Genomic DNA, 51,705 nt, shown 5'->3' with positions numbered 1-51,705 from the left:
CCGGAAATACCTTGTGCATCACCGGCAATGGGTGAGGGCGGCAGAGTTTTATGGAGGACACCGATCTGCTCTGGGGACATCATGGGTATGGACTTCAGGATGTCTTGGAATTGCTGAGGTTTCATGGCTGGAACTCCACTTTACACGACAATTCTCATGCTCAGGGAGTATAGACCATGTTAGCAACATTTAATTTGAACAGCGCCATACAAACTCATCTTTTACAGCCAGGAGACAGGGCATGGATATTATTCAATTACCATGATCAACTTATCATAATTACATTTTCCCGCCATATGCCACTTTTCTCAAAAGAATCTAACTTGATTCAAATGTCTTTGTTTGGTCAACAGAACTTACTAGTTATAAATGAAAAACTTGAAGAAGTGATTAAACTGCTTATGGATAAGCTTGGTAACCCCGCTGCCACAGTTTGTTTTATATTGGTGAGTCATGGCTCAGGAATGGGCTCTAAAAAGGAATAACACCGAATCAAGCTCTGAAGCAACCAGCAATCCGTTTGAGACTGGTATAGCAAGCTGGCCGAAAACTCAGCCAGCTTCAAAAAACACCAATCAGAACATAATATGCCCAAACACAAAACCAGCGGCGACCGAGAAGCCAATGGCCATCAGGCCCGGTAGCATAAAGCTGTGGTTAAACACATACTTCCCGATGCGGGTGGTACCGGTGCTGTCAAAATCAATGGAGGCAATAATGGGCCCGTAGTTGGGCACGAAGAAGTAACCATTGACCGCCGGGAACATGGCAATCAGGTAAGCGGGAGGAAGCCCCAGGGCAACTCCCAGAGGCATCAGGGTACGGGTAGTCGCGCCCTGGCTGTTGACCATCACGGACAGGATAAACAGGGCAACAGCAAAAGCCCAAGGCGCCGCATGCACCATATCGGAAATATTGCTTTTCAACAGGACACCATGGGCACTGAAGAAGGTATCCCCCAGCCAGGCAATCCCGAAAATAGCAATAATGGCCCGCATACCGGCAGTGAACACATCGCCACGGCTGGCAGCCGCCACGTCAGCCTTACCCAGCCAAACAATAAAGGCCGCCACCGACAGCATAATGATCTCTATGGTGTGCGCCATCGCCATGGCTTTACCATTAAACTCCGGACGCAGGGACGGAATGGCCCCCATCAGCACCACCATCAACGCACCCATCAGGAACAGCATCACCGAGATTTTAGCGCCGGGCTTCAGGACGTCTTTGGAAACCGTATTGGTGGCTTCCATCTTTTTTCGGAACTCTGGGTCCTGCATCCGTCGCTGAAACTCCGGATCATCCTTCAGCTCTTTACCCATTTTGTTGGTAAGAACGGCGGCAAGAAACAGGCCCACCACCGTTGCCGGAATGGTCGTCCCCAGAATCTGTCCAAGGGTCACTTCATACCGGGTGGTCAGAATCGCCAGCATGGCCACGGTTGCAGCTGCAATGGGACTGGCAACAATGCCAACCTGGGAGGCGATGACCGCCATGGACAAGGGGCGCTCCGGGCGCACTCCGGTGCGGCGTGCCACTTCAGCAATCACCGGCAGAACCGAATAAGCCACATGGCCCGTACCGGCAAACATCGTAAAGGTGTAAGTCACCGCCGGGGCAATAAAAGTAATTCTTTTAGGGTTACGGCGCAGAATTTTTTCAGCAATCTGGACCAGATAATCCAGGCCACCCGCGGCCTGCATACAGGCCGCCGCAGAGACTACTGCCAGAATCATCAACATCACATCAATGGGGGGGTGGGTCGGCTGGAGCTCAAACACAAAACTCAGAATAGCCAGACCAACGCCCCCCATCAGGCCAAGGCCAATACCCCCTATTCGGGCACCCACCAATATACACAGAATAACAACGGCCAGTTGCAACCAGATCATGCAAGCTCCAGAAAAATAAACGTCAATAGGCAGCCCAGTCCCTGACCTGTTTTCTGGAAAACAACTCTTTAAAAGCACCAGGAAAGCAGACCATCAGGGAAAGGGCTATCAGAAAGGAAAACGGTGGAATTTTAATCAGACCGAAACAGCAGAAAATTGACTTACAGCAAGTTTTTCCGGATTGGAGAAGAAACCCGGTGGTTTTTCATTGACCGGGCATTCTCAGCTTTTGATTGATCAAACCGGTGAATCAATATCCACAAATTCATGCTCAATACCGGTTTCCCGGGCAAGCCACTGGGCCAGGGCCTGAACACCGTAACGTTCCGTGGCATGGTGCCCGGCACTGAGATAATGGATGCCGTTTTCCCGGGCAAAATGCACGGTGGATTCAGAGATCTCACCACTGACAAACGCATCAACACCCAGCGCCAGAGCCTGATCAATCATGCTTTGCGCTGCTCCCGTACACCAGGCCAGGGTTTTAATTTCATGGTCCCCACCGGCAATGGTCAGGGGGGGGCGACCAAGCTCACTTCCCAGAGCCTCCCCCAACTCCGCCAGGCTCAGGGCACTGTCCGTTTTCCCCCAGTTACCCACTGGTAACCGGGCTGCCGGATCAAGACCACCGCATACCTGCCACCCCATCCTTCGGGCGAGTTCAGCATTGTTGCCCAGGGTCGGATGGGCATCCAGGGGCAAATGGTAAGCAATCAGGCTGATTTCATTTTCCAGTAAAGCCTGAATCCTTCGCCGCTTCATACCGGTTATAACGGCTTCCTCACCACGCCAGAAATAACCGTGATGAACCAGAATCGCATCGGCATTTAATTCAATGGCTCGGTCAATCAGGGCCTGACAGGCCGTCACTCCGGTTACGATTTTTTCCACTTTGGTATCAGGGCCGGAACTTGCCTCCACCTGCAGACCATTGGGGCAATAATCCTTAAATAATTCAGGCTTCAGTTCCTGATCCAGTAACGCCACCAGTTCTTTGATTCCCAGAGCCACAGGTTCTCACCTCCCGGTGATCAAGGTATAGTAAAAGAGATCCCGTTATTATAAGCATCCACACCACTCCAGTCTCTTTATGCTTTTTATAACAAGAGCCAGGCTCAACCCATGAACAGACCACCAGGCAAAGGCACTCAATGAAAAAACTCCTGAAGTCGATCGGACTGTCCATCCTGTTTGGCTTGCTGGCCGGGCTGCTCATTATCCTGATCAAGCCTGAATACGCCGGAGTGTCTGAGAAAAGCCGGAATAAAGCCGTTGAAAAAGCAGGCAGGCTGTTCAACCTCAGTGGCCAGGTTTCCTACAGCGATGCTGTTAAAAGAGCGGCCCCCGCAGTGGTCAGTATTTCCGCCAAACCCCTGACCCAGCGAAGCGACAGCCACCTCTCCCTGCCCCAGAGAACCAGCAGTAAAACCCCTCAGGGCTCCGGGGTGATTGTGGGGCCGGAAGGTTACATCCTGACCAACAATCATGTGATTCAGGGAGCTGACCGGCTGATGATCGCCCTGCGTGATGGCCGCGAGGTCAAAGCCACCATCATCGGCACCGATCCGGAAACCGACCTGGCCGTGTTGAAGATCAATCTCAAAAACCTGCCTTATCTGGATCTGGTAGATTCCAGCAAAGCCGAGATCGGGGATGTTGTCCTGGCCATTGGCAATCCATTCGGTCTTGGACAAACGGTCACCATGGGCATTATCAGCGCCACCGGGCGTAATGACCTGCAGCTGAATACCTACGAAGATTTTATCCAGACCGATGCCGCCATTAACATAGGCAACTCCGGCGGTGCCCTGGTCAACGCTTATGGAGACCTGATTGGTATCAGTACATTGTTGTATTCACGGGGCGGAGGCAATGAGGGAGTAGGATTTGTGATTCCTTCAAATATGGCCCGCTTTGTCATGGACTCCATTATCAAGTACGGCCGGGTCATCCGCGGCTGGCTAGGTATAGAGTCCCAGCCCCTCAGTTCAGCACTGGCTGAAGCCTATGGCGTCAGTACCCGGGTCGGCATTCTGATCTCCGGCGTTTATGAAGGGGGCCCGGCAGATAAAGCGGGATTAAAAAGGGGGGATATACTCACAGGCATCAATGGCCAGAGTACCAGTGACGGCCGCAAAGTAATGAATATGGTGGCCAGAATAACTCCCGGTCAGACCATGACCATGCAGGTGCTCAGAAACGGCAGCCCCATTGAACTGACCGCCCAAACCACTACCCGACCAAAGATTGTGAATTAAAAAAACCGGGATTAAATCCCGGCTTGCAACACTACACTGGTTTTTCAGAAGTAAAAAACAGGCTGCTTGACAGCCTGCCTATTGCCTTTACAAAGAGTAAGGAATCACCATCATCAGCTTGATGTCGTTTTCATCCTGGAAGCCATTTTTAAACTCCTTACTCCAGCTGTCCAGGCCTGAGCGGTTGTTGTATTTCGTCATATGGGCAGTAATGCGGGTACCTTTCCAGTCTCCACTCTGGAAGGTATATCCCACATCCAGGTTGAATGCCTCTTCTTTCAACTCAGCATTGGGATTCGTCACTCCAGCATCAGACGAAGGTTTGCCACCCCAGCCATATACGTAAGATGCCCCCACATTCCAGCCGGGCTTGCCCAGATCAGCCAGGTCACGCCAAACACCGGCAAACACGGCTTTTTCCCCATCGTGGTTCCAGTCTGAACGAGCATCCCACCAAATATCATAGGCTCCGTTAGAAGAACCATAAGGGCCAGTCACCCGATACACAAAATAGCCCACTTCACCCGGCGCTTTGGTCACTGTTGATTCCGCACGGAATGTATAAGCGCCTTTTTTGAACGAAGCAGTCAATGCCTGCTGCCAGGCATTGCCGTCGTAAATATCGTAATCACCACCGTCTTTAGCGCCGTAATACTGGTAGCTCAAATCGAGCTGTCCATTCATCACGTCAAAGCCATGCTTCACCTTAAAGTGATAGGTATCAATGTAATCCTTTGACTGAGAGAAGGCAGCATCAAGCTTCAGACCATTGTCGAAGGTATACACAGCTCCAATGGAGTGCACATAATCAATTTCCTTGTCACGAGCTTCATCCCCTGCACCACCAATATTGGCGTCCGGGCTCTTGGTACGAAAACTGTATGTATCCTGGAACCAGGGGGCCTTGTATTCATCAGCCCACATGTAAGCGACACTCAAGTTTCCAAAGTCTGCACCGGCCTGTGCGCCACGATATGTGCCCGGCAGAAAGCTCCAGTTCACTCCAAGGCCTCCAGGGCCGGAAGGCTGGATATAACCAGCACGAGCCCAGGCATTGGCAATCTTGAACTTCAAAGCCGCTTTGTAAATGCTGCCACCGTTATCGGCCTGGTCATTGGCCCAGTTTGGATCATAGGGATTATCCCATGGGAAGAAGTTCATTTCATGATCAACCCCGGCATTCTGCCGCAAGTCTGCAGATGCAAAAGCACCAAAATCAACACCAAAGAAACCATTAAGATAACCTGAGCTGACATCAACATTGGTCTGTACTGAAGTATGGTCAAGGTTTTTAACCATCTTGCCATCGGTAACACTATACCGGTCACGCTTACGGGAAATACCGTAGATACCTCCGGTAATCGTGGCATCATCAAAAAAAGCATTCCCGGTACTTTCTGCTGCGGTGTACATGGAATCATCTGTTGTATCAACAGCAAAAGCAGTTGAACTGACTGTAGCCGCAAGGACAGCTGTCGCCAGTATGGATCTCTTGAACATACCTACTCCCCATTACTCTCAAGTGGTCACTTTCTTCTTTTCAGGTGAAGAATGATTCAGCAAAGAAAAGCCGGTTGGCTGGCCTTTCATCCGTTTTAATCAGTGTGATCAACCGGTCAGAAAACCGTGTTTTTTGTCAACGCTTTGTATTCTATGTTTGCGTTTTTAAAAATGTAACCGGTTTCCGTAACCGGTTACAAGATTTTTCTACGTAAATTGTCATGGATCAAAATCCTGATAATTTTTCTGGAATCAACTTCAGATTCAATCTCGAATATTGACAGGAATCATGGAAATTATGCTCTCAACCATCTCAGAAAAGGGCGATTTTCTTAGAAGTCACTCAAACCTGCCGACCACTTTTGGCTTTACTGCTCCAACCTCCAGTATCCACAGGGGTTAGCAGTAACCTGCACATCCAGAACAGGTTCCGAATTCTACAAATGTAACCGGTTACAGAAACCGGTTGCCATTCACCTTCGGATTATGATTTCATTGACGGTGTTTTGAGAGCATTGAGAATTCCACGGCCAGGCTCCAGCTCAACCCAGATCCTGAAAGTATCTGCAGGGTGGAACTGGAGCAGTGCGATTGAACCGGTTAAGGCGGAATAACGGAGCCAGACACATGAAAAAGATATTTCTCTGCTGCAGCGCAGGCATGTCCACCAGCATGCTGGTAAAAAAAATGGAACAGGCTGCCACTGAACGTGACCTTGAAGTGGAAATCGCGGCCGTCCCCATGGCGGAGTTTGATGACGCTATTGAACAGTACGACGTCTGCCTTCTTGGACCCCAGGTGAAATTCAAGCTGGCGGACTTTCAGAAGCAAGCCGCAGAACTGAACAAACAGGTGGCCGCCATTGACCCAATGGCCTACGGCATGATGAAAGGCGGCCAGGTCCTTGACCAGGCCCTGGCCCTGCTGGACAGCGAATAAAAACAGCAGCAGATAAAAACAACTGCATCGAATGGGGGTTAACCATGAAACTGTATGACCAGTTAATACAATTCGTAGAACAGACGCTGGGGCCCATCGCAGGCAAGCTCGGCTCTCAGCGACACATAACAGCCCTGCGTGACGGCTTCCTGGTGGCAATGCCATTTATCATTGTCGGCAGCTTTATCCTTATTTTTGCCAACCCTCCGTTCGCAGCAGACACCACTAACGCCTTCGGACGTCTATGGCTGGACTTTGTTGCCGAACACCGGCCTACCATTGTCATGCCATGGACCATGAGCATGGGCATCATGTCCCTGTTCATCACCATGGGGGTTGCCTACAGCCTGGCCCGCTCCTACAAAATGGACCCCATTGGGGCTGCCGCACTGTCCGCCATGTCATTCCTGCTGGTCGCCGCTCCTGAAAAGGGCTGGGCACTGCCCCTGAACCACTTCGGCGGCACCGGGATTTTCACTGCGCTTCTGGTCGCCTATTACTCTGTAGAACTGACCCGGCTGTTGCGGAAATACAACATCACCATTCGCATGCCAGAGCAGGTTCCCCCTGCCATTGCCGCCTCGTTTGCCCTGCTGATTCCAGTCCTGGCCATCTTCCTGACCCTGTATCCCGTCAGCCTGTATATCCAGACCAGCTTTGAAATGCAGATTCCTGAAGCGGTAATGACCCTGTTCAAACCTCTGGTCTCTGCCTCCAATAGCCTGCCTGCGATTCTCGGCGCCATCCTGCTGAGCCAACTGCTGTGGTTTGCCGGAATCCACGGTGCCAACATCGTTGTTGGTATCATGTCGCCTATTTTCCTGGCCAATATCGGCGCCAATGCCGCCGCCTATGCCGCTGGAGAGCCTGTACCCAACTTGTTCACCCAGCCTTTCTGGGACTTCTACATCTTTATTGGCGGAGCCGGTGCAACCCTGGCCCTGGTCGCCCTGATGAGCTTCAGTCGTGCCACTCACCTGCGTAGCGTCGGCCGTATGAGCTTCCTGCCCGGAGTCTTCCAGATCAACGAGCCGGTCATGTTCGGAGCCCCGGTGGTAATGAACGCCACACTGTTCATTCCCTTTGTGTTCGTGCCCATGATCAACGCCATCATTGCCTACTTTGCCGTCAGCACTGGCATTGTCGCCAAAGCCATTGCCGTGACACCATGGACCACTCCCGCCCTGATCGGCTCTGCCTGGGGTTCTGGCTGGGCACTGAGCGCCACCATTCTGACCGCACTGCTGATCGTGCTCGATATCCTGCTGTACTACCCCTTCTTCAAGGTGTTTGAAAAGCAAATTCTGGCCGAAGAAAAAGCCAACCTGTCCAGTACCAGCAATGCTGCAGCCGGCAAACCAGCCACTGCCTGAACAAAAAAGAAAAACATCACCACCTGCCTGAGAGCCTTCTCACAGGCGGGTGCCTGAAAACCCCGTTTTGGAGATAATGATGGATATTGAAAGCGTCACCATGGAGCTGATCGTTAAATCCGGTGAAGCCAAAAGCCTCGCCTTTGAGGCACTGGCCCATGCGCGCAACGGTGAGTTCGATAAATCAGAAGAGTCCCTGGCCGCCTCCAGGGAGGCAGGAAGGCTGGCCCACAAAATACAGACAGCTCTGATTGCTGCCGATGGCCAGGGCAGGGTACCACTGTCACTGGTGATGGTTCACGCCCAGGATCACCTGATGAATTCCATGCTGGCCCAGGATCTGGTTGAAGAGATGGTTCGTCTCTATCAACGCCTTGACTGAACAATTATTCTGCGGACACTGAACGTACAGCTGCGCGACATCACCAGTACGCAAAGACCGGGATTAGGAGAGACAACAATGGCAAGCATAAAGGACGTAGCGGAACTGGCCGGTGTATCCAGAGCTACGGTATCCCGGGTTCTGAACAACACAGGCCAGATCCGGGAAGCAACCCGCACCCGGGTTCATGATGCCATGAAAAAGCTGAATTACCGGCCAAACCCTCTGGCCCGGTCACTGGCGACCTCCTCATCAAATACGGTTGGACTGGTAGTAACGTCTTATCGAGGCACCTTTTTTGCCGAGCTCATGGCCGAAGTCCAGGAAGAGATGGACCAACAGGGCAAGTTCCTGCTGGTAGGTCGTGGCAAACGATCAAGGGAGAGTGAACAGCAGGCTATCCAGCGATTCACCGACATGCGCTGCGACGGTCTTATTCTCCACGCCCGGAATTTGTATGACGAAGAACTGATCGAACTGTCTCACGGAGAAACACCCTTTATTCTTCTCGATCGAAAAGTCGATGGCCTTGAAGGGCGGTGCGTTGCTTTTGAACACGCAGAAGCCGGCAAAACCGCCGTTAACCACCTGATCAGTAATGGCCATCGAAAAATCGCCTGTCTGGCGGGCCCCAGGGAAAGGCTGACTGCCCGGCTCCGTTTCCAGGGTTATGAACAGGCCCTTCGGGATCATCATATTGAGGTGGACGAGTCTCTGGTAGCAGAAGCGGACTATGACCGGGAAGGAGGCTACCAGGCCATGAAGTCGGTGCTGGACCGTCACCCGGATATCACTGCCGTCTATTCCTGTAGTGAAGAGATGTGCGTGGGTGCCTTTGACCTGTTCAGGGAGCGAGGCATGCGGGTTCCCAGCGACATATCCATTGTCAGTTTTGACAGTGTCAGCGTCTGCACCATGCTGACCCCCAAAGTAACCACCGTTCACTTCCCCATCAAAGAAATGGCAGCAGAAGCCTCACAGGCACTGTCTGCACTGATGAATGACACGCCTTTACCGGTACTGAAACGGTTTCAACCAGAATTACGACAACGGGAGTCTGTTCGCAAACTGTGATCCACACCATCCAGTTCAGCGACGACAGGTCTGCCTCCCAGGAAGCAAACATGAAAAATCTCAAACTGACGATTATTGGCGGTGGCAGTAGCTACACACCGGAGCTGGTTGACGGCATGATCCGCCGTGTCAGTGAGCTGCCAGTCACCGAACTGTGTCTGGTAGATATAGAAGACGGCCGGAAAAAACTCGATATTATCGCCGAACTCAGCCAGCGAATGATTGACAAGGCAGGCCTGGACATCAAAGTTACCGCCACCCTGGACCGCCGCGAAGGCATCCGGGGAGCCCGGTTCGTGATGTCACAGTTCCGTGTTGGCGGACTCGCCGCACGGGCCAGAGACGAGCGAATCCCCCTCCGGTACAACGTTATCGGCCAGGAAACCACTGGCCCCGGAGGCTTTGCCAAAGCCCTGAGAACCATTCCGGTTATATTAGACATTTGTCGTGATATTGAAGAACTGGCGCCGGACGCCTGGCTGATCAACTTCACCAACCCTGCAGGAATGGTGACTGAAGCCGTCATCAAGCACACCAACGTCAAGGTTATGGGGCTGTGTAATGTGCCTATCAATATGCATTACTCCATTGCCCGGATGCTGGGCGTTAAACCCGAAGAAGCGTCCCTGGAATTTGCAGGCCTCAACCATATGGTCTGGGTGCACAAAGTGTCGGTTAAAGGAATCAATAAAACCGAAGAAGTTTTGAGGCTACTGGGCGATGGCGCCAGCCTCAATATGAACAACATCACAGAAGAGCCCTGGGATAAAGCCTTCCTGAAAGCGCTGGGAGTCATTCCCTGCCCTTACCATCGCTATTTCTATCTGAAAGAGGCCATGCTGGCAGACGAGCTGAAAGCGGCTGAGTCCGGAGGTACCCGGGCTGAACAGGTCATGAAGACAGAAGAAGAGCTGTTCACCCTGTATGCGGACCCGACACTGGATCACAAACCCAGCCAGCTGGAAAAGCGAGGTGGGGCTTATTACTCGGAAGTGTCACTGGACCTGGTGGATGCGATCTGGAACAACCGGAAAGCGATCAATGTCGTTAATACGCGCAACAACGGAGCTATCAGCAACCTTCCTGATGATGCTGTGGTCGAAATCAATGCGGTAGTGGATGCGGACGGAGCTCATGCGGTCTCCTTTGGCGCCATGCCCACCCACCTGAATGGGCTGCTGCAACCGGTCAAGGCCTATGAAACCCTGGCCATTGATGCGGCCGTGTATGGCGACTATGACAAGGCTCTGTCCGCCATGGCGCTGAATCCACTGGTACCGGATATGGCCACCGGTAAAAAGATTCTGGATGATATTCTGGCTGAAAACCGCGAATATCTGCCCCAGTTTGCTCAATAACCCTACCCAGGAGCCGGGGGAGCAATCCCCCTGCCAAACCCATGAAACTGATTGTCAATGCCGATGACTTTGGCCTGACCCGGGGGGTTAACCTGGGCATTATTGAAGCTTTCCAGCAGGGCATCGTGCGTTCCACCACACTGATGATGGGTATGCCCGCCGTTGAACATGCGGCCCATTTAGCCCTCCAGAACCCCAGCCTCAAAGTAGGGGTTCACCTGCGTCTGACCACTGGACGACCAATGGCGGATAATGTCGGCTCTCTTATGGCTGACAGCTCTCTCATGGATAAAACAGGGATCGGCAAAAAGGGCCAGCTGCAACCCCAGGGCCAGTTCTGGGATAACCAGACCATGAACCCTGATCATATTGAAAAGGAGCTTCGAACCCAGATCGAACACTTCCTGAAACTGGGCATTCCCCTGAGTCACCTGGATGGTCATCACCACTGCCATCGCCATCCCCAGGTTGCGACCATAGCAGCCCGGCTGGCTGCAGAATACCAGGTGCCTCTGCGCCCGGCTCAGGAGTCGACCCTTTACCGGAATACAACACTGGGCTTTTCCGACGAGTTTTACGGGAACAATCTGACAACGGAAACTTTTTTAAGCATTGTTAAACAGCAGCTGAGCCACGTTCAGGTACTGGAAATGATGGCCCACCCGGCACTTGTGGATGAGCCACTGCTGAAAGCCAGCGGCTATGCCATTCCCAGAACCCGGGAGCTGGCCATTTTAACAGATCCTTCTCTTTCACAAGCCCTGTCCGACATGGGCGTTTCCATCACTGACTACAGCTGCCTCCAGGAGATATGATTGATGCCTCAACAGGAAATAGTCTCCAACAATGAACCTTCCCCGCTGCTTCTGGGAGCAGACGGAGGTGGTACATCCTGTCGCGCCAGAATCACTGACCTTCAGGGGAATTGCCTGGGAGAAGGTTTTTCCGGCAGCGCCAATCCCCGTGTCGGGCTGGATGCAGCCTGCAGCGCCATCATGGAAGCCACTCGAGAAGCCATGGACAAGGCTGGCTTGAGTAAAAACGACTTTGGCAGGATGTATGCCGGACTGGGTCTGGCTGGGGTCAATCAGCAGAAAGAGAGAGAACTGGTATTAAGCTGGAACTTTCCTTTTGCTGGCATCTATCTGGAAACCGACGCCTATGCCGCCTGCATGGGGGCTTTTAATGGTGAGGACGGAGCCATCCTTATTCTGGGAACCGGATCCTGTGGCGCCAGTCTGATTCAAGGAGAAATGAAAACCCTGGGGGGCTGGGGATTTCCGATTTCAGATCATGGCAGCGGTGCCAGCCTGGGCCTGGCTCTGATTCGTTATGCCCTGCTGGCCCATGAAAGCATGAAACCCGAAACAGCCCTGAGCAAAGCCGCCATGGCTCGCTTTGAGAACAACCCGGAAAAGGCCGTCGCCTGGCTGGACAGTGCTCTGCCAAGAGACTTTGGTGCTCTGGCCCCCCTGGTGATTGAACACCTGGAAAGTCAGGATACACTGGCTCTGGAGTTGATTACGGAAATCGCAGAAGACGCCGCCATGATGATCAGAACGCTGCACCGTCGCGGAGCTGAACAATGCGCACTGGTGGGTGGCCTGAGCCAATATGTGATGCCATGGCTGCCCGAAGACGTTACCTCCATTGCCTGTCAGCCCAAAGGCGATGCCATGCACGGTGCCCTGCTGATGGCGTCCAGGTTATGTAACCGTTGATATAATTGGCTGAAAGCCTTGCTTCAGTTCTCTGAAGAAAAGTATCGGACACAATCACAACTTCAGAAAACCCGTAGAGAGCCCCACAACATGGGGCTCTGTGCGATCAACGCACCATATGCAGGAAGTGCATATGCTTTTCATACTGGTCAATAATATCCCCGATCACCTGCTCACGGGTGTACCCCATAATGTCGTAGTCCTGTCCCCCTTCCCGGAGAAACACCTCGGCCCGAAAGTACTTCCTTTCCTCCTCATCTTCTTCATCCATCATAAAGCTGGGTTGAAGATAGGCACGGGGCGTCACCCGGTAAACAAAGTCATGCTCGTCACCATGACGCACTTCCAGGGACGGGATATGATTGGACGGATTCACGGAAATATCGCTCTCAACCCCCTGTTTCTCAAGCTCCTCCTGCACCGACTCCATGGCAGGAAGCACCGAGTCATCAATAAACCGGTTGACGTGTTTCCGGCGGGGAAAGTGAACCAGGTTGGCGAGACGGGTCTGCCAAGGAATGGTCTTTCGACCCACCTTGGGCGTCAATGTGGTCTGGGCCAAGCTCTCCTTTTTGGTGGCATCCACCGCCAGGGCTCTTAACAGCCCGTAGGCCGCAACCAGCAATACCAGGGTAAATGGCAGCGCTGTGGCAATGGTGACCGCCTGAAGCGCCTTGAGACCTCCCATCAACATCAGGACCAGCGCTACCACACCAATCAGGCAGGACCAGAACACTCTCTGCCAGGCTGGCGCCTTGGTGTCTCCACCGGAGGCCAGCATATCAATCACCATGGCACTGGAATCAGCCGTAGTGACAAAGAAAACCACCACCATCACAATGGCAATAAACGACAGAAACCCGGACATGGGAAAGTATTCAAGAAACTTGAACAGCGCCAGCGACACATCCTGCTGCACCACCCCGGCCAGCTCCGTAGCCCCATGATTCATGATCAGGTCAATGGAGGTATTGCCAAAAACGGTCATCCAGAGAAAGGTCAGGATAACCGGCACCAGCAGTACGCCGCATACGAACTCCCGAATCGTCCGTCCTCTGGAAATACGGGCAATGAACATCCCCACAAAGGGCGATACCGATAACCACCAGGCCCAGTAAAACAGGGTCCAGCCCCCGAGCCAGTCATTGGGCTCATAGGCGTAGAGATTAAAGGTCTTGTTGACGATGTCCGACAGATAACCGCCGGTATTCTGAATGAACATCTGCAACAACAATACCGTAGGACCAAGCAGTACGACCAACCCCAGTAGAAGCCCAGCCATCAGAAGGTTCACTTCTGAAAGCACACGGATCCCCTTGTCCAGACCAGAAGCCACCGATACTGTTGCCAACCCCGAAATACCAATGATCAGATAGACCTGAACAGTTGTACTCACTTCAACATCAAACAGGTAGTTCAGACCGGAATTCACCTGGAGAACCCCAAATCCCATGGTCGTAGCTACACCAAGCACGGTACCAAGTATCGCAAAAATATCGATACAATGACCGACCGCTCCGTAAATCCGCTCCCCCATCAGGGGGTACAAAGCCGAACGAAGCGTCAGTGGCAAGCCGTGCCGGTAACAGAAGAACGCCAGAATCAGGGCCACAATGGCATAGATAGCCCAGGCATGAAGCCCCCAGTGAAAAAAGGTGATGCCCAGAGCGTTCCTGGCCGCGTCAATAGTGCCCGCCTGTCCTACCGGAGGCTCCAGGAAGTGCATGACGGGTTCGCCCACCCCAAAAAAAATCAGACCAATCCCCATACCCGCAGAAAAGAGCATGGCAAACCAGGAGCCAAAATTGTAGTCCGGTTCGGAGTGGTCAAGCCCCAGCTTGATGTCCCCGTAGCGGGAAAAACCGAGAAATACCACAAGAAGAAAAATAATCGCCACCGCCGTCACGTAAAACCAGCTGGCATTGGCCATTATGCTGGCCTGCAGGTGACCAAAGCGGACATCCGCATCCCTGGGAAAAACCGTGGTGTATCCCACCATAAGGAACAGAATCAGAGCTGATCCCCAGAAGACGGGAGGGTTGAGAGAGTACTTGGGTAAAAAAGAAGAGGACAATCTTGAAGACGTCATTTCAGACATGTGCAGGAAGCCCCTGTAGAAGTGGATACAACATAAACCATTCTCAGGCAACTGAAGACATTAAATATTACACCTATAAAGATTAGACATCAAATCATCCATTGTATTCTCCGGCACTTTGTGGCAAAAAGCGTCATGTACGGCACCCCTTTATGATGTACGCGAACATAAGCCTTCCGGCACCTCAATAATTGCAGCAGTGAAGTGTAATGACAGAGACTCCTTACTGGAACGATGTTCTGGTTTCCCTCCGACAGATTATCCGCGCCACGGATTTACACTCAAAACGAATGACCAAGGTTTGTGGCCTCACCATTCCTCAGGTCATGGTTCTGAGAGCCATTGAGCAGCTGGGTGATGTCACGGTACGCCGGGTGGCCCAGAATGTCTCCCTGAGTCAGGCAACAGTCACCACCATCCTCAACCGACTGGAAAGCCGCCAGCTCATTGAGCGGGTTCGAAGCTCCCTGGATAAGCGCATCGTCAATGCCCGACTGACAGAAGCAGGCAGAACGGTTCTTGCCGACGCCCCCCCCCTGCTTCATGAAAAATTCATTGATCGTTTTGACGCTTTGGAAGACTGGGAAAAAACCCAACTTCTGTCGGCATTGCAGCGGGTCGCCAATATGATGGATGCAGAGACCATAGACGCAGCCCCGGTTCTGGATATCGAGGCCATTGTCTCCTAGCCGTTTGAAAAAAAGGACTTTAAAGCGGTGAGCAGTCGTTTATAACCATTAGTTAGTTTGATGTCTAATGATTAGTTCTGTAATCTATGGAAAAAATAACAAGCCATAGATTGAACAAATACATGAACACCCCTCTTCTGAAAAAGCCCCTGAAAAAACTGCAGATAGCCTCCTCCGCCCTTTTCATCACACTTGCTTCCGGATCACTTCATGCCAGTGAAGGCTGTGGCAAAGTGACCATTGCTGACATGAACTGGAACTCAGCCACGGTCATTGCCCATATTGACCAGTTCATTCTGAATCACGGCTTTGGCTGTAAGGCAGAGCTCGTGCCCGGCGATACGATGCCCACCGGAACCTCAATGGTTGAAAAAGGAGAGCCTGATATCGCACCGGAACTCTGGAGTAACTCCATGAAAGCGGCACTGGACAAAGGGGTTGAGGAAAAACGGCTCCGGTATGCCGGCAAGGCCCTGATTGACGGAGGGGAAGAAGGCTTCTGGATACCGAAATACCTGGTGGACAAAGACCCCTCCCTGGCCACCATTGAGGGCATTCGCAAACAGGCCCGCCTGTTCAAACACCCTGAAAACCCGGACCTCAGCGCTTTCTATGGTTGTCCCGCAGGCTGGAACTGCCAGACCACCTCCGGCAACCTGTTTACGGCACTGAAACTGGAAGAGGCAGGCTTTGAGCTGCTTGATCCGGGCTCCGGTGCCGGCCTGGCAGGAGCCCTGGTTTGGCTACTACTGGGCACCCACCGCCATCCTGGGCAAGTATGAGATGGTGAAGGTGGACTTTGGTAGCGGGGTCGACCCAAAAGAGTATGTGAACTGCACCACCCAGAGCGACTGTCTTTCCCCGAAAGTGACCATGTACCCACCGTCGCCTGTACATACAGTCACCACTGAACAGTTTGCCACAGATGCTCCGGCAGCCTATGACTACCTCCAGAAACGATCATTAACCAACGCCGACCTGAACCGCCTGCTGGCCTGGATGGAAGACAACCAGGCGGACGGTGAAATCGCCATGGAATACTTTCTGAAAAACCACCGGGATCTGTGGCAGGGATGGCTCACCAGTGATGTATCGGAAAAAGTCGAAAAAGCCCTGAAAAGGCTTTGATTGAATCCCACGGTGCGTGTCGGTTGTACAATAAAAGGTTATACCATGTCAGATAAACCCTGGCTTACGGAATTCCCCCAGATGGAACGGGGCGATCTCGTGGCGATCCGAAAGACTCTGGACAGCGCCTATCGGAACTTCTCAAGGGAGCATGGTGATACCATTGAAGCCCTTTTTGACCCACTTCTGGAGTTTCTGGTCTGGTTTGAACAGCTGCTTCTTCAGTCCCCCTGGTGGCTGGTTCTGGGCTGCCTGACCATGCTCGTCTATGGTGCCAGCCGCTCCTGGAAGCTGGCAGGCGCCGTGGTGGTCACCCTGCTGGCCATTGGTTATTTTGGCATGTGGGACAACACCATGCGCACCTTGAGCATGATCACGGTGTGCACGCTGCTGGCGATTTTGATGGGAATTCCCATTGGCATTGCCATGGCCCGATCTGACAGAGTTCAAAGCATCGTCACCCCGATACTGGATGTCATGCAGACCATGCCCGCCTTTGTGTACCTGATTCCCGTGGTGATGCTGCTGGGGATTGGCAAAATCCCGGGGCTGATTGCGGTCATCATTTACGCCATTCCCCCGGTTATCCGGCTGACCAACCTTGGCATCCGTCTGGTGGACAAAGAGGTTCTGGAAGCCGCAACAGCCTACGGAGCAAGCCCTGCACAGAGACTGTTTGGGGTTCAGCTGCCCCTGGCCATGCCCACCATTATGGCCGGCATCAACCAGACCATTATGATGGCCCTGGCCATGGTGGTCATAGCCTCCATGATCGGGGTAAAAGGCCTGGGCCAGCCGGTACTGAAATCCATCACCAACCAGTATTTTACCTTGGGACTGTTGAACGGCCTGGCCATTGTCGCCCTGGCCATCATTTTTGACCGGGTTTCCCAGGCCTGGGCAAAGCGCACCCAGACCCACAGAGAGGGCATGGGCCATGCATAACAACCAGCAAATATCGGCACCTTTAATCGAAATAAAACAGCTCTACAAAGTCTTTGGCCCTAAACCAGAAACAGTGATGGAGCAGGTCCACCAGGGCATTGGCAAAGATGAGCTGCTGGAAAACACCGGCCACACCCTTGGCCTGAAGGACATCAGCCTCTCCATCAAGCGGGGGGAAATCTTTGTGATTATGGGGCTGTCCGGCTCTGGAAAATCCACACTGATTCGTCACTTTAACCGCCTGATTGACCCCACTGAAGGGCAGATTCTGGTGGATGGCATTGATGTCATGAAACTGAATCGAAAAGCCCTTGAGCAATTCAGACGACACAAGATGTCTATGGTATTCCAGCGTTTTGGGCTGATGCCCCATAAAACGGTTCTGGAGAACATTGGTTACGGGCTGGCCATTCAGCGCCAGAATAAAACCACCCGCCAGCAGAAAGCCATGGAGTGGCTGGAAACCGTTGGACTGAAAGGCTACCAGGACCAATACCCGTCCCAGTTATCCGGGGGACAGCAACAAAGGGTTGGACTGGCCAGAGCGCTGTGTACCGATGCCGATATACTGCTGATGGATGAAGCCTTTTCTGCCCTGGACCCACTGATCCGCAGCGAAATGCAGGATCAGCTGGTTGAACTTCAGAATAAACTGCACAAGACCATTGTCTTTATCACCCACGACCTGGATGAGGCGCTCCGGCTGGGGGACCGCATCGCCATTCTGAAAGATGGAGAACTGATCCAGCTGGGTCGGCCGGAAGACATACTGCTCCAACCCGCTAATGACTACGTGGAAGCCTTCGTAAAAGACGTTAACCGCGCCCGGGCACTCACCGTTGAAACTGTCATGAACCCACCCGCCTGTCGCATTACGGCAAAAACCATTGGCGGAGCACTGGAGCAAATGAAAAAGCTGCCTGAAGAGTATGGTTACTATGAAAACGAGCACGGTTATCAGGGCGTTCTTCTACAGGAAACCCTTGAAAAAGCCGTTCAGAGTAATGCTGAAGCCCCGCTGAACACCGATCTGGTGATCACCCTGGAGGCTATATCTCCCGACGCTCTTCTGGAAAGTGTGATTCCTGAAACACTGGAAACGGAATTTCACCTGCCCGTTGTGGATGAAGTAGGCAGCCTTCAGGGGGAGCTCAGTCGCAGTAATCTGGCAGAAGTGCTGGGTGAACCGGTAAGCCATCAGCCAGCCTGACACTTAATCAGGAGCATTCAGAAAAGTCACATCGCTGGTAGATTTCATTAACCGGGATCTCAATGGTGAGATCCCCCAGATCCACGACTTCCCCCTCTCCATAGACTTTAAAATGAATCAGCTCACCCTGTTTTGAATAGTTTCTTAACCTCTTGTAAAAATGTCAGGTGTCATCCGTGCCTGCCGCCCTTTTTATTCGATGCTTTTTATACGGTACCTTTTATTCGACACTTTTTATACGGTACTCCGCCGACCGGGCATGGGCCGTCAGCGACTCTCCCCGAGCCAGCACGGAAGCCACTTTCCCCATCTCTGACGCTCCCTGTTCAGAGAATTGAATCACCGAGGAACGCTTCTGAAAATCATATACCCCCAGTGGTGATGAAAAGCGCGCGGTTCCGGAGGTAGGCAGAACATGATTGGGACCGGCACAGTAATCTCCCAGCGCTTCTGCCGTATACCGCCCCATAAAAATAGCACCGGCATGGCGAATGTCCGAAAGACAGGCTTCCGGGTTTTCCACCGACAGTTCAAGATGTTCCGGGGCAATTCGGTTGGTCAGTTCACAGGCCGCCTTCAGGTCAGGCACGTGAATAAAGGCACCGCGATCATTGATAGAAGCAAGGATAATCGCCTTCCTTTCCATGGACGGCAGCAAACGGTTCATACTCTCCAGCACCCGGTCAAGAAACCCGGAATCCGGAGAAATCAAAATGGCCTGGGCATCTTCATCGTGTTCCGCCTGGGAAAACAGATCCATGGCCACCCAGTCGGGGTCACTCTGGCCGTCACAGACCACCAGAATCTCCGAGGGTCCAGCAATCATATCAATCCCCACCTGGCCAAACACTTCCCGCTTGGCGGTGGCCACATAGATGTTGCCCGGGCCAACAATCTTATCCACTTTGGGAATCGTTGCAGTTCCGTAGGCCAGCGCTGCAATTGCCTGGGCGCCCCCCACGGTGAACACCCGGTTAACACCGGCAACACAGGCCGCCGCCAACACCAGTTCATTCACCTCTCCATCCGGTGTGGGAACCACCATGACCACTTCAGGCACCCCGGCCACGGAAGCCGGTATCGCATTCATCAAAACAGAGGAAGGGTAAGCCGCCCGGCCACCGGGGACATAGAGCCCGACCCGGTCCATGGGACAGACCTGCTGGCCCAGCACCGTGCCATCCTCTTCCTGGTAGCGCCAGGATTCCTGCTTCTGATGCTCATGATAACTGCGGATTCTCTGTGCCGCCGCTTCAAGAGCATTGCGCTGCTCCCCTGGGATTCGACTCAAGGCTTGTTGAAGCCGTTCTTTTTCCAGCACCAGCTCAGACGCTGCTTTCATCTCCCGGCGGTCAAAGCGACAGGTGTATTCTATAAGAGCCTGATCCCCCCACTGCCGAACCTGCTCAATAATGGCTTTCACCTGTGTTTGAACATCGTCGTTTGAAACAGATTCCCAGGCCAGTAGCTGGTCAAGCTCAGAAGAAAACCCGGCACTGAGGTAGTCAAGCCTTTTGGGAGCCAATGTATCGCTCAGCCGTTTATCAAGAGTCATGCCCGCTCCTCCACCGCTCTGGACAGCTGGCTCAGCAACTGGCTGATTCGCTCATGTTTCACCTTCATGGAAGCTTTGTTAACCACCATTCTTGAGCTGATCTCAGTGATCAGATCCCGGGGTTCGAGGCCATTGGCTCTGAGGGTATTCCCCGTATCCACCACATCAATAATGATATCTGCCAGCCCCACCAGAGGGGCCAGCTCCATAGAGCCATACAGTTTGATAATATCCGCCTGAACGCCTTGGGAAGCGTAGTATTGCTTAGCAATATTGACAAACTTGGTAGCCACTTTCAGTCGGCCTCTGGGCGCTTGTGCCCCGGTCTTTCCCGCCGTCATCAACTTGCAGCGGGCAATATTCAGATCCAGCGGTTCATAAAGCTCCGGGGAACCATGCTCAAGAAGAACGTCTTTGCCGGCAACGCCCATATCCGCTGCCCCATACTCCACATAAGTCGGCACATCACTGGCCCGGACAATCAGAAGGTTCACGTGGGGATGGGTGGTCGGTATCACCAGTTTGCGGCTTTTGCCTGGGTCCTCGGCGGGTTCAATACCCGCTGCTTCAAGCAGGGGGAGGGTTTCTTTGAGGATGCGCCCCTTGGACAGCGCAATGGTGATCTGACTCGACATACTTCTCTCAGGCTTCCTTTTTGTTCTATGAAAAATTTGAAGTGAGCGGCCCTTCATAGCTGATGGCCCGCACATGGCTGACAGGAGAAAACCTGTAGTTTACACAAATGCCCAGGGCGAAAGAAAAATATTTTGCTTCCTTGAGCCCGGAATCAGGAAGCAGAGTTCTCTTAAATAAAACGACTATCAAGATGGAAAAGGCTGCCTCAGCCTCAAAGAGAACAGGACCCTCAGGCTCCGGCCATCAGAGCCAGTGCTTTTCTGAAAGACTCCCGATTGACATCCCGTGGTCTGGCGTCAACAACCGTCACCCCGCCGTTATGACCTTGGGCATTGCCAGCAGGCAAAGGCTGCCCCGCTCCCTTCGGATGGAGCCAGATCCCCTTGCTTTGATAGTCTTTCCAAAGCTCCAGAACACCTCCATACCAGAGCCCCACAGCGCCATTTTTGACGGCAGACAAACCGTTGGCCAGGTAGTCTGCCCAGTTACAGCGAGGGTCTGAAAGGTCACGTCCAAAATCCGCCGCATAAGCTGCTGACAACCCTTTCAGCAGCAAACCGAGCCCCCAGGGCATGGACAGGTAACCGGTATACCCGGAGAAAATACCCGCCATTTGCTTCAGGTAATCCTCAAACGGCAGATCATCACCGTTGGCAGCGACCTGGCTGAGCATATTCCGATGAAGACGAAAAACAGTCAGCAAATGCCTGGCATTGACGCTGCGAACCGCTTTCTCGTTCAGTTGGGCAATAAACTTCTTTTCCAACGGCTTCGGTAATACACCAGGGACAACCTTCTCCGGATAAAAATCAACCATCGATACATAGACTCTGGCCAACTGTTCTTCCATGGCCTCAATGTGTTCCTGGCATAGCCAGCACTGCTTGGCACCCAACAGTTCAAAGTCGGTGCCGATGGCCTTTGCTTTAACCAGCTGATCATTGAGCCTGTCCAGAGGAATAGAGGCAAGGATTGCCTTTCGCTCTTCGGGTGTTCCGGCCTGATCTGCCCGCTTAAGCAGCTCGTCCACCCCTTCAATCTCCCGCTCCCTGTGCCATGATCGCACCATATTTCTGAGAAACCATGGATCCATGGATTCAACCAGTGCTTTCCTTTTATCACCAGGAGGACAGGCCACAATCTGCTTCATTTTCATTTTCACGCCGGCCCAATTAAACGCAGCCACATCCCCATCAGCCGCCCTCTTTATATCAACCCTGAAATCATCGCCGCAGTAAGAGTCCACCATAGGCTTCAGCTCAGCCTGAGAGGCATGAAGGATGTAGTCGGTCACCACTTCACCACTGTGCTCAATGGTCGTTTGCTCGATCAACTGAGCCAGGTAGGCCTGGCGTACATCCCCAGCCCATTCTCTACGTCCTCCATGGGCGGCCACCAGCTGGTGAATCGAGCAGTGGCCCGTGTCGCACAGGGTTCCCAGCATTTCCCAGTATCGAGCATCCCCGGTCTTCCGGGCCAACGCCGGGTAATGACGGAAAATCACCTGGCTGCCTTCACTTTCTCTTACCCTTTTCTCCAAAACAGTGGGCGCTAAAGCTTTACCCACCTTGAGCACTTCCTGAAACAGCCCCCCCTTCTGGCTTTTCTGCTTTTCCGCCTGATATTGGATTTCATGGCGGTTAACCGCATCCCCTGCCCGCTCCACAGGGCTTTTCAAAACCACTGGATCCACCTCACTCATCTGATGCACAAGCAGAACAGGCACTGCCAGTGCCGGCGCTACGACTGCACCGCCCATCAGGCCAACCCCCTTCACTTTACTGGCCGCATATTCACAGAGGACTTTTGCCATTTCCGGCGAACTGTCCTGATCCAGCATCGAACGAATACTGCCGTCCGGAGAGAGCTGGCTGTTCGACCAGTAAAAGAGCAGGTCACGAAGCTCATCATTCTGTCGGATGTATTGCTGCTGGGCGTCGTCTGGCCTATTCCGGGGGGCAGGCTTACTCAGTCGACTCATGATCAGTTGCACCAGGTACTCCTCATTTTCAGCACCGTCCCCGCCCAGTGGAAAGCACTCTCCAGAACCCGTCTCTTTTATAAGCTGAACCGCCTTTTCCGGGAACACCCGGGTTACCCCTGCCAGCAGCCTGAGCAGTTGTTCTTCATGCAAGGCACGCTGATGACCATCACTTTTAGCAACGTCGTTAACCAGGGTCACGAGCCCCTGGAGGGGGAAAGAGCGAAGCAGGTGATCTGCGGAAGCAAACCGCCACTCTTCCTGCTCATCAAAAACAGTGTTCATCAACCGCCAGGCAAGCTGACTCTGCCGGCGGGCATCAGCGGTTCGCTGGACCTCCATTTCCTGCAATTCATCCAGAAGCCTCTGATGCTGCCTTTTCTGCAAGGCCAGTGGCAATGGCAACACATCACGCAGCAGGTCTTCCACAACCAGATATCCCAGCCCACTCTCACCCACGGGCATAGGCTTGAGGCCGCTGAACGGGAGGGGAATCTCAATCGGATCAAACAGGAAGTTCAACAGCTCAAAAGTGAAGACTTTTGGCTCGAAACGAAACACAAATTGGTTTGCAGCCTTTTCAAAAGCCAGTCCCGAACTCTGCGCTTTCAAAGACCGTTTGACGATTCGTTTAATGAAAAAACTCACCAGCCAATTACAGTTTTCAACCTGCATACTAGCGGGAATACTGTCCAGAGCAACAATGCCGTCTTTAACCGGAGCTCCAAACTTCACTTTCACCTTGCCAATCAACTTCCCAAGCAGCCAGTGTATTTTTGACAGGTCCAGCTCTGACTCAATCCGGACTTTCCCATTGCGATGACAGTCCATATCCATGCTGAGCCTGCCCTGACTGACCAGGCCATCACTTTGAACCGACCCACTGATAGTACCGGGCACAACAACCACTTCCGGATAAACGGCCGGATACTGTTTATGGAGTTTCACTTCCAGGGAAGTGTTTTTCAGGCAGAAGTCCGCCGTATCATCGGTGGAATCCCCCATCCAGCGACCCGAGGTTTTCCCTTCGACAGAACCGATACTCACACAGATAGCATCGGGGCATCCTGCCTCAAACACCTGCCTGCCCGCGTCCTCTGGTGTTTTCATAACCGCTGCAACAGCGGCTTCCACTACAGTAGTGCCGGTTTCAGCAAGGCGCGGCCTTGCTTTAATATCCCTTACCCGGATCACAACATCCTTGTATAGAGGCGCCTCAGCTGAACCTTCCATGCCCTGGGGCTGAACCAGGATAAAATTGAGACGCTCAATATCAACCCCACCGTCTTCAGCGGGCTTCAAAACAGCCTCCACACCCTTGAGTTCAATATCTCCCAACCTCACAACATCAAGAACCACCTTCTGCTCAGTTCTGCCATGCTCCCGGACATACTCCTCATAACTCATGCTCAAAACGTTGGCCAGCACACCAACGGCTTCCAACCCTTGTCGTTTATTATCAATAATAGGTTTTTTACCCTTACCAATATCACTCCCGAGAACATAGGAACTTAGCACCCTGGACACGATATCGGTGAAGCTGAATTGTTTGTTGATTTTTGACAACCAGCCCGGATCTTTATCAGAAGGATCATCAGGAGCTTTAACAAAAGGCTTGGCCATATCCACAAGGTTTTTGACCACATGCCCACCTGCACGGACCAGCCCAGGCACAAAGTCAGGGTCATCCCTGGTCACTTCTTCAAAGTCCGGCATTTTATCCGGCAGGGAGATACCCAGCTCACTCAAGGAGTCATCATCATCACCGGGCGGTAAAACAGCGGCAACTGCCCGGCTAATACCGTCTACAAAATCGGGGACATCACTGGTCACGTCTTCCACGTCCGGCATTTCATCCGGCAGGGAGATACCCAGCTCACTTAAGGTGTCATCATCATCCTTGGTCGGAAAAACAGAAGCAGCTGCCCGACCAACACCTTCAACAAAACCGGGAGGGTCTTCAGGTAAATCCTCAATACCAGGAATGCTCTCAGAAAAAGAAACAAAGGATTGATCCAGAGAGTCATCATCCCCACAGGGCACCACCGTCTTAAGGAGGTTGCAGACTCCAGTCTTAAAGTCAGGACCTTCCTCGAGGATTTCATCAATGTCTGGCATTGATTCACTGGGAAGGCTGAATGGTAAATCTTCCAGGTCATCTCCTGGGTTGAAAACAGACACAGCCCAGTTGCACATTTTTTCCACTGGATCCTGAACATAGTACTTCTTACAGTCCTGAAGATAGCCCCATACACCTCGCAAAGGCCAGGAGCTGACTTCCTCTTCTTGCTTCCCAAGGCTCTCCTGTAAAGACACATCCTCTTCATCCATGGAAACCGGTAGGGAATTTGTATCATCGCCGGAAGACTCTTCCTGCAAGCGCCTTAACTTCTCTACACTGTCGACGGCATCAGCGAACACCTCCTCTTCTCCATCAGACAGACTATCCTGCCTGCAAACAACAGGATTCCCGATCAGTGGCGGTTTAACATCATCAGCGCCCTCTTGTTCACTACCACAAACCGATGCCTCATCGGCCGTTTCATAATCACCGTTTGAACTGATCATTGAGCGGGCATCAGAATAAATGGATTCATCCAGAGATGAGCAAGAGCGGCTTTCAATATCCGGACAGGCTTTATTCTGAGAAGCGTAGGCTGGCTGTGGAAGACTGAGATGACCTGAGCAGGTACGGACGGACCTCCCACTTTGACGAGCTAATCCTGGGGCTTTCCGCCACTCACCTGCTGCAGCCAGGCTGATGGGTAAGCTATGAGTCGACTCACTGCCATACCCTGCGGATATGACCTTATCCACAGCCGTACTGCCTGGTTCACTTATGATACTACTGCCAGCCATAGCCAGATTCCTGTCCTGTTTTTGCTGGCATTATTTAATCTTTATTGAACTAAAGTATCACTAACAGGAAGGTCAGGCGTTCTAACAAACAAGTGTGTTTGTCTTAATGGCTTGTGTTTAATAGAAGAAAAAAAGCAAACAGAACCCGGTGGGGTGAGTAACAGCCATTCAGGAAACCACTGTTTTTGATACAGCGTTTTCGCCAGAGGCATTAGACATAAGCGGGCCTATGCATGCTTGCACAGACCCAGTGGGAGTTGGGTCAGGCCAGAGCCATCAGGAAGGAACCCGACGAATCCTGGCGCCCAGCTGCTGAAGCTTTTCCTCAATACATTCGTAACCACGATCAATGTGGTAGATCCTTTCAACCACTGTATCGCCCTCAGCCAGAAGACCGGCAATGACCAGACTGGCGGAAGCTCTCAGGTCGGTGGCCATAACTGGAGCGGCTTTCAGCTGATCCACTCCTTTTATGATCACTGTATTGCCTTCCACATCCACATCCGCCCCCATGCGCTTCATTTCCTGAACGTGCATAAAGCGGTTTTCAAAAACCGTTTCAGTGATCCGCCCGGTGCCTTCAGCCACAATGTTCAAAGCAGTAAACTGCGCCTGGATATCCGTTGGCATGGCAGGATAAGGCGCTGTTTTCAAGTCAACAGCCTTTGGCCTCTGCCCCTTCATATCCAGCTCAATCCAGTCCTCACCCCACTCTACGGTAGCCCCAGATTCACGCAGCTTGATCAGGATGGCATCCAGAATATCTGGCTGGGTATTTTTCAACCGGACGCGTCCACCAGTGGCAGCAGCAGCAATCAGATAAGTCCCGGTTTCAATACGGTCCGGCAAGACGGAATAAGTACAGCCATTGAGACGCTCCACTCCCTGCACCCGAATGGTGTCGGTGCCGTGCCCCTCAATTTTCGCCCCCATGGTGATCAGGCACTCCGCCAGATCCACCACCTCAGGCTCTCTGGCGGCATTTTCAATAATGGTTTCACCTTCTGCAAGGGTGGCCGCCATCAAAATATTCTCGGTGCCGGTCACTGTGACCGTATCCATAAGGATCCTGGCACCCTTCAAACGGTCTTCAACACGCGCCTTGATGTAACCATCTTCAACTTTGATGTCCGCTCCCATTGCCTGAAGGCCCCGGATATGGAGGTCAACAGGACGGCTACCTATGGCGCAGCCACCGGGCAGGGAAACTTCTGCCTGGCCAAAACGGGCCAGCAGAGGACCCAGCACCAGGATCGACGCCCGCATGGTTTTGACCAACTCATAGGGGGCTTTCAACTGCTTGATGGTACTGGCATGAACTTCAACGTCCATTCGTTCGTTCACCAGCAGCTCTACCCCCATGCAGCCAAAAAGCTCACACATTGTTGTGATGTCATGCAGGTGGGGGAGGTTGCAAACGGTAACCGGGGCGTCTGCCAGCAGCGTGGCTGCAAGAATCGGGAGGGCAGAGTTTTTGGCGCCGGAGACCCTGATTTCTCCATCCAGACGCACACCACCGGTGATAATCAGTTTATCCATGAGATCTCACTTACTGAAAGGCCCTCTTAGCCCTGGTTATCCAGCTGCCTGGCTCGTTCTGACAGCGTCAGAGCGGACAAAGTTACCGCGTGAATGGCACCGCTGGTAATGTACTGGTTGAGGTGAGAGTAGATCATCTGCTGCCGTTTAACAGGCATAACGCCCTCAAACTGGTCACTGATTACGGTCAGGCGAAAGTCACAACCTTCACCCTCCACAATAACTTCCGATCCTGGAATATTCTCTTCCAGCAACGCCTTGACCTCTTCGGCTTGCATGATTTACCTCGCGGGGGAGCATTAAAGGGGGCAGTAAAATCGGACAATGATATCGGAGAGGCCGCATCCTGAACAGCCCCTTTCTCCACACTTTCACCCAATCAGTCCATTAAATCCCCGTTGCAGGGCAGGTGACGTTGGCAAGCAGTTCATTAATCCCACATACCTGGGCCAGCGCCTCAAGGTCATCTGGAATACCGGTAAAGCAGAGAGAAACGCCCTTCTCCCGGGCCAGCCGGAGCCAGGACAGACAGACAGATAGGGCAGAGCTGTCGGCATGACCAACACCCTGAAGGTCGATCACCCATCGATCGCAGTCCTTAACCGTTTTCAGCAGAAGATTCCTCCCCTGCTGCTCAACCACTGACGCATTATCAAAAACAACCTCTCCCTGAAGCTCAAAGTACCCTGGCTCAGCAGGAGCCCCTGTCGGTGAAGAACCTTTAGCCAGTACCAGGCTCATAAGCTTTTTTTCCCGGCGGCCTGGCTTACACTTTTACCGCCCTTCATAATGTCCTGCCAGTGATCAATCACAAACTGGACATCGCCGTGCTTATCCATGGCATCCGCAAACTGGTTACGAAACTGAATCCCGATATTGATACCGTCCACAATAATATTTCTCAGCTTCCAGCGGCCATCCACATGCACCATGGAGTACGAAATCGCCACTGTTCTGGTAGAGGTTTTGACCATCATATCCACGGGTATCTGCCGTGCTTTCCCGTCCCTGTAATCCTGGAGCACACTGCCCGGAACCGGGTCAATCTTCTCAATAGTCAGACTGGTGTTATCCAGTTTCAACAGCGCCTTTCCATAAAAGCTGATCAGGCTGTCCTTGAACACGCCTGAAAACTGCTTGATCTGGTCCGGCTTTGAACGGCGGGTGTATTTCCCCATTACCCCTCTGGCAATGGAATCAAACGCCACAACCGGAGAAAGCTGGCGGTCTACTTCGGCCACAAAGGCGTCACTGTCTTTCTTGTACTGATCCAGATTCGCTTCAAAGGTTTTGAGCAACCCCCGGGTAATGGTCTCCACATCTCCCCGGGGGGACTCAAGGGGTGCAGGAGCTGCCATGGACAACGTGGCCCACGACATCATAACCATCATCATTGCACCCAGAAAAGCAGGAACCCGTGCTTGTGATTTCATTTATCTTCCATCCATATAATCCATCTTCAGACTCTTGATCCACCTGCAAGAAAGCGATTATTCGTCTTTATTAACAGAGCCCAACAGAAACTTGCCAATCAAGTCTTCAAGTATCACCGCCGACTGAGTATCTTCAAAACGATCACCGTCCCTTAGAAAGGCCTCATCCCCACCAATACTGATACTGATGTATTTTTCCCCCAGTAACCCGGCAGTCACAATGGCGGCAGTACTGTCCACCGGGATGTTGTCCACATGCCGGTCAATTTCCATCACCACTTCCGCCATGTACGTCTGTTTGTCCAGGTGAATCCCTTTCACCTTGCCAATGGTCACCCCCGCCATGGATATTTTTGAGCGGGGTTTCAGTGAACCGGCATTATCAAAGAAGGCGTGCAGCTCATAGGTGGCCTGATTACTGCTCAGGGACAAACCACTCACCTTGACGGCAAGAGCCACCAGCGCCAGCATTCCAGCCAGCATAAAGGCGCCCACACTGATTTCTACGGTACGCATCCGCATCTTATAGTTCTCCAAACATAACGGCGGTGAGAATGAAATCCAGCCCCAGAACCGCCAGGGATGAATACACGACAGTCCTTGTTGTGGCGCGACTGACGCCCGCGGAGGTAGGAATAGCGTCGTAGCCCTGGAACACGGCTATCCATGTCACCACAAAGCCGAACACCAGGCTTTTGATCATGCCATTACCAATATCATCCACAAAGCTGACAGCCTGCTGCATACCACTCCAGAATGACCCCTCATAAATGCCCAGCCAGTCAACACCGACCATCACACCACCCAGAATACCCACTAGGTTGAAAATAGCCGCCAGCAATGGCATGGAAATCACCCCTGCCCAGAACCTCGGGGCAATCACCCGTTTCAGGGGGTCGACACCAATCATCTCCATGCTGGAGAGCTGCTCAGTGGTTTTCATCAAGCCAATTTCTGCCGTCAGGGCGGATCCAGCCCTGCCCGCAAACAACAAAGCGGTCACCACCGGACCAAGCTCCCGGACCAGGCTCAGGGCCACCAACTGTCCTACCGCCCCTTCAGAGCCGTACCGCACCAGGATACTGTACCCTTGCAGGCCAAGCACCATGCCAATAAATAACCCAGAGACCGTCACAATTATCAACGACAGGACACCGACGCTGTACAGCTGTTTAACCAGCAGCGTTCCCCGTCCACTGAAGCCAGCTCTGGAAAAAATGGCCAGAAGCAAAAAAACTCCCGAGCGCCCCAGGGACTGAATATGCCCCAGGCCCACCTGGCCAAGTTGAGCCAGGCGGTCAAGTACATCAACCCGCATCGAACCCCCTTAACAAATCATCCTGATAATCGTCTGCCGAATAGTGGAAGGGCACCGGCCCGTCCGGCAGGCCCTGCATAAACTGGCGAACCCTGGCATCGTCAGAGTGCAGCATTTCATCCGCCGTTCCACGGCCAATGACTTCACCGTCGGCAATCAGGTAAAGAAGATCAGCAATACTGGCGGTTTCATTCAAATCATGGGAAACCACAACACTGGTAATCCCCAGCGCACGGTTCAACCGGCGAATCAGGTCAACCAGAACCCCCATGGCAATGGGGTCCTGGCCTACAAATGGCTCATCATACATCACCATCTGCGGGTCAAGGGCTATGGCCCTCGCCAGCGCAACTCTTCGGCTCATCCCCCCGGAAAGCTCACTGGGCATCAGCGACCAGGCACCCCGAAGCCCCACCGCGTGGAGCTTCATGAGCACAATATCCCGAATCATGGCCTCGGACAGCCGGGTATGGATACGAAGGGGAAAAGCCACATTCTCAAAAACGCTGACATCGGTGAACAGCGCCCCGCTCTGAAACAGCATCCCCATCTTTCTACGCAGACGGAACAGGTTTTCCCTGGACAATAGGGAAAGATCCTGGCCATCCACCTTAATGGTTCCGCCATCGGGTTTCAGCTGTCGGCCAATCAGCCTCAACAGGGTGGTTTTTCCGGTTCCGGAAGGTCCCATGATCCCAACCACTTTACCCCTGGGAATATCAATATCCACATTTTTAAAAATGGGACGATCACCGCGGTAAAAGGTCAGTCCGCGAATTTCGATAAAGTTATCATCAGAATTCATCATTTTAACAAGCGGGTCCTTGCTGAAGGCAGGTAGTGAGCATCGACATTCCAAATCATCCGCTGATCAAACAAACGCGTCATAAAAATACAAGACTCCATATTATGACCCGATTCACACTTTATTTGCATCATTCATTCAGGCTACCCGACCATTATAGATGGCCGGGATTTCTGTTGCATTGCTGACCACGTTTTCCATAAACTCACTTATTCACTGGGAAAATGCCTGGAAAAGCATTTTTATCCATCCGGGTGGGCGGCATTTATGCCCTCACGGCTGTTTACTTTCGAATACTGAGAATACCCCTGAATGACTGCAGCCATCTTTGCCATTATCGCCGGCTTTATTATTCTCACCTGGAGTGCTGACCGCTTTGTTGGTGGTGCCGCCGCCACCGCCAGAAACTGGGGGATCTCCCCGATGCTGATCGGGCTGACCGTCGTATCAATAGGCACCTCGGCCCCTGAAATCCTGGTGTCATTAATGTCTGCTCTACAGGGCCATACCGATATCTCAGTGGGCAATGCCATCGGCTCTAACATTGCCAATATGGGCCTGGTGCTGGGTGCAACCGCGCTTATAGCTCCCCTGCCCGTCACCTCTACTCTGGCGAAAAGGGAGATCCCATGGCTGGTGCTGGTGACCCTGGTGGCCGGTGCCTGCCTGTTCAACCTGTTCCTTGGAGTTCTTGAAAGCACCGTGTTGCTGGGAGGGCTTTTCATCACGCTCTACCTTATGGTCCGCTGGCAGAAGTCCCACCCGGAGGAGCCTCTGGCCCCGGCTGAGGACATTCAGGAAATGTCCCGGAACCGGGCTTACCTCGAACTGGCCCTTGGCCTGATCCTGTTGCTGGCCAGTGCCCAGATTCTCGTCTGGGGCGCAACTCGGATTGCCACCCTCATGGGCGTCAGCGAACTGGTGATCGGCCTGACCATTGTTGCCATCGGCACCAGCCTGCCAGAGCTAGCTGCATCCATTGCCAGTGCTCTTAAAGGGCACCATGATATCGCCCTTGGCAATGTGGTGGGCTCCAATATCTTCAATCTGCTGGCCGTGCTCTCAATGCCGGGCCTGGTGGCCCCTGGACCACTGAACGAATCCGTCATGGCCCGTGACTATCCGGTTATGCTGGCCCTGACCGTTTTCATCGCCGCCCTGGCCATCTTTGGGAAAAAACCAAAAAAACTGGGCAAGCTGACCGGGCTGGCACTGCTTGCCGGGTACGCTCTTTATGGCCTATGGCTTTACCTTCAGAACAGTTAAGGCCACAACCGTTATAGGTGAAGATACCTTGCTTTAACAGGATCTTCTCCATAGTAAAACCGTATAAATTCATTCACTATGGGCGCCGGCGGCTACCCTTTCCGTCCACAGGCTCCTAGACTCTGGTATCAAGCCAGAGCGACTGATACAGAACAGGCTTTACCGAAATGACAACTGACCAAACCTTTATCGAGATCGGTCAACGCACAGTCCGCATTGAACAAGAAGCTATCCAGGCATTACTGCCGAGAATTGATGAGAGCTTTAGCAAAGCCTGCCGGCTGATGCTGGAGTGCCGAGGCAGAATTGTTGTGGTGGGCATGGGGAAATCAGGGCATATTGCCCGGAAAATCAGCGCAACCCTGGCCAGCACTGGTACACCCGCCTTCTATGTTCACCCGGGTGAGGCCAGCCATGGTGACATGGGAATGATTACTTCAGATGATGTGGTGTTGGCCATATCCAACTCCGGTGAAACCGCAGAAGTCATTACCCTGCTTCCCCTGTTCAAGCGGATGGGCGCCCCTGTGATCAGTATGACGGGCAACCCCTCCTCAACCCTGACCAAAGCCGCTGAGGTCAACCTGGACGCCAGCGTTAACAAGGAAGCCTGCCCACTGGACCTGGCCCCCACTTCCAGTACCACCTCACAACTGGTGATGGGGGACGCCCTCTCCATAGCCCTGCTTGAAGCCCGGGGCTTTACTGCGGAGGATTTTGCCTTTTCCCATCCGGGCGGATCCCTTGGGCGGCGTTTGTTGCTGAAAGTTCAGGATATTATGCACGGCGGAAATCGGATCCCCGTGGTCAGGAAAGGAACAAAGCTGGGCGAAGCACTGCTGGAAATGACCCGGAAAGGGCTGGGCATGACTTCCGTCATCGATGAACAGAATGTGCTCATCGGCATATTTACCGACGGTGACCTGCGCCGGGCCCTGGATCATGGAGTTGACCCCCACAACACCCCCATTGACGATGTCATGACCGTCAAGTGCACCACCATCAGTCCTGACATCCTCGCGGCAGAAGCCCTGAAGATCATGGATGACCGGAAAATCAACGCCCTGATCTGCGTGGACGAAAAACGCCATGCCATCGGAGCCATTAATATGCACGACCTGTTGAAGGCAGGGGTTGTGTAACAGCCTCATCACCTCACACTTTGTGAAGCCCCATAAAGCTTCATTTCCCTGCGTATCCGGTTATTGCCAGAATCAGGCTGGATACGCATAATGGCCATTTACGGAAGGTATGGCCTTCCCGATCAAGCACACCATTAACGGACCCGGGGATGCCTTACCGCAACTATCTTATTACCACAGGCCTTTTAATGCTGATGCTGGCTGTTGGGTACTGGGCCTATGATGGCTCGTTAAGCCCGGTTGCCCAGCAAAAATCCCTTATCATACGGCAAGATGCAGATTACTTTCTGGTGGATGCACAGATCAGCGAATATGGAGTGAACGGCCAGCTGCAATATACCCTGGACTCCCAGAGCATTACCCACTATCCCCACACCGATAACACACTGCTGCAGACTCCGGTGATGGTCAACTACCGCAAGCCCGGACACACCACCCGTTCCACCTCTCAGAGCGGTAAATTGCTGCCAGGAGGCAAGGATCTTGAACTGTGGGATAACGTGGTCATCACCCAGACTGACCTGAACACAGGAAAAGAGGTACGTATGGACACGGATTTTATCACCGTATACTCTGACCAGAACATGGCCGACACGGATCGTCCTGTCCTGATCACCAACGACACGGGTAAAACCCGTGCAATCGGCATGACTGCTCTTTATCAACAGGGCCTCATTAAACTGAAATCAAGGGTACGAGGAGTCCATGAACCCATACAGCCGTGAGCCGGAAGCAAGCCATGAGCGGGAAATGCCTGAAGTCCCCCCTCATCAACAGGGAAGGCGCTCAACTGCAAACCAGAACGGTTTGAGGCTGACAACCGGTCTCCTGCTGGCCACCCTGACAGGTGCATTGGTCACTCCCGGCGTCACTTTTGCACTGCCTTCTGACCGGCAGAAGCCCATTGAGATCAAATCGGACTCTGCTGACATTGACAATAAAAAAGGGATTTCCATCTATCGGGGAGACGTTGTCATGATTCAGGGCACCACCCGGATCACTGGCGATATCATTACCATTTACACCCAAAAGCGCCAAGTCACCCGGGTCATTGCCCAGGGCAATAAAAACCGGGCCTACTACGAAGAGCAGCAACCGGATGATCAGGGCACCCTGCAAGCCTGGGGTTACACCATCAAATATGAGGTGACGGGTGACCGTATTGAGCTGATCAGGAACGCCCAGCTTTCCCAGAAAGGTGATACCTTCAAAGGGGAGAAAATCAATTACAATCTGACCCAGCAGACGGTCAACGCCAAAGGGGCTGCAGGTAAAGACGGCAGTGGACGGGTTCAAATGGTTATCCAGCCCAAGCAGGAATAGAGCCTGGATGGCCAGTGCACCCGGAGCCACCCTGGCCTACCGGGACTTTGCCTGGCTGAGCTTTGAATAGCGGCGTTTTCCAGAAAGCCTCTTTACAGCAACGTTTTCGAAACACCATCACCCAACAGTATCATCACAAAAGGTTTACAGACTTCCGGATGGCAACCTTAAAGGCAGAACACCTCAGTAAAAGCTACAAAGGCAGAGACGTCGTCAAGGATGTTTCGCTGCAAGTCAACAGTGGCCAGATCGTTGGGCTGCTGGGTCCCAACGGCGCAGGTAAAACCACCTGTTTCTATATGATTGTCGGGCTGGTCAAGGCAGACGGCGGCAAAGTCTCTATCAACCAGCAAGATCTGACCTACCAGGCCATGCACAACCGGGCACGAGCTGGTGTGGGTTACCTGCCCCAGGAGGCGTCCATTTTCAGGCGCCTGAGCGTGAAAGACAATATCATGGCTATTCTGGAGACCCGCAAAGACCTGAACAGGAGTGAACGCACCCGCAAGATGGAATCACTACTGGATGAGTTCAATATTGGCCACATTCGTGACAGTGCGGGCATGGCTCTGTCAGGGGGAGAGCGTCGCCGGGCGGAAATCGCCAGAGCTCTGGCCACCGACCCCACCTTTATTCTTCTGGATGAACCCTTTGCCGGGGTTGACCCGATTTCCGTCGGCGATATCAAGTCCATCATCCGTCACCTGCAGAACCGCAATATCGGCGTACTGATCACCGACCACAACGTCCGGGAGACCCTGGATATCTGCGAGAAAGCTTACATCGTCAGCGAAGGGCACATCATTGCGGAAGGCGACAGTCATACCATTATGTCCAACCAGAAGGTCCGGGACGTTTATCTGGGGCACCAGTTCAGCCTCTGAACCATTGTGAGCGGAAAAACCGCTCACCCTGAACCTTTTAAACGCCATGCAGGCAGCATCACTTCAGTGAAATGAATAATAAGTCAAAAGAATATCGACGCATGCAAGTTGAGTTTTCACCAGCTACCTATGTGGGTATGCCAATAGCTAGTGTGCTTGCATTCCTTTCACTCAATCATTGGCTGTATGCTGCACCATTAATCATATTTCTAGCTGTCAGGTACTATTACGATGCTCCTTTAAGGTATTTGTTTAGAATTCATCACCACTACTTCAAAGTTTTTATAGCAATATTGGCTACCATAACCGTCATGTCAATTTCAATTTTGGCATTGATCCGAACCCCACTTTTAGAGCTTGTGATCATGATGATATTTCTCATTGGGGTTGTTGCGATGTTTGTTTTTCTTTATAAGTTCTATAGCCATGATCGTCTACAGAAAAATGGGGGAAAAATATAAGCTCTCGCTACAATTAACCCAGATCCTGCGCTGAGCTGGGTTGTTGCGCAGCCTCATAGCCCTACCTTGTTCCCTCGCACCGCAGGGGAACACTCTTCCACTCTCACATTGTAAGCATTGATTTCTACCCACCATAATTCAAATGATTCTGTAGATAAGGAAATTAACGGATGAGCACAACCTGCTGCCCCCATCTTGTGTTGAGGACGTATTTTCCAAAACCGGCAAAGCCGTATTCCAGGTTACCCCCCAGAATACGGCCGGTTCAGGTGGCAATGAACGTTACACAAACAAAATAACGTGCAACACAATCCCCAAAAGGAACGCGCCGATCATCGGTACCGATGTGCGCTTCACCACTTCAAACGGCGATATTTTTGCAATCCCCGCACAGGCGATCACCACCGCAGCAATCGGCGACATGGAGCGCCCCATAGAAGCGGCAAAGTTCATGGGCAGTAACATGGTCACCGCAGGCACACCAAAGCTTTTTGCCACATCCGGCGCCAGGGTAGCAAAGGACAGGAAAGCGGCATTACCAGACCCCATCATGATGGCCGATACCGCAATAAGCACCGCCATGAAAATGGCCATGGCCTCAGCGCCAATACCCAGCCCCTGGGCCGATCCCAGCAATGAGTCGATAGCACCAATGTGCTTCAGGCCGGTTGCGAATATCTCAGCACCGATAATCAGGCCAACCACAGGACCGAAAACAGCCCCCATGCCGCTGAGAAATTTATCGAACCCTTCGAGAGACTCTTTCACCTTTCTTGAACGCAGCAGCTCGCATAAGATGCCAGCAAACACACTGATCAACATGGCCATGACCAGATTCATCTTGATGGAAGAAACCATCATTTTGGAAAACGTCAGCAACAAGGCAAACGGAATCATCGGCAGCAGCGCGTAAAACCCGGGGGCTGCGGGTTTATCCGCCTTACCATCAGAGGATTCAAGCCCTTCACCTACGTGCTCAGCAGCAATGTACCCTTCCTTCAGGTCACAGCGACGCTGCCAGAAAAAGTGCAGTGCCGCAGCCAGCAAAGCCATAGGTACCGTCACCCAGGCCTGGTATCCCAGGAAGTACTCGGTAATATCCAGTCCGGACTGACTGGCGGCAAAGTTCGCATTCACCTGGGTCACACCGATTTCAAACGCTGCAGGAGAGGCAATCACAGCAACGGCAGAAGCTGGGCTCAGACCAATGTTTCTCAACACCGGATATAGAGTGACCATCAGCAGCAAACCCAGCCCGGTGGCAGAGGTGACAAACATCTGCAATACGACACTGAGCAGATAGCACAGAGCCAGCACTACATAAGGAGACCGGAAACGGCTGATCGGCTTGACCGCAAGGCGAACCAGCGCTTCTGAGGCACCAATGTGTGACATATAAGTGGCAAAGCCCCCACAGGCCATAATCGTCAGGCCAAGACTGGCCATCCGATAACTGAACACCGTGTTCATCAGCTGAAACAGATCAAAAGGCATAAACCCGGTTGCCTTGTCTGCCGGCAGAATGTCCTTGATCCCCATAAGAGCAGCAGCGCTCAGGAGAACAATGCCCGCAAGGGCAAGAGAGGCCGAGGCACTAAAATTTTTCACGATGGCATACACCACCAGCGCCACAATTGGTATAACGATTAAAATATCCATGGGATTCCCATCATCTTAAATTGACGGGCAGGCTATTTTTTGGACTATCGTTTGTAATTGATCGAAATCAATCCAATGGGTTATTGCCTCAACTTAAAAAAAAGCTATCGGGGTAACTCTCATTTCCGCCGTGGATAGCGCTGATAGCGCCCTGCAGGAAGAACCCATCGCTGTTATCCGGGCGGAAACTTCCCTGAGGTCTTCTCTCCAAAACAGGGTATTCATGACACTTTTTTATCTCTATTTTTGCTCATACAACTTTTTTCGGGCCTGACTATGGGTTTATAATCAGCCACACATGGAGAGTGGTCGCAAAAGCATCCGTGCTAATACTGACCAGACACCGGCGGTCTGAATAAGCTGACTGACAGTCATTGGGACTGGACTGCTGAATCAGGCGAAAAGGTGTTACGGTCTCCAGCGGACAACGAAGTAAAGGTATACGGTTGCCCTATGAAGCCTTCTTTACAGCTCAAGATGGGCCAGCAGCTGACCATGACTCCCCAGCTGCAGCAGGCCATCCGGCTGCTACAACTATCCACGCTGGACCTTCAGCATGAAATCCAGGAAGCCCTGGAATCCAATCCCATGCTGGAAGCAGAGGATAACCAGGCCAGTGATTCCGCTGCCGACGCAACAGCAGACAACGCAGCGGATTCCGGAGGCAAGGAAGAGCTGGTGGATCTGAGCGAAACCACCATCGAGCCTCAGCCCCAGGAAATGGCGGAATGGGCAGACAACATTCCCAACGAGCTGCCCGTCGACTCAGCCTGGGACGAGGTGTATTCCAGCCTGCCTGCCGCCAGTGGCGATGATGAATACGACCCCCTCTCCCGCTCCAAAACCGTGGAATCCCTTCAGGATCATCTTCAATGGCAGCTGGATATGGCCCCGATGAGCGACCGGGACCGTCTGCTGGGCCTGGCCATTATCGAAGCGGTCAATCCCGATGGCTATCTAACCTGCAGCATGGATGAACTCTATGTCTCCCTGCAGAGCCAGCTGGAAGAACTGGACCTGGAAGAACTGAAGGTGCTTCAGCACCGCATTCAGCAGTTTGACCCCATTGGCTGCGCCAGCAGTGATCTGAAAGAGTGCCTGCTGGTTCAGCTGCAGCAACTGCCAGACGATACCCCCCATTACCAGAATGCCGAAAAACTGATTCAGCAGCATCTTGAAGCCCTGGGGGCCAGAGATTATGCTCAGATCATGCGCAAAACCAAGCTCAAGGAAGATCAGCTGCGCGAGGCGCTTGGCCTGATCCAGAGTCTGACGCCCAAGCCCGGCAACGTAATCGATCCTTCCGAGGCAGAGTATGTGGTCCCTGACATATCCGTGCGCAAGGAAAAAAACCGCTGGGTGGTGGAACTGAACTCCGACGCTCTGCCTAAACTGCGCATCAACAACAATTACGCCTCCATGGTACAGCGGGCCAACAGCAGTCGTGATAACGTCTTCATGAAAAACCATCTTCAGGAAGCCCGATGGTTCCTGAAAAACCTTCAGAGCCGGAATGAAACTCTGATGAAAGTGGCCAGTCAGATCATCGCTTACCAGCAGGACTTTCTGGAACACGGTGACGAGGCCATGAAGCCTCTGGTACTGGCCGATATCGCCGAAGCCGTTGGCATGCATGAGTCTACGATCTCCCGGGTGACCACCCAGAAATACATGCACACCCCTCGTGGGGTCTATGAACTGAAGTACTTTTTCTCCAGCCATGTCAGTACGGCATCCGGAGGAGAGTGTTCATCAACGGCCATCCGGGCCCATATTCGAAAGCTGATTGCGGAAGAAAATACCCGTAAACCCTTGAGCGATAATAAAATTGCCAGCCTGCTGGGAGAACAGGGGATAAAAGTGGCCAGACGGACCATCGCCAAATACCGCGAATCCATGAACCTGCCACCCTCTAATGAGCGAAAGCAACTGGTGCCCTGATGTTTTTTTGCCCCAGGGCATCGCAAGCAGCAGGGAGAGTGTTAAAATCCATAATACAGCCAGTACGAAAATCCCGCGCACTGGTAAACATCTGGAAATGGGATCAGGAGAGCGTTACATGCAAGTCAACATCAGTGGACATCATGTCGAGGTAACAGAAGCTCTGCACGACTACGTCGCCAAGAAACTGGAACGTCTGGGCGCCCACTTTGACAATATCACCAATGTACAGGTGACTCTGAGTGTAGAGAAGCTGGTCCACAAGGCAGAAGCGGTTCTGCATACCCGTGGAGCCGATATCAACGCCACCGCAGAGAATGAAGACATGTACGCCGCCATTGACCAATTGTCGGACAGGCTTGACCGGCAGCTGGTCAAGCACAAGGAAAAAACGCTGGGTCGGATGCAGGGAGCCAGTGGGCGGCTTTAATCCAAGACGCCCCGAAGCGACCCGAATCTTGTCGTCTGACCAGCCCCACTATCCGGTCTCTTCAATAAAGAGTGTATGATCATTAATCACATCCTTACTCCCGGGCGCACCTTTCACGGTGTGCACGGGGTCAGCAAGAAAAAAATCCTTGAATTTATTGCCGAACGCATCAGCAGCGAAGTGCCTGCCATCAATGCCAAGGAGCTGTTTGAGGCACTGATTGCCCGGGAGCGACTGGGCACCACAGGCCTGGGCAATGGTATTGCCATCCCCCACTGCCGCTGCAAAGCCTGCCCGGAACCCATCGGGTTGTTTATGCGGCTGGATGAGCCAGTGGATTATGATGCGGTGGACCGGAAACCAGTGGATCTGGTCTTTGCCCTGATTGTACCGGAAGGGGAGAACCAGGAGCACCTGGATATTCTCAGGGCTCTGGCGGAGCGTTTTCAATCAGAGTCATTGCTTGGGGAGTTGCGAGCGACTGAAGATGCGCAGGCGCTGTATCAATACTTGACCGCTGCCCCAGCATGAGCATTGGGAACAGCAAAGCAAAACCCCCACAACAATCCAGTACTGAAGTGGGGGCTTTTTACCTAGGTCAGTATTCTAAGAGCCGCATGATTTAGCATGCAGACACTCAATGAAACAACTAGACCAATCAACCAACAAAGTAACTAACAATATTGGCCAGCATTGATCCAACACCCTTTTTAGGTGCCGAGGCTTCAACTATCTGATCAAGCTTGGTCAATACCTGCTGGTTTTGCTGTGCAAGCTTCATGTTTTCAACGGCTAATGCACTTATATTACTCTTAAGAGCCTCAACCTCAGGGGTCGCCTGCTTCTTGCGTTCAGCAGCCTTTTGCCGAATAGCATCCCTTTTCTCAGCTGCTTTTCTTTGCTTTTCTCTTATACCCTCAAGGTGTTTCTCCCGCCTGTCATTAGCATCCTCCATACGCGCCTGAGCATGTTCACTTCTCATCTCATGGGCCTGACTGGACTCTTTCAGGTTAAACTGTCGTCTGTTCAGGCCTTTGTCATGCATAGCCTTTGCATCTTCCTTGATAGCCTCCAGCTTTTCATCTCTTGCTTTCTCAGCTGAAGCAAGCTTCGCATTGAAATGCTCCAAGGCCTCCATTCTTCGCCTGTATTCCTCTTCGGACATCTCAGGGTTTCGGACACTGACAAAATCCACCTCTCGCCCTTCACCGTCAGCATCAGTAATAGTGATACTTACCTGGTTCGGATCACGAACTGTCAAGCTTTCATCTGACATTTCAGCCCTAGGATACTGATATGAGTAATCACTTTTAAGAGCAGGTCGACTGGCCGTTGCCTCAGAAAATCGGAATTCTGTAGCAGCGTAACCACTCCCATTTGCATAGGAGACAGCCTCTGGCTTACCCTTGATCTTCTCAATAATCCAGTTAATCGGACTTAACAGCACTGCTACGATCCGCTCCTTCAAGCTCTTTGGCTCGAGAGCCACTTCTGTTTCCATATCCATAGTGCAATTGACAACCCATTTATTAGGGATCAACTTGGTTTTAGGGCTTTCTTCTTTGACTACTTTTTTAGCACCCGTTTCAGATCTAAAAAAAACAGCGTTTTCTTCTCCTGTCGGGGTACTTGCTGCACTTGAATCGCCAGTACCATAACCACTGCTCAAACTTGAAGTGTCATCTAAAATATCCAATTTCATAACTGATGTATTCGCGTCCATAACCTATCTCCTTTATAAAGTGATTTATTCAAAACATCCTGGATCTATGGACAACCCATAAAGCCCCTCTGCTTCGAATTAAGACCAAACAATACGGATAACATTCACAGAAATGGATAACAGGGGTGTTACTACCACTAACGAATCTGCCCGCCCTACTTTTCCCCACGCCTTCCCCCGGTCACGCGATCATCATAAAATACAGCTATCCTATGGCTGCCAGCCCCAATAATACGGCCCATAAACAGTCATAAAGACAGCAGAAGGGAACTTTCATGAAGCTCATCATCATCAGCGGGCGTTCCGGCTCAGGTAAAAGCTCTGCACTGCATACCCTGGAAGATGAAGGGTTTTACTGTGTGGATAACCTGCCCGCCAACATGCTCAACCAGCTGCCAGACACCCTCAGGGCTTATCACCAGGATGCTTTACAGGAGAGCAGCCAGGAGGGCCAGAGCGAGCCTCCGGGAATGGCCGTCAGCATTGATGTGCGCAACGTTCCCGGAGCCCTTGAGCAGTTCCCCGGCTATCTGGAAGACCTGGAAAAAAAGGGGATTCAGTGTCAGGTTCTGTACCTGGATGCCGGTGATGAACAACTGATCAAGCGTTACAGCTCCACCCGCAGAAAGCACCCGATCAGCGATGAAACCACCTCCCTGAGAGAGGCGATCAAGCAGGAGAAACAGTTGCTCTCCCCCATTCTGGCTGAGGCGGATATTCGCTTTGATACCTCCTCTCTTTCAGTTCATCAGATCCGGGAACGGGTTCGTCAGGAAGTTCTGGGCAGTGCCAGCAACAGCATGACCGTTCTTTTTCAGTCTTTTGGTTTCAAGCACGGCGTGCCTTCCGATGCCGATTTTATTTTTGATGTCCGCTGCCTGCCCAACCCCTTCTGGGTCGAATCCCTGCGAGCCCATACCGGCCTGGAGCAACCGGTTCAGGATTTCCTGAAAAATGAGCCCGAGGTCATTGACATGCTGGGGGATATCCGGAAATTTATAGAGAAATGGCTACCCCGTTTTGAATCGGCCCAGCGCAGCTACATGACCATTGCCATTGGTTGCACCGGCGGGCAACATCGCTCCGTCTACATCAGCAAATGCCTGGGCGAACTATTTGCCGGACAGCTTGAGCGCGTGCAGGTCCGGCACAGGGAGCTTCCTGAATAATGATTACCCAGCAGGTGACGATCATTAACAAGCTTGGCCTTCATGCCAGGGCTGCTTCGAAATTTGTCTCCACCTCCTCTGCCTTTACCAGCCAGATCCAGGTGGGCTACAAAGGTCGCAAGGTAGATGGCAAAAGCATCATGGCCATCATGATGCTGGCAGCAGGCCAGGGTTCCCAACTGGAGCTGTTTTGTGATGGCCAGGATGAACACGAGGCCTGTCAGGCACTCTGCGAGCTGATTGCCGACTTTTTCGGTGAAGAGGAATAACGACAATGGCCCAGCAACTGCAACTGAGCATTGGCGAAACCGAGCTGAAAAAGCTCAATGATGCTCTGGAGCACGGGGTCTCGGCTGAGCTTCGCATTATGCTCAACAGCCTGCCACCGGCTGACTCCGCCCACCTGCTTGAGTCCTCCCCCCCCAAACTGCGCAGTCTGCTCTGGCGACTGATCGACCGGGATCAGGAAGGGGATGTCCTGCAGGAACTGAGCGATGATGTCCGTCAGTTTTTTCTGGACCGGATGAACGTCGCCGAGCTCAGGGCCATCACGGAAGGCCAGGACGTTGATGACATCGCCGACCTGTTGCAGCAACTCCCGGGCACCATTACCCGGAAAGTGCTGGATTCCATGGACAGCCAGGATCGCCAACGTGTTGAAGCGGTTCTGTCTTATCCTGAAGATTCCGCCGGCGGGCTGATGAACACCGACACCATCACGGTTCGCCCCAGTAATACCGTGGATGTGGTTCTGCGCTACCTTCGTCGCCACGAAGCTATTCCGGACATGACCGACAGCCTGCTGGTGGTCAACCGACGGGACGAATACATCGGCCGTCTGCCATTAACCCTGTTGCTGACCACCGACCCGGGAGCTACCGTCCGGGAGGTGATGCTTACCGATCTGGACCCTATCCCTGCGGATATGGAAGACACCCAGGTGGCTCAGCTCTTCGAGCGTCAGGACCTGATCTCTGCACCGGTGGTGGATGACAGTGGCAAACTGCTTGGCCGGATCACCATTGACGATGTGGTGGATGTGATTCGTGAAGACGCCGAACATTCCATGATGAGCATGGCCGGTCTGGACGACGACGAAGACACCTTTGCCCCTCCCCTGAGAACCGCACGGCGCCGGGCGGTATGGCTGGGAATCAATCTGATCACGGCCTTTATTGCCGCCTCTGTGATCGGGCTGTTTCAGGAAACCATTGATAAAGTGGTGGCCCTGGCCGTGCTGATGCCCATCGTCGCCGGAATGGGGGGAAATGCCGGAAGCCAGGCATTAACGCTGGTAATCCGGGGGATGGCTCTGGGACAAATCAGCAGGACCAACCTGAAGTGGCTGCTGAGCAGGGAGCTGGTGGCAGGCTTTCTGAACGGTCTGCTCTGGGCAGCCCTGGTGTCCGCCATCGCCTGGTTCTGGTTTGATGACCCGGTCATTTCTCTGGTCATTGCCTGCGCCATGGTCATTAATCTCAGCGTAGCGGTCATGACCGGGGCTTCTCTGCCGGTTCTGCTCAAGTCCATGAATATTGACCCGGCCCTGGCGGGCAGCATTATCCTGACCACGATTTCCGATGTGGTGGGTTTCTTTTCCTTTCTGGGACTGGCCACGCTTTTTTACGGTTAAAGAGATTCCCACGCTTTCAGACCCTGAAGGTCCCGGCGTGGGAACCCGCAAACTCACTCTCCAGCCAGTTTCATACCGCTGACCAGAATCGATCCCGTCTGCACATTCCCCCGACGGTCCACATCATCCCCCACCGCCACAATATTCTGATAAATGTCTTTCAGGTTCCCGGCAATGGTCACTTCTGAAACCGGGTACTGAATTTCACCGTTCTCCACCCAGAAACCGCCTGCGCCCCTGGAGTAATCCCCTGTCACCGTATTCACGCCCTGCCCCATCAGTTCCGTGACCAGAAGACCGGTGCCCATTTGTTTCAGCAAATCCTCCTGGGAGCCGGTCTTTTCAGAAACAGTACTTTCAACAAAAAGATTATTCACCCCTCCGGCATTGGCGGTACTGTCCATGTTCAGCTTGCGCCCTGAATAAGTACTCAGAATATAATTCTGAAGCACACCGCCCGAGATAAAGTCCTTGGCCCGGGTAGCCAGCCCGTCATTATCAAAACTGGCCGAGCCCATGTGATTCTTCAGATGGGGTTGCTCATGAATCCTCATCCAGTCAGGAAACACCGGCTTACCAAGGTGATCCAGCAGAAATGAAGCCTGCCGGTAGAGGCTGCCACCACTGATCGCCCCCAGAAAATGGGAAATCAGCCCGGAAGCCATATCCGGCGCAAACAATACCGGCACTTCCGCCGTACCCACTTTACGGGCACCCAGGCGCCTGACGGTTCGTTCGGCCGCCGTTCTGCCCACCTGGGCCGCCTCCTCAAGACCACCGGCATCACGGGCCACCGTGTACCAGTAATCCCGCTGCATATCTTCCCCTTCCTGACCGATCAACACGGCGCTCAGACTGTGCCGGCTGGAAACATAACTGCCCACAAAACCATGACTGTTGCCATACACCCGGCAGCCCTGATGGGTTGATACACTGGCACCGTCAGAGTTGACAATTTTATTGCTGAAGGTACGGCCAGCCTCTTCGCACTTCAGGGCAATATCGATGGCCTGCTCAGCATCAACCCCCCAGGGGTGATAAAGATCAAGATCAGGCAACTGACTGCCATCCGCCATCAGTGCCGGCTCTGCCAGCCCGGCGTAGGGATCTTCGGAAGCGTAGCGGGCAATATCACAGGCCGCTTTTACCGTTTCCCGAATGGCCTTGCCACTGCTGTCTGAGGTACTGGCCGACCCTTTTTTCTGCCCAAGATACACCGTAATCCCGAAGCCCTGGTCACGATTAAACTCAACGGTTTCGACATCCCCCATGCGCACGCTGGCCGATAATCCGGCATCCAGGCTGATGCCCACCTCACAGGCATCTGCACCCTGGCGGGCAGCTTCCTCAACAATATCGCCAGCCAGCGCTTTCAGGCGCGCCTCTTCACTTCGAGGATCCAGTACAGCATTGGAAGATTGGCCCATGAATTCCACCCGATCTGTTTTGTTGGTCTATGGGGTATTGTGCCCCTGATACCAGAAGATTTCACCTGCTGCCGTTGCCATAAAACCGCTCCCAGACCGCCCTGGGTAGAAAACAAGGCTCACTCTTGTCCCCCTGAAAAGGGCTGAAGAGCCCGAAACATCGGCGCTTTCTGAATAAAAAAACATCCCATTCCCTCGGCATTCTGAAGTAGAATGCAGCCCATTTACTTTTTCAGAACGTTTACTGGCTGACCTGCTATGACGAGAAAACACCAGCATCCTGAAGCCTGGGATGAAGACGAGACCGAAGAGATCATCTACGTCAGCAAATCTGAGCTGAAGCGGGATATGGATGAACTTAAGCGCATTGGGGCTCGACTTATGGAGCTTAAGCCCTCACTACTGGATAAGCTCCCCCTGAATGAACGCCTGCGGGAAGCCTTGGATGAAAGCAAGCGCATTCACAGCCACAATGCCCGAAAACGGCACCTGGGCTTTATTGGCAAACTGTTGCATGACCAGGACATGGCCCCTGTTAACGAATTACTGAACCGCCTGGATGCCACCAGCGACGAATTTAACCGCCACTTTCATCAACTGGAAAGATGGCGTGACCGCCTGATCAACGACGGCCACAATGCCCTGACGGAATACCTGGAAAAGCACCCCAATGCCGATCACCAGCATATCCGCCAGTTGGTGCGTAATGCCCAAAAGGAAGCGGCTCAGGAAAAGCCACCCGCCGCCGCAAGAAAGCTGTTTAAATACCTTCGGGAAGTGGATGAGCTGTAGCTCTTTATGTTTCGGTTCATGTTGCGCTTCACTTTGTTGATCTGCAACCTGCGTAAAGAGGCGACCCGGGGGCTTCCACACAGCCCTCCTGGAAGATCGCAGGTAGCTGCTGAGCACAGCGAAGCGCAACAGGCCCCTTACTCTTTGCCCTTCATCATTTCTTCAAACCGGTCAAAAAGAAAATCCAGGAACAGCCGAATACGCTTTGGCTGATACTGCTTGCTGATATACACCACATTCAAGTCAGCACTGGACACCGATGTGGATGCATTGAAGTTCTTCATATAACCGTTAAGCACCGTTACAAGGCGCATTTCGTCTATATCAACCTGAACATCCAGGATGGATTTCAGCGCGATCCCTTTTCCCTGAAGCGCCCAGTACCGAATCACCTCACCGTCATCGGAAAAATACTTTGGCTTAACGGTAATGGACTTCCTGTTATCCTGGTCCTGAAAATGCCATGTCTTTAGCTCTTCATGACTGCGTAACATTGCCAGGCAATGATGCTGAACCAGCTCCTGCGGTGTTAATGGTGTTCCGAATCGGGCAAGGTAGTCCGGAGAGGCACATAACACCCGACGGCTTGGAGCCAGCCGTCTGGAAATAAGGCTGCTGTCTGCAAGCGCCCCATAGCGAATCACAATATCCATACCGGATTCAGCAATGTTCGACAGGTGATCGTTCAGATACAGGTAGGGCACAACGTCTTTATGCTGCTCTGTAAACTCCGATAATATGGGCAGAATATATTGCTTTCCGATGTCTCTGGGCGCCACAATCTTCAGTGGGCCCTTCACCTCCTTCACCCCATTCTGAATCAGGCTTTCGAGCTCATTGACGTTCTCCAGTATCTCAATGCAGGCTTTGTAGTAAAGCTCACCGGCGTCCGATAAAGACACCCGCCGGGTACTGCGATTAAGCAGTTTCACACCGTACCTTTCCTCAAGTCCCTGAAGTCGTGCCGTCATCGCCGCAGGAGAGAGCCCAAGCTCCCGTCCAGCGGCTGCCAGGCCCTGGTGCTTGACAATATTGGCGAACATCACCATGTCAGAAAACTTATCCACGACCCCACCTTTATTCACTAAAACCAAATAATATTTTCCAATTCCACCCAATTATCAATTATTTCTGAACAAGCATAATTGCCTGCATCAACAGGGGACAACCAGAGCAGAGCCCATTATGAGCGAGGAAAAAACAGTTTATATCATCACCAGTGGCGCATCAGCACTTGGTGAAGCGGTAGCAAAACAATTTGAAGACGACAGCAGCGAGATACATATAGCCACCCGTAAAAACCGGTTCGACATCTGCGACGAGAGTGCCGTCTGCCGCTACTTTGAAACCGTTGGCGCATTCGATCATCTTATTATCACCGCTGAGTCATGCACTGCTTCAGGAAAGCTGATGGACACAGGTATTGAAGATGCAAAAGCAGACTTTGATACCGCATTCTGGGGAGCGATACAGACATCCAGGCACGCCGCGCGGTACATCAAACCAAAGGGCTCCATCACAATCACAACAGGAACACTCCCCCAGACAGGTGTTGCCTGCGGCTTTACGAAAGTAGCCATCACCGCAGCATTGAAAGCCACAACCCAACTGCTGGCAAAAGAATTGGCGCCCATCCGAATTAATGCGGTAAGCCCGGAGCTTACGATAAGCAATGCAACCAATGGCCAGACTGACCCAGTTTCAAACCTTGCACGGGCCTATTTCAAGGCCATCACCGGCCAATAAACGACAGATCAACAATTTGAACCAGACGTTCAGCCTTCAATCAGGGCAATCATAGAAAGCCTTATTACCCCGCTTCCACAAAGAGATCATCATGAAAAAAGAAACAATGCCCTTTCAGGTATGGATATTGACACTGGCGGCCTTTGCCATCGGAACCGCAGAGTTTGTCATTGCCGGAATTCTTCCCCAGATCGCCACATCGCTCTCCATCACGGAAGGTCAGGCCGGTTACCTGATCAGCGCTTACGCACTGGCGATTGTGGTAGGCGGCCCCATTTTAACCATTTACCTGGCCCGCTTTAATAAAAAGTCAGTACTGACCGCTTTGATGGCACTGTTCATCATTGGCAATGTTCTTTCCGCCTACGCGCCTGACTACACCATCCTGCTGATCAGCCGCATCATTACCGGACTTGTCCAGGGACCGTTCTATGGCATCGGGGCTGTTGTCGCCACCCATCTGGTCTCTGAGAAAATGGCCGGTCGCGCAGTGGGTCAGATGTTTGCCGGACTGACGCTGGCCAATGTCCTTGGCGTTCCCGCCGGAACCTGGATCAGCCTGGAATTCGGGTGGCACAACACCTTCCTGGTCATTGCAGCGTTTGGAATCACCGCCATGGTATCCATCCTCACTTCCATCAAGTCCGATGGACACAGCGAAGCCAAAAACATCAAATCCCAGCTCATGGCCTTTAAAAACCCCATGCTGCTGCTCAGCCTCGCCATCACTGTGTTTGCCTGGTCCGGTTTTATGACGCTCTATGGATACATTGCGCCTATCGCACTGCACATCACCGGCTTTGATGAAAGCGCGGTCACCTGGATCCTGGTAATTGTTGGTTTTGGCCTGATTATTGGCAACACTCTGGGTGGACGCTCTGCCGACAAAGACCTGGCCAAAGCCTCTCTGTTCTGGGCGCTGGCCATGATTGCCTCACTGATTGCCGTCGGCCTGCTCGTTCGCAGCCCGGTCTTGTTCGTGGCTGCAACGTTCGTATTTGGTATCGCTTCATTCGCCAACGTACCCGCTATGCAGATTCGCGTAATGAACAATGGCGGCGAAGGCCAGGAGCTGGCTGCAACCGCCAACATCTCAGCATTTAATCTGGCCAATGCCTTTGGCGGCTTTCTCGGAGGGATGGTGCTGGACAGCCACCTGGGGGCAGGCATGATTCCTTATGCCGCGGCAGTGGTTCCTGTTATAGGAGTGCTTCTTATCATCCGGGCAAACGGTGCCAAAGCAAGAACTCGTGACGATTTCAGCCCTCAAGCCATTGTCGGCTGATCATAAACAGTCCTTACTTTGCTTCGTGGATATCTGCTGGGAAAAAAAGAGCTTGCTTGTTTCACCACCAAGGATTAAGCAAGCTATTTTCCCAACCCTGATGCTTCAGCACAACGCGTTCACTCCTGATCGAGAAATTTACACAGCAGACCTAACTACGTATAAAGGTGGATAAATAACCACTTCATTTTCTTTTTCTGCAAGCCCCCCCCTGCAAGCCAAGAAATATCATTATCACCACCTTAATAAGCATCATTCAGACTTTCAGCGCCATGAAGAGAAAGCACAGACTTTACAACAAGCATCATAAGTGCCATCACAGAAGCTATTTCTGTACTCTCTCCATCATATTCCTCTGAATCATGATCCAAATTGTAGATACTGTCCTTTTCAGACAAGCTCGCAGGTTTACCCACCCCTTCTTTACAAGGATAAAGGGGAAGAGCAAAACCGAGGTTTCCACTTGTCAATACAGGCTGTATGACAAAAGCTTTTCGACTTTGCCCTCCCTCTGAGTGAGGATCATCATCAGAACCATCATCTTTTTTATGAGGTCGACAATAGGGAGGGGGAGTACTGACCAGTGTCGTTATATCTTCATCTGACCGATACTTGATAGCACCAAGCCCAACCCCTTTACCCAGTAGGCGATCTATATCTCTCATGCTTAATCTGACGAACCTCTTTTTTGACAGCGGCCAGCACCGGGGATTATTGTATTTTATAGGGCTGCATTTATCCTGTGCCAGAATACTGCGCAAATCAGCAGAAAGTTGATTCTCACTCATAATACGATGGCGGCTTTTAAGGTTTGTTGTGTATTGACAAAGCCCACATTTTTCCCAATCAGACATTTTACAAGACTCATTGAGTCTTCGTTCATCAAGCCCCCCTCTATCATGAATAACAATATCATCCCTTTTTTTTCCTTGATAACTGCTGGAAAATCGAGCCGAAGCCTGTTTCGGGAAAAAAGAGCCTCCTTCACAAAACGCCACCAGAGGCATAATGGTATCATCAAACAATGAATCCTCGAACTGCTCATTTCCCTGGCTGTAATTGGTCAGAGCCTGAGTCAAAAAAGTCAGCACAATGTCTGACATCAATCCTACGATACTCAAGTCTCTGGCACCATCAGGATAAGAATCAGACAAGCGAGTTGCCGTTATAAAAGCATTCAAACTCACCGGAGTCAGATCTAATTCTGTCTTCTCTTTTTCAAAATGATGTTCACGCACTTTTTTGACATACTGAGGAACAAGAAGCCAGTTTTCCATTCTTATTCCAAACGGTTTATTTCTCGATGCCTCACCCTCTTTTTGAACGGGCATATCGGCAACCAAAAATATCAAATCCCCCGAGCTCATATCATTGATTACTTCAACCCTACGACCCGGTAGTCGGTCAAATACGGATTTGATTCTATCCCAGTATGCATCTGACAGCATTCTTTCATACTGATCTAAATCGATCTCATAAGTATCTCCTCCCGAAGAGGGCCATATAACAACTTTCCCTGGACTAGGCTTTATATCCATTATGACTTTAGTATCGACATCAGAAGCCGACTGATAGGTACTCTCTCCGTGCTCATTAAGAGTTCGAATAAAAGTCTCTCCATTTTCTTCAACCAGCCGGTATCCATAGATTTCCGCATCATACTCAAATGCAATAGACCCTTCTTCATAAACAGGTACTCTCTCCTCCTGAGAAGCATCCTGCCCTCTTCTTAAGACAGAAGAGCTATATTGAACAGCCCTGGTAAAAAGGGAGGGCTGCTCATCCTGAATCGACTGTAAATACAGTCGCCCCTCTTCCTCAACAAGTTCGAAACGATCTGCAATGATCACCCTGAAACCAGATGACAATGCCTGACCGCTGAATACAACCAGAAAACAAACAGTCAGTCTTATGCACGTTCGACATTTGAGAAAAGACACCATAAAAGAAGCTCTATGCAGGTCTGAAAGAACTGCAAGTTTAGAAGAACATCTATTACCCTTAGGAAGGTGCGAACAACCCCAGCTATTTGATAAATTCATCTTTTGGGATCGCAAAAGCAGCCTAGCCCCTGCAATTTTTGGTGGATAATCCACCAAAAACTTACTTGAAAGTGGCAGGGTTTAACCAC

The 51,705-nt window shown here is 52.2% G+C and carries 46 protein-coding genes and 1 pseudogene; 28 read left to right on the top strand and 19 right to left on the bottom strand.

Annotated features, from left to right (window positions below):
• Positions 1-176: 176 nt before the first annotated feature.
• Positions 177-485 carry a hypothetical protein gene (locus ACNRUY_RS11550; protein ID WP_488111789.1) on the top strand — a complete coding sequence of 103 codons (309 nt, stop codon included), beginning with the start codon at positions 177-179 and terminating at the stop codon, positions 483-485.
• A 90-nt stretch (positions 486-575) separates the two neighbouring features.
• Here the strand turns inward: ACNRUY_RS11550 and ACNRUY_RS11545 are convergent, their stop codons facing one another.
• Positions 576-1,892, bottom strand: coding sequence for an anaerobic C4-dicarboxylate transporter family protein (locus ACNRUY_RS11545; protein WP_488111788.1), 1,317 nt, complete (start codon positions 1,890-1,892; stop codon positions 576-578).
• Positions 1,893-2,129: 237 nt separating this feature from the next.
• Positions 2,130-2,903 (bottom strand): Nif3-like dinuclear metal center hexameric protein, encoded by a 774-nt coding sequence (locus ACNRUY_RS11540; RefSeq protein ID WP_488111787.1) that lies wholly within the window; start codon positions 2,901-2,903, stop codon positions 2,130-2,132.
• A gap of 140 nt (positions 2,904-3,043) precedes the next feature.
• On the opposite strand from ACNRUY_RS11540, the gene ACNRUY_RS11535 reads away from it, so the two are divergent.
• Positions 3,044-4,150, top strand: coding sequence for a S1C family serine protease (locus tag ACNRUY_RS11535; protein ID WP_488111786.1), 1,107 nt, complete (start codon positions 3,044-3,046; stop codon positions 4,148-4,150).
• An 87-nt stretch (positions 4,151-4,237) separates the two neighbouring features.
• Here the strand turns inward: ACNRUY_RS11535 and ACNRUY_RS11530 are convergent, their stop codons facing one another.
• Positions 4,238-5,563 carry an OprD family outer membrane porin gene (locus ACNRUY_RS11530; protein ID WP_488111785.1) on the bottom strand — a complete coding sequence of 442 codons (1,326 nt, stop codon included), beginning with the start codon at positions 5,561-5,563 and terminating at the stop codon, positions 4,238-4,240.
• Positions 5,564-6,277: 714 nt separating this feature from the next.
• Here ACNRUY_RS11530 and ACNRUY_RS11525 point away from each other — a divergent pair.
• From ACNRUY_RS11525 to ACNRUY_RS11495, 7 genes are all read left to right on the top strand, one after another.
• Positions 6,278-6,589, top strand: coding sequence for a PTS sugar transporter subunit IIB (locus ACNRUY_RS11525; protein WP_488111784.1), 312 nt, complete (start codon positions 6,278-6,280; stop codon positions 6,587-6,589).
• 44 nt (positions 6,590-6,633) lie between these two features.
• On the top strand, positions 6,634-7,962 hold the full coding sequence (locus tag ACNRUY_RS11520; RefSeq protein ID WP_488111783.1) for a PTS sugar transporter subunit IIC: 1,329 nt from the start codon (positions 6,634-6,636) through the stop codon (positions 7,960-7,962).
• A 79-nt stretch (positions 7,963-8,041) separates the two neighbouring features.
• Positions 8,042-8,344 carry a PTS lactose/cellobiose transporter subunit IIA gene (locus tag ACNRUY_RS11515; RefSeq protein ID WP_488111782.1) on the top strand — a complete coding sequence of 101 codons (303 nt, stop codon included), beginning with the start codon at positions 8,042-8,044 and terminating at the stop codon, positions 8,342-8,344.
• Positions 8,345-8,422: 78 nt separating this feature from the next.
• On the top strand, positions 8,423-9,418 hold the full coding sequence (locus tag ACNRUY_RS11510) for a LacI family DNA-binding transcriptional regulator (protein WP_488111781.1): 996 nt from the start codon (positions 8,423-8,425) through the stop codon (positions 9,416-9,418).
• Positions 9,419-9,468: 50 nt separating this feature from the next.
• A complete protein-coding gene (locus ACNRUY_RS11505) occupies positions 9,469-10,776 on the top strand; it encodes a 6-phospho-beta-glucosidase (RefSeq protein WP_488111780.1) in 1,308 nt (435 codons plus the stop codon).
• Between the two features lie 41 nt (positions 10,777-10,817).
• Positions 10,818-11,591 (top strand): chitin disaccharide deacetylase, encoded by a 774-nt coding sequence (gene chbG / locus ACNRUY_RS11500; RefSeq protein WP_488111779.1) that lies wholly within the window; start codon positions 10,818-10,820, stop codon positions 11,589-11,591.
• 3 nt (positions 11,592-11,594) lie between these two features.
• On the top strand, positions 11,595-12,497 hold the full coding sequence (locus tag ACNRUY_RS11495; RefSeq protein WP_488111791.1) for a glucosamine kinase nucleotide-binding domain-containing protein: 903 nt from the start codon (positions 11,595-11,597) through the stop codon (positions 12,495-12,497).
• Positions 12,498-12,603: 106 nt separating this feature from the next.
• On the opposite strand, the gene betT is transcribed toward ACNRUY_RS11495, so the two are convergent.
• A complete protein-coding gene (betT, locus tag ACNRUY_RS11490) occupies positions 12,604-14,595 on the bottom strand; it encodes a choline BCCT transporter BetT (protein ID WP_488111778.1) in 1,992 nt (663 codons plus the stop codon).
• Positions 14,596-14,804: 209 nt separating this feature from the next.
• Between betT and ACNRUY_RS11485 the strand changes: the two genes are divergently transcribed.
• The 4 genes and pseudogenes from ACNRUY_RS11485 to ACNRUY_RS11470 all read left to right on the top strand — a co-directional run bounded on the left by ACNRUY_RS11485 (position 14,805) and on the right by ACNRUY_RS11470 (position 18,567).
• Positions 14,805-15,284 (top strand): MarR family winged helix-turn-helix transcriptional regulator, encoded by a 480-nt coding sequence (locus tag ACNRUY_RS11485; protein ID WP_488111777.1) that lies wholly within the window; start codon positions 14,805-14,807, stop codon positions 15,282-15,284.
• Positions 15,285-15,406: 122 nt separating this feature from the next.
• Positions 15,407-16,412: pseudogene (locus ACNRUY_RS11480) on the top strand (ABC transporter substrate-binding protein).
• 45 nt (positions 16,413-16,457) lie between these two features.
• Positions 16,458-17,357 (top strand): ABC transporter permease, encoded by a 900-nt coding sequence (locus tag ACNRUY_RS11475; protein WP_488111776.1) that lies wholly within the window; start codon positions 16,458-16,460, stop codon positions 17,355-17,357.
• Positions 17,350-18,567 carry a quaternary amine ABC transporter ATP-binding protein gene (locus ACNRUY_RS11470; protein WP_488111775.1) on the top strand — a complete coding sequence of 406 codons (1,218 nt, stop codon included), beginning with the start codon at positions 17,350-17,352 and terminating at the stop codon, positions 18,565-18,567. Before ACNRUY_RS11475 ends, ACNRUY_RS11470 begins: the two co-directional genes overlap by 8 nt.
• A 220-nt stretch (positions 18,568-18,787) precedes the next feature.
• On the opposite strand, the gene hisD is transcribed toward ACNRUY_RS11470, so the two are convergent.
• From hisD to ACNRUY_RS11420, 10 genes are all read right to left on the bottom strand, one after another.
• Positions 18,788-20,122 (bottom strand): histidinol dehydrogenase, encoded by a 1,335-nt coding sequence (gene hisD, locus ACNRUY_RS11465; RefSeq protein ID WP_488111774.1) that lies wholly within the window; start codon positions 20,120-20,122, stop codon positions 18,788-18,790.
• On the bottom strand, positions 20,119-20,757 hold the full coding sequence (gene hisG / locus ACNRUY_RS11460) for an ATP phosphoribosyltransferase (protein WP_488111773.1): 639 nt from the start codon (positions 20,755-20,757) through the stop codon (positions 20,119-20,121). The genes hisD and hisG overlap by 4 nt, the downstream gene beginning before the upstream one ends.
• Positions 20,758-20,987: 230 nt before the next feature.
• Positions 20,988-25,598 carry a hypothetical protein gene (locus ACNRUY_RS11455; RefSeq protein ID WP_488111772.1) on the bottom strand — a complete coding sequence of 1,537 codons (4,611 nt, stop codon included), beginning with the start codon at positions 25,596-25,598 and terminating at the stop codon, positions 20,988-20,990.
• A gap of 276 nt (positions 25,599-25,874) precedes the next feature.
• Positions 25,875-27,137, bottom strand: coding sequence for a UDP-N-acetylglucosamine 1-carboxyvinyltransferase (gene murA / locus ACNRUY_RS11450; protein ID WP_488111771.1), 1,263 nt, complete (start codon positions 27,135-27,137; stop codon positions 25,875-25,877).
• A gap of 26 nt (positions 27,138-27,163) precedes the next feature.
• Positions 27,164-27,415, bottom strand: a complete 252-nt coding sequence (locus ACNRUY_RS11445; RefSeq protein ID WP_488111770.1) for a BolA family protein — start codon at positions 27,413-27,415, stop codon at positions 27,164-27,166.
• Between the two features lie 109 nt (positions 27,416-27,524).
• Positions 27,525-27,878: an STAS domain-containing protein gene (locus ACNRUY_RS11440; RefSeq protein ID WP_488111769.1), complete on the bottom strand. Its 354-nt coding sequence runs from the start codon at positions 27,876-27,878 to the stop codon at positions 27,525-27,527.
• Positions 27,875-28,570 (bottom strand): MlaC/ttg2D family ABC transporter substrate-binding protein, encoded by a 696-nt coding sequence (locus tag ACNRUY_RS11435; protein WP_488111768.1) that lies wholly within the window; start codon positions 28,568-28,570, stop codon positions 27,875-27,877. The genes ACNRUY_RS11440 and ACNRUY_RS11435 overlap by 4 nt, the downstream gene beginning before the upstream one ends.
• A 57-nt stretch (positions 28,571-28,627) precedes the next feature.
• Positions 28,628-29,086, bottom strand: coding sequence for an outer membrane lipid asymmetry maintenance protein MlaD (gene mlaD, locus ACNRUY_RS11430; protein ID WP_488111767.1), 459 nt, complete (start codon positions 29,084-29,086; stop codon positions 28,628-28,630).
• Positions 29,087-29,093: 7 nt separating this feature from the next.
• Entirely contained in the window at positions 29,094-29,888 is a 795-nt protein-coding gene (gene mlaE, locus ACNRUY_RS11425; protein WP_488111766.1) for a lipid asymmetry maintenance ABC transporter permease subunit MlaE, read from the bottom strand.
• The gene (locus ACNRUY_RS11420) at positions 29,878-30,696 is read right to left on the bottom strand and encodes an ATP-binding cassette domain-containing protein (protein ID WP_488111765.1); all 819 of its coding nucleotides are present in this window, start codon (positions 30,694-30,696) and stop codon (positions 29,878-29,880) included. The genes mlaE and ACNRUY_RS11420 overlap by 11 nt, the downstream gene beginning before the upstream one ends.
• Positions 30,697-31,005: 309 nt before the next feature.
• Between ACNRUY_RS11420 and ACNRUY_RS11415 the strand changes: the two genes are divergently transcribed.
• The 6 genes from ACNRUY_RS11415 to ACNRUY_RS11390 all read left to right on the top strand — a co-directional run bounded on the left by ACNRUY_RS11415 (position 31,006) and on the right by ACNRUY_RS11390 (position 35,769).
• Positions 31,006-31,959 (top strand): calcium/sodium antiporter, encoded by a 954-nt coding sequence (locus ACNRUY_RS11415; RefSeq protein WP_488111764.1) that lies wholly within the window; start codon positions 31,006-31,008, stop codon positions 31,957-31,959.
• Positions 31,960-32,126: 167 nt separating this feature from the next.
• Positions 32,127-33,101, top strand: coding sequence for a KpsF/GutQ family sugar-phosphate isomerase (locus ACNRUY_RS11410; RefSeq protein ID WP_488111763.1), 975 nt, complete (start codon positions 32,127-32,129; stop codon positions 33,099-33,101).
• A gap of 149 nt (positions 33,102-33,250) precedes the next feature.
• Positions 33,251-33,826: an LPS export ABC transporter periplasmic protein LptC gene (gene lptC / locus ACNRUY_RS11405; protein ID WP_488111762.1), complete on the top strand. Its 576-nt coding sequence runs from the start codon at positions 33,251-33,253 to the stop codon at positions 33,824-33,826.
• Entirely contained in the window at positions 33,807-34,424 is a 618-nt protein-coding gene (gene lptA, locus ACNRUY_RS11400) for a lipopolysaccharide transport periplasmic protein LptA (protein WP_488111761.1), read from the top strand. The genes lptC and lptA overlap by 20 nt, the downstream gene beginning before the upstream one ends.
• A 158-nt stretch (positions 34,425-34,582) precedes the next feature.
• On the top strand, positions 34,583-35,308 hold the full coding sequence (gene lptB / locus ACNRUY_RS11395) for an LPS export ABC transporter ATP-binding protein (protein WP_488111760.1): 726 nt from the start codon (positions 34,583-34,585) through the stop codon (positions 35,306-35,308).
• Between the two features lie 101 nt (positions 35,309-35,409).
• Positions 35,410-35,769 carry a hypothetical protein gene (locus ACNRUY_RS11390; protein ID WP_488111759.1) on the top strand — a complete coding sequence of 120 codons (360 nt, stop codon included), beginning with the start codon at positions 35,410-35,412 and terminating at the stop codon, positions 35,767-35,769.
• A 282-nt stretch (positions 35,770-36,051) separates the two neighbouring features.
• Here the strand turns inward: ACNRUY_RS11390 and dcuC are convergent, their stop codons facing one another.
• A complete protein-coding gene (gene dcuC, locus ACNRUY_RS11385; protein WP_488111758.1) occupies positions 36,052-37,428 on the bottom strand; it encodes a C4-dicarboxylate transporter DcuC in 1,377 nt (458 codons plus the stop codon).
• A gap of 453 nt (positions 37,429-37,881) precedes the next feature.
• On the opposite strand from dcuC, the gene ACNRUY_RS11380 reads away from it, so the two are divergent.
• The 3 genes from ACNRUY_RS11380 (at position 37,882) to ptsN (ending at position 40,330) form a co-directional block, all read left to right on the top strand.
• Positions 37,882-39,369: an RNA polymerase factor sigma-54 gene (locus ACNRUY_RS11380; protein WP_488111757.1), complete on the top strand. Its 1,488-nt coding sequence runs from the start codon at positions 37,882-37,884 to the stop codon at positions 39,367-39,369.
• Between the two features lie 118 nt (positions 39,370-39,487).
• On the top strand, positions 39,488-39,799 hold the full coding sequence (gene hpf, locus ACNRUY_RS11375; protein ID WP_488111756.1) for a ribosome hibernation-promoting factor, HPF/YfiA family: 312 nt from the start codon (positions 39,488-39,490) through the stop codon (positions 39,797-39,799).
• Positions 39,800-39,874: 75 nt separating this feature from the next.
• The gene (gene ptsN / locus ACNRUY_RS11370; protein WP_488111755.1) at positions 39,875-40,330 is read left to right on the top strand and encodes a PTS IIA-like nitrogen regulatory protein PtsN; all 456 of its coding nucleotides are present in this window, start codon (positions 39,875-39,877) and stop codon (positions 40,328-40,330) included.
• Between the two features lie 127 nt (positions 40,331-40,457).
• Here ptsN and ACNRUY_RS11365 read toward each other — a convergent pair whose 3' ends face one another.
• Positions 40,458-41,522: a F0F1 ATP synthase subunit B family protein gene (locus tag ACNRUY_RS11365; RefSeq protein ID WP_488111754.1), complete on the bottom strand. Its 1,065-nt coding sequence runs from the start codon at positions 41,520-41,522 to the stop codon at positions 40,458-40,460.
• Between the two features lie 275 nt (positions 41,523-41,797).
• Between ACNRUY_RS11365 and rapZ the strand changes: the two genes are divergently transcribed.
• The 3 genes from rapZ to mgtE are packed head-to-tail and all read left to right on the top strand — an operon-like array spanning position 41,798 to position 44,324.
• Positions 41,798-42,691 (top strand): RNase adapter RapZ, encoded by an 894-nt coding sequence (gene rapZ / locus ACNRUY_RS11360; protein WP_488111753.1) that lies wholly within the window; start codon positions 41,798-41,800, stop codon positions 42,689-42,691.
• Complete coding sequence (locus ACNRUY_RS11355) at positions 42,691-42,960, top strand: HPr family phosphocarrier protein (RefSeq protein WP_488111752.1); 270 nt, start codon at positions 42,691-42,693, stop codon at positions 42,958-42,960. Before rapZ ends, ACNRUY_RS11355 begins: the two co-directional genes overlap by 1 nt.
• Positions 42,961-42,965: 5 nt before the next feature.
• Positions 42,966-44,324, top strand: coding sequence for a magnesium transporter (gene mgtE / locus ACNRUY_RS11350; protein WP_488111751.1), 1,359 nt, complete (start codon positions 42,966-42,968; stop codon positions 44,322-44,324).
• A gap of 53 nt (positions 44,325-44,377) precedes the next feature.
• On the opposite strand, the gene pmbA is transcribed toward mgtE, so the two are convergent.
• The gene (gene pmbA / locus ACNRUY_RS11345) at positions 44,378-45,751 is read right to left on the bottom strand and encodes a metalloprotease PmbA (protein ID WP_488111750.1); all 1,374 of its coding nucleotides are present in this window, start codon (positions 45,749-45,751) and stop codon (positions 44,378-44,380) included.
• A gap of 258 nt (positions 45,752-46,009) precedes the next feature.
• Between pmbA and yjgA the strand changes: the two genes are divergently transcribed.
• The gene (yjgA, locus tag ACNRUY_RS11340; protein WP_488111749.1) at positions 46,010-46,543 is read left to right on the top strand and encodes a ribosome biogenesis factor YjgA; all 534 of its coding nucleotides are present in this window, start codon (positions 46,010-46,012) and stop codon (positions 46,541-46,543) included.
• Between the two features lie 137 nt (positions 46,544-46,680).
• On the opposite strand, the gene ACNRUY_RS11335 is transcribed toward yjgA, so the two are convergent.
• Positions 46,681-47,610 (bottom strand): LysR family transcriptional regulator, encoded by a 930-nt coding sequence (locus ACNRUY_RS11335; RefSeq protein WP_488111748.1) that lies wholly within the window; start codon positions 47,608-47,610, stop codon positions 46,681-46,683.
• Between the two features lie 40 nt (positions 47,611-47,650).
• On the opposite strand from ACNRUY_RS11335, the gene ACNRUY_RS11330 reads away from it, so the two are divergent.
• Together ACNRUY_RS11330 and ACNRUY_RS11325 are read left to right on the top strand one after the other, a co-directional pair.
• Positions 47,651-48,289, top strand: a complete 639-nt coding sequence (locus ACNRUY_RS11330) for an SDR family oxidoreductase (RefSeq protein ID WP_488111790.1) — start codon at positions 47,651-47,653, stop codon at positions 48,287-48,289.
• A gap of 91 nt (positions 48,290-48,380) precedes the next feature.
• Positions 48,381-49,574 carry an MFS transporter gene (locus tag ACNRUY_RS11325; protein ID WP_488111747.1) on the top strand — a complete coding sequence of 398 codons (1,194 nt, stop codon included), beginning with the start codon at positions 48,381-48,383 and terminating at the stop codon, positions 49,572-49,574.
• Positions 49,575-49,816: 242 nt separating this feature from the next.
• On the opposite strand, the gene ACNRUY_RS11320 is transcribed toward ACNRUY_RS11325, so the two are convergent.
• Positions 49,817-51,424, bottom strand: coding sequence for a hypothetical protein (locus tag ACNRUY_RS11320; RefSeq protein WP_488111746.1), 1,608 nt, complete (start codon positions 51,422-51,424; stop codon positions 49,817-49,819).
• Positions 51,425-51,705: the final 281 nt, after the last annotated feature.

Source organism: Endozoicomonas sp. Z74, from assembly GCF_057680865.1.
The sequence above is the reverse complement of the archived record's forward strand: the minus strand, read 5'-3'. Positions and strand labels throughout refer to the sequence as shown.

Bases quoted from the DNA above. Each gene is read 5' to 3' on its own strand.
- ACNRUY_RS11550 (WP_488111789.1), top strand. From the start codon at position 177: ATGTTAGCAACATTTAATTTGAACAGCGCCATACAAACTCATCTTTTA.
- ACNRUY_RS11545 (WP_488111788.1), bottom strand. From the start codon at position 1,892: ATGATCTGGTTGCAACTGGCCGTTGTTATTCTGTGTATATTGGTGGGT.
- ACNRUY_RS11535 (WP_488111786.1), top strand. From the start codon at position 3,044: ATGAAAAAACTCCTGAAGTCGATCGGACTGTCCATCCTGTTTGGCTTG.
- ACNRUY_RS11530 (WP_488111785.1), bottom strand. From the start codon at position 5,563: ATGTACACCGCAGCAGAAAGTACCGGGAATGCTTTTTTTGATGATGCC.
- ACNRUY_RS11525 (WP_488111784.1), top strand. From the start codon at position 6,278: ATGAAAAAGATATTTCTCTGCTGCAGCGCAGGCATGTCCACCAGCATG.
- ACNRUY_RS11520 (WP_488111783.1), top strand. From the start codon at position 6,634: ATGAAACTGTATGACCAGTTAATACAATTCGTAGAACAGACGCTGGGG.
- ACNRUY_RS11515 (WP_488111782.1), top strand. From the start codon at position 8,042: ATGGATATTGAAAGCGTCACCATGGAGCTGATCGTTAAATCCGGTGAA.
- ACNRUY_RS11510 (WP_488111781.1), top strand. From the start codon at position 8,423: ATGGCAAGCATAAAGGACGTAGCGGAACTGGCCGGTGTATCCAGAGCT.
- ACNRUY_RS11505 (WP_488111780.1), top strand. From the start codon at position 9,469: ATGAAAAATCTCAAACTGACGATTATTGGCGGTGGCAGTAGCTACACA.
- chbG (WP_488111779.1), top strand. From the start codon at position 10,818: ATGAAACTGATTGTCAATGCCGATGACTTTGGCCTGACCCGGGGGGTT.
- ACNRUY_RS11495 (WP_488111791.1), top strand. From the start codon at position 11,595: ATGCCTCAACAGGAAATAGTCTCCAACAATGAACCTTCCCCGCTGCTT.
- betT (WP_488111778.1), bottom strand. From the start codon at position 14,595: ATGTCTGAAATGACGTCTTCAAGATTGTCCTCTTCTTTTTTACCCAAG.
- ACNRUY_RS11485 (WP_488111777.1), top strand. From the start codon at position 14,805: ATGACAGAGACTCCTTACTGGAACGATGTTCTGGTTTCCCTCCGACAG.
- ACNRUY_RS11475 (WP_488111776.1), top strand. From the start codon at position 16,458: ATGTCAGATAAACCCTGGCTTACGGAATTCCCCCAGATGGAACGGGGC.
- ACNRUY_RS11470 (WP_488111775.1), top strand. From the start codon at position 17,350: ATGCATAACAACCAGCAAATATCGGCACCTTTAATCGAAATAAAACAG.
- hisD (WP_488111774.1), bottom strand. From the start codon at position 20,122: ATGACTCTTGATAAACGGCTGAGCGATACATTGGCTCCCAAAAGGCTT.
- hisG (WP_488111773.1), bottom strand. From the start codon at position 20,757: ATGTCGAGTCAGATCACCATTGCGCTGTCCAAGGGGCGCATCCTCAAA.
- ACNRUY_RS11455 (WP_488111772.1), bottom strand. From the start codon at position 25,598: ATGGCTGGCAGTAGTATCATAAGTGAACCAGGCAGTACGGCTGTGGAT.
- murA (WP_488111771.1), bottom strand. From the start codon at position 27,137: ATGGATAAACTGATTATCACCGGTGGTGTGCGTCTGGATGGAGAAATC.
- ACNRUY_RS11445 (WP_488111770.1), bottom strand. From the start codon at position 27,415: ATGCAAGCCGAAGAGGTCAAGGCGTTGCTGGAAGAGAATATTCCAGGA.
- ACNRUY_RS11440 (WP_488111769.1), bottom strand. From the start codon at position 27,878: ATGAGCCTGGTACTGGCTAAAGGTTCTTCACCGACAGGGGCTCCTGCT.
- ACNRUY_RS11435 (WP_488111768.1), bottom strand. From the start codon at position 28,570: ATGAAATCACAAGCACGGGTTCCTGCTTTTCTGGGTGCAATGATGATG.
- mlaD (WP_488111767.1), bottom strand. From the start codon at position 29,086: ATGCGTACCGTAGAAATCAGTGTGGGCGCCTTTATGCTGGCTGGAATG.
- mlaE (WP_488111766.1), bottom strand. From the start codon at position 29,888: ATGCGGGTTGATGTACTTGACCGCCTGGCTCAACTTGGCCAGGTGGGC.
- ACNRUY_RS11420 (WP_488111765.1), bottom strand. From the start codon at position 30,696: ATGATGAATTCTGATGATAACTTTATCGAAATTCGCGGACTGACCTTT.
- ACNRUY_RS11415 (WP_488111764.1), top strand. From the start codon at position 31,006: ATGACTGCAGCCATCTTTGCCATTATCGCCGGCTTTATTATTCTCACC.
- ACNRUY_RS11410 (WP_488111763.1), top strand. From the start codon at position 32,127: ATGACAACTGACCAAACCTTTATCGAGATCGGTCAACGCACAGTCCGC.
- lptC (WP_488111762.1), top strand. From the start codon at position 33,251: ATGCCTTACCGCAACTATCTTATTACCACAGGCCTTTTAATGCTGATG.
- lptA (WP_488111761.1), top strand. From the start codon at position 33,807: ATGAACCCATACAGCCGTGAGCCGGAAGCAAGCCATGAGCGGGAAATG.
- lptB (WP_488111760.1), top strand. From the start codon at position 34,583: ATGGCAACCTTAAAGGCAGAACACCTCAGTAAAAGCTACAAAGGCAGA.
- ACNRUY_RS11390 (WP_488111759.1), top strand. From the start codon at position 35,410: ATGCAAGTTGAGTTTTCACCAGCTACCTATGTGGGTATGCCAATAGCT.
- dcuC (WP_488111758.1), bottom strand. From the start codon at position 37,428: ATGGATATTTTAATCGTTATACCAATTGTGGCGCTGGTGGTGTATGCC.
- ACNRUY_RS11380 (WP_488111757.1), top strand. From the start codon at position 37,882: ATGAAGCCTTCTTTACAGCTCAAGATGGGCCAGCAGCTGACCATGACT.
- hpf (WP_488111756.1), top strand. From the start codon at position 39,488: ATGCAAGTCAACATCAGTGGACATCATGTCGAGGTAACAGAAGCTCTG.
- ptsN (WP_488111755.1), top strand. From the start codon at position 39,875: ATGATCATTAATCACATCCTTACTCCCGGGCGCACCTTTCACGGTGTG.
- ACNRUY_RS11365 (WP_488111754.1), bottom strand. From the start codon at position 41,522: ATGGACGCGAATACATCAGTTATGAAATTGGATATTTTAGATGACACT.
- rapZ (WP_488111753.1), top strand. From the start codon at position 41,798: ATGAAGCTCATCATCATCAGCGGGCGTTCCGGCTCAGGTAAAAGCTCT.
- ACNRUY_RS11355 (WP_488111752.1), top strand. From the start codon at position 42,691: ATGATTACCCAGCAGGTGACGATCATTAACAAGCTTGGCCTTCATGCC.
- mgtE (WP_488111751.1), top strand. From the start codon at position 42,966: ATGGCCCAGCAACTGCAACTGAGCATTGGCGAAACCGAGCTGAAAAAG.
- pmbA (WP_488111750.1), bottom strand. From the start codon at position 45,751: ATGGGCCAATCTTCCAATGCTGTACTGGATCCTCGAAGTGAAGAGGCG.
- yjgA (WP_488111749.1), top strand. From the start codon at position 46,010: ATGACGAGAAAACACCAGCATCCTGAAGCCTGGGATGAAGACGAGACC.
- ACNRUY_RS11325 (WP_488111747.1), top strand. From the start codon at position 48,381: ATGAAAAAAGAAACAATGCCCTTTCAGGTATGGATATTGACACTGGCG.